The organism is Caulobacter sp. Root487D2Y, assembly GCF_001427165.1.
Taxonomy (GTDB): Bacteria; Pseudomonadota; Alphaproteobacteria; order Caulobacterales; family Caulobacteraceae; genus Caulobacter.
Genome location: NZ_LMFD01000010.1, coordinates 645,223 through 702,893, shown reverse-complemented (window position 1 = coordinate 702,893; position 57,671 = coordinate 645,223). Strand labels below are relative to the sequence as shown.

Annotated in this window: 50 protein-coding genes (2 of these 50 only partly in view); 29 read left to right on the top strand and 21 right to left on the bottom strand. The window is 67.5% G+C overall.

The window, feature by feature from the left end:
- Nucleotides 1-335, top strand: partial view of an N-succinylarginine dihydrolase gene (gene astB / locus ASD38_RS13105; protein ID WP_056460497.1) — the final stretch only. Its footprint begins 1,009 nt before the window's first position; the window shows 335 of its 1,344 coding nt (coding positions 1,010-1,344); its start codon lies beyond the left edge, outside the window; it ends in the stop codon at nt 333-335.
- Between the two features lie 2 nt (nt 336-337).
- Entirely contained in the window at nt 338-850 is a 513-nt protein-coding gene (locus ASD38_RS13100; protein ID WP_056460494.1) for a GNAT family N-acetyltransferase, read from the top strand.
- Here ASD38_RS13100 and ASD38_RS13095 read toward each other — a convergent pair.
- Complete coding sequence (locus tag ASD38_RS13095) at nt 847-1,650, bottom strand: LytTR family DNA-binding domain-containing protein (RefSeq protein ID WP_056460493.1); 804 nt, start codon at nt 1,648-1,650, stop codon at nt 847-849. The genes ASD38_RS13100 and ASD38_RS13095 overlap by 4 nt on opposite strands.
- Nucleotides 1,651-1,785: 135 nt before the next feature.
- Here ASD38_RS13095 and ASD38_RS13090 point away from each other — a divergent pair, with 135 nt between their 5' ends.
- Nucleotides 1,786-3,009 carry an acyltransferase family protein gene (locus ASD38_RS13090; RefSeq protein ID WP_235523834.1) on the top strand — a complete coding sequence of 408 codons (1,224 nt, stop codon included), beginning with the start codon at nt 1,786-1,788 and terminating at the stop codon, nt 3,007-3,009.
- Here the strand turns inward: ASD38_RS13090 and phhA are convergent.
- Together phhA and hspQ are read right to left on the bottom strand one after the other, a co-directional pair.
- On the bottom strand, nt 2,967-3,848 hold the full coding sequence (gene phhA, locus ASD38_RS13085) for a phenylalanine 4-monooxygenase (RefSeq protein WP_056460491.1): 882 nt from the start codon (nt 3,846-3,848) through the stop codon (nt 2,967-2,969). The two genes, ASD38_RS13090 and phhA, sit on opposite strands and share 43 nt — an antisense overlap.
- Before the next feature lie 81 nt (nt 3,849-3,929).
- Nucleotides 3,930-4,259 (bottom strand): heat shock protein HspQ, encoded by a 330-nt coding sequence (gene hspQ / locus ASD38_RS13080; protein WP_056436813.1) that lies wholly within the window; start codon nt 4,257-4,259, stop codon nt 3,930-3,932.
- 161 nt (nt 4,260-4,420) lie between these two features.
- Between hspQ and ASD38_RS13075 the strand changes: the two genes are divergently transcribed.
- From ASD38_RS13075 to guaA, 7 genes are all read left to right on the top strand, one after another.
- On the top strand, nt 4,421-5,548 hold the full coding sequence (locus ASD38_RS13075; protein WP_056460489.1) for a Ppx/GppA phosphatase family protein: 1,128 nt from the start codon (nt 4,421-4,423) through the stop codon (nt 5,546-5,548).
- The gene (locus ASD38_RS13070) at nt 5,545-6,252 is read left to right on the top strand and encodes an RlmE family RNA methyltransferase (protein WP_056460487.1); all 708 of its coding nucleotides are present in this window, start codon (nt 5,545-5,547) and stop codon (nt 6,250-6,252) included. The genes ASD38_RS13075 and ASD38_RS13070 overlap by 4 nt, the downstream gene beginning before the upstream one ends.
- 105 nt (nt 6,253-6,357) lie before the next feature.
- The gene (locus tag ASD38_RS13065) at nt 6,358-7,404 is read left to right on the top strand and encodes an acyltransferase family protein (RefSeq protein WP_056460485.1); all 1,047 of its coding nucleotides are present in this window, start codon (nt 6,358-6,360) and stop codon (nt 7,402-7,404) included.
- Between the two features lie 80 nt (nt 7,405-7,484).
- The gene (gene guaB / locus ASD38_RS13060) at nt 7,485-8,948 is read left to right on the top strand and encodes an IMP dehydrogenase (RefSeq protein WP_056436548.1); all 1,464 of its coding nucleotides are present in this window, start codon (nt 7,485-7,487) and stop codon (nt 8,946-8,948) included.
- Nucleotides 8,949-8,951: 3 nt separating this feature from the next.
- Nucleotides 8,952-9,347, top strand: a complete 396-nt coding sequence (locus ASD38_RS13055) for an MAPEG family protein (protein ID WP_056436551.1) — start codon at nt 8,952-8,954, stop codon at nt 9,345-9,347.
- Nucleotides 9,348-9,355: 8 nt separating this feature from the next.
- On the top strand, nt 9,356-10,636 hold the full coding sequence (locus ASD38_RS13050) for an RsmB/NOP family class I SAM-dependent RNA methyltransferase (RefSeq protein ID WP_056436554.1): 1,281 nt from the start codon (nt 9,356-9,358) through the stop codon (nt 10,634-10,636).
- Between the two features lie 105 nt (nt 10,637-10,741).
- Complete coding sequence (gene guaA / locus ASD38_RS13045; protein ID WP_056436555.1) at nt 10,742-12,304, top strand: glutamine-hydrolyzing GMP synthase; 1,563 nt, start codon at nt 10,742-10,744, stop codon at nt 12,302-12,304.
- A gap of 352 nt (nt 12,305-12,656) precedes the next feature.
- On the opposite strand, the gene ASD38_RS13040 is transcribed toward guaA, so the two are convergent.
- The 7 genes from ASD38_RS13040 to ASD38_RS13005 all read right to left on the bottom strand — a co-directional run bounded on the left by ASD38_RS13040 (nt 12,657) and on the right by ASD38_RS13005 (nt 30,769).
- Nucleotides 12,657-15,359, bottom strand: coding sequence for a hypothetical protein (locus ASD38_RS13040; protein WP_056460483.1), 2,703 nt, complete (start codon nt 15,357-15,359; stop codon nt 12,657-12,659).
- Between the two features lie 38 nt (nt 15,360-15,397).
- A complete protein-coding gene (locus ASD38_RS13035) occupies nt 15,398-19,051 on the bottom strand; it encodes a hypothetical protein (RefSeq protein WP_056460481.1) in 3,654 nt (1,217 codons plus the stop codon).
- Complete coding sequence (locus ASD38_RS13030; RefSeq protein WP_056460479.1) at nt 19,048-21,180, bottom strand: hypothetical protein; 2,133 nt, start codon at nt 21,178-21,180, stop codon at nt 19,048-19,050. The genes ASD38_RS13035 and ASD38_RS13030 overlap by 4 nt, the downstream gene beginning before the upstream one ends.
- A 2-nt stretch (nt 21,181-21,182) precedes the next feature.
- Nucleotides 21,183-25,955 (bottom strand): DUF6603 domain-containing protein, encoded by a 4,773-nt coding sequence (locus tag ASD38_RS13025; protein ID WP_156390697.1) that lies wholly within the window; start codon nt 25,953-25,955, stop codon nt 21,183-21,185.
- On the bottom strand, nt 25,952-28,222 hold the full coding sequence (locus ASD38_RS24315) for a hypothetical protein (protein ID WP_056460476.1): 2,271 nt from the start codon (nt 28,220-28,222) through the stop codon (nt 25,952-25,954). Before ASD38_RS24315 ends, ASD38_RS13025 begins: the two co-directional genes overlap by 4 nt.
- 790 nt (nt 28,223-29,012) lie before the next feature.
- Nucleotides 29,013-30,023 (bottom strand): PAS domain-containing sensor histidine kinase, encoded by a 1,011-nt coding sequence (locus ASD38_RS13010; protein WP_056436575.1) that lies wholly within the window; start codon nt 30,021-30,023, stop codon nt 29,013-29,015.
- Nucleotides 30,024-30,331: 308 nt separating this feature from the next.
- Nucleotides 30,332-30,769, bottom strand: coding sequence for a D-Ala-D-Ala carboxypeptidase family metallohydrolase (locus ASD38_RS13005; RefSeq protein ID WP_056460470.1), 438 nt, complete (start codon nt 30,767-30,769; stop codon nt 30,332-30,334).
- Nucleotides 30,770-30,936: 167 nt separating this feature from the next.
- Between ASD38_RS13005 and ASD38_RS13000 the strand changes: the two genes are divergently transcribed.
- The gene (locus tag ASD38_RS13000; RefSeq protein WP_056460468.1) at nt 30,937-31,506 is read left to right on the top strand and encodes a 2'-5' RNA ligase family protein; all 570 of its coding nucleotides are present in this window, start codon (nt 30,937-30,939) and stop codon (nt 31,504-31,506) included.
- 119 nt (nt 31,507-31,625) lie between these two features.
- On the opposite strand, the gene ASD38_RS12995 is transcribed toward ASD38_RS13000, so the two are convergent.
- On the bottom strand, nt 31,626-33,020 hold the full coding sequence (locus ASD38_RS12995) for an aminotransferase-like domain-containing protein (protein ID WP_235523833.1): 1,395 nt from the start codon (nt 33,018-33,020) through the stop codon (nt 31,626-31,628).
- 65 nt (nt 33,021-33,085) lie between these two features.
- On the opposite strand from ASD38_RS12995, the gene ASD38_RS12990 reads away from it, so the two are divergent.
- Nucleotides 33,086-33,481: a DUF983 domain-containing protein gene (locus ASD38_RS12990; protein ID WP_056436586.1), complete on the top strand. Its 396-nt coding sequence runs from the start codon at nt 33,086-33,088 to the stop codon at nt 33,479-33,481.
- Nucleotides 33,482-33,583: 102 nt separating this feature from the next.
- Here ASD38_RS12990 and manD read toward each other — a convergent pair whose 3' ends face one another.
- The gene (manD, locus tag ASD38_RS12985) at nt 33,584-34,795 is read right to left on the bottom strand and encodes a D-mannonate dehydratase ManD (RefSeq protein WP_056436590.1); all 1,212 of its coding nucleotides are present in this window, start codon (nt 34,793-34,795) and stop codon (nt 33,584-33,586) included.
- A gap of 378 nt (nt 34,796-35,173) precedes the next feature.
- On the opposite strand from manD, the gene ASD38_RS12980 reads away from it, so the two are divergent.
- The 3 genes from ASD38_RS12980 to ASD38_RS12970 all read left to right on the top strand — a co-directional run bounded on the left by ASD38_RS12980 (nt 35,174) and on the right by ASD38_RS12970 (nt 40,230).
- The gene (locus ASD38_RS12980; protein ID WP_056460464.1) at nt 35,174-37,396 is read left to right on the top strand and encodes a TonB-dependent receptor; all 2,223 of its coding nucleotides are present in this window, start codon (nt 35,174-35,176) and stop codon (nt 37,394-37,396) included.
- A gap of 123 nt (nt 37,397-37,519) precedes the next feature.
- Nucleotides 37,520-39,463, top strand: a complete 1,944-nt coding sequence (gene uidA / locus ASD38_RS12975) for a beta-glucuronidase (RefSeq protein WP_056460462.1) — start codon at nt 37,520-37,522, stop codon at nt 39,461-39,463.
- Nucleotides 39,464-39,471: 8 nt separating this feature from the next.
- The gene (locus tag ASD38_RS12970; RefSeq protein WP_056460460.1) at nt 39,472-40,230 is read left to right on the top strand and encodes a FadR/GntR family transcriptional regulator; all 759 of its coding nucleotides are present in this window, start codon (nt 39,472-39,474) and stop codon (nt 40,228-40,230) included.
- Between the two features lie 7 nt (nt 40,231-40,237).
- On the opposite strand, the gene ASD38_RS12965 is transcribed toward ASD38_RS12970, so the two are convergent.
- Together ASD38_RS12965 and ASD38_RS12960 are read right to left on the bottom strand one after the other, a co-directional pair.
- Nucleotides 40,238-40,471, bottom strand: a complete 234-nt coding sequence (locus tag ASD38_RS12965) for a hypothetical protein (RefSeq protein WP_056436603.1) — start codon at nt 40,469-40,471, stop codon at nt 40,238-40,240.
- 9 nt (nt 40,472-40,480) lie between these two features.
- Nucleotides 40,481-41,221: a DUF899 domain-containing protein gene (locus ASD38_RS12960; RefSeq protein WP_056436606.1), complete on the bottom strand. Its 741-nt coding sequence runs from the start codon at nt 41,219-41,221 to the stop codon at nt 40,481-40,483.
- Nucleotides 41,222-41,297: 76 nt separating this feature from the next.
- Here ASD38_RS12960 and ASD38_RS12955 point away from each other — a divergent pair, with 76 nt between their 5' ends.
- From ASD38_RS12955 to der, 14 genes are all read left to right on the top strand, one after another.
- Entirely contained in the window at nt 41,298-41,741 is a 444-nt protein-coding gene (locus ASD38_RS12955) for a MarR family winged helix-turn-helix transcriptional regulator (protein WP_056436609.1), read from the top strand.
- A 119-nt stretch (nt 41,742-41,860) separates the two neighbouring features.
- A complete protein-coding gene (locus ASD38_RS12950) occupies nt 41,861-42,217 on the top strand; it encodes an ArsC family reductase (RefSeq protein WP_056436613.1) in 357 nt (118 codons plus the stop codon).
- Nucleotides 42,218-42,877, top strand: a complete 660-nt coding sequence (locus ASD38_RS12945; protein ID WP_056436616.1) for an HAD hydrolase-like protein — start codon at nt 42,218-42,220, stop codon at nt 42,875-42,877.
- 47 nt (nt 42,878-42,924) lie between these two features.
- A complete protein-coding gene (locus ASD38_RS12940) occupies nt 42,925-43,113 on the top strand; it encodes a hypothetical protein (protein WP_056436619.1) in 189 nt (62 codons plus the stop codon).
- Between the two features lie 53 nt (nt 43,114-43,166).
- A complete protein-coding gene (locus ASD38_RS12935) occupies nt 43,167-43,580 on the top strand; it encodes a hypothetical protein (RefSeq protein WP_056436622.1) in 414 nt (137 codons plus the stop codon).
- Complete coding sequence (locus ASD38_RS12930) at nt 43,580-44,095, top strand: RNA polymerase sigma factor (protein WP_056460459.1); 516 nt, start codon at nt 43,580-43,582, stop codon at nt 44,093-44,095. The genes ASD38_RS12935 and ASD38_RS12930 overlap by 1 nt, the downstream gene beginning before the upstream one ends.
- Nucleotides 44,092-44,391, top strand: coding sequence for a hypothetical protein (locus ASD38_RS12925; protein ID WP_056460456.1), 300 nt, complete (start codon nt 44,092-44,094; stop codon nt 44,389-44,391). The genes ASD38_RS12930 and ASD38_RS12925 overlap by 4 nt, the downstream gene beginning before the upstream one ends.
- Nucleotides 44,392-44,551: 160 nt before the next feature.
- Nucleotides 44,552-44,947 carry a DUF6249 domain-containing protein gene (locus ASD38_RS12920; protein WP_056436631.1) on the top strand — a complete coding sequence of 132 codons (396 nt, stop codon included), beginning with the start codon at nt 44,552-44,554 and terminating at the stop codon, nt 44,945-44,947.
- A 31-nt stretch (nt 44,948-44,978) separates the two neighbouring features.
- Nucleotides 44,979-45,566 (top strand): RNA polymerase sigma factor, encoded by a 588-nt coding sequence (locus ASD38_RS12915; protein ID WP_056460455.1) that lies wholly within the window; start codon nt 44,979-44,981, stop codon nt 45,564-45,566.
- Nucleotides 45,559-45,936, top strand: a complete 378-nt coding sequence (locus tag ASD38_RS12910) for a hypothetical protein (protein WP_056436637.1) — start codon at nt 45,559-45,561, stop codon at nt 45,934-45,936. Before ASD38_RS12915 ends, ASD38_RS12910 begins: the two co-directional genes overlap by 8 nt.
- Before the next feature lie 94 nt (nt 45,937-46,030).
- Complete coding sequence (gene panB / locus ASD38_RS12905) at nt 46,031-46,858, top strand: 3-methyl-2-oxobutanoate hydroxymethyltransferase (protein WP_056461414.1); 828 nt, start codon at nt 46,031-46,033, stop codon at nt 46,856-46,858.
- A 165-nt stretch (nt 46,859-47,023) separates the two neighbouring features.
- Nucleotides 47,024-47,782 carry a tetratricopeptide repeat protein gene (locus tag ASD38_RS12900; protein WP_056436640.1) on the top strand — a complete coding sequence of 253 codons (759 nt, stop codon included), beginning with the start codon at nt 47,024-47,026 and terminating at the stop codon, nt 47,780-47,782.
- Between the two features lie 11 nt (nt 47,783-47,793).
- Nucleotides 47,794-49,209, top strand: coding sequence for an outer membrane protein assembly factor BamB family protein (locus tag ASD38_RS12895; RefSeq protein ID WP_442856940.1), 1,416 nt, complete (start codon nt 47,794-47,796; stop codon nt 49,207-49,209).
- Between the two features lie 109 nt (nt 49,210-49,318).
- Nucleotides 49,319-51,088 carry a ribosome biogenesis GTPase Der gene (gene der / locus ASD38_RS12890; RefSeq protein WP_056460453.1) on the top strand — a complete coding sequence of 590 codons (1,770 nt, stop codon included), beginning with the start codon at nt 49,319-49,321 and terminating at the stop codon, nt 51,086-51,088.
- Between the two features lie 12 nt (nt 51,089-51,100).
- On the opposite strand, the gene ASD38_RS12885 is transcribed toward der, so the two are convergent.
- The 7 genes from ASD38_RS12885 to alr all read right to left on the bottom strand — a co-directional run.
- The gene (locus tag ASD38_RS12885; protein WP_235523832.1) at nt 51,101-52,030 is read right to left on the bottom strand and encodes an NAD(P)/FAD-dependent oxidoreductase; all 930 of its coding nucleotides are present in this window, start codon (nt 52,028-52,030) and stop codon (nt 51,101-51,103) included.
- A gap of 83 nt (nt 52,031-52,113) precedes the next feature.
- Nucleotides 52,114-52,866 carry an SDR family NAD(P)-dependent oxidoreductase gene (locus ASD38_RS12880; RefSeq protein ID WP_056436653.1) on the bottom strand — a complete coding sequence of 251 codons (753 nt, stop codon included), beginning with the start codon at nt 52,864-52,866 and terminating at the stop codon, nt 52,114-52,116.
- A gap of 48 nt (nt 52,867-52,914) precedes the next feature.
- Complete coding sequence (locus ASD38_RS12875) at nt 52,915-53,889, bottom strand: bile acid:sodium symporter family protein (RefSeq protein WP_082560750.1); 975 nt, start codon at nt 53,887-53,889, stop codon at nt 52,915-52,917.
- Between the two features lie 147 nt (nt 53,890-54,036).
- Nucleotides 54,037-55,536 (bottom strand): amidophosphoribosyltransferase, encoded by a 1,500-nt coding sequence (purF, locus tag ASD38_RS12870; RefSeq protein ID WP_056436659.1) that lies wholly within the window; start codon nt 55,534-55,536, stop codon nt 54,037-54,039.
- Nucleotides 55,533-56,171, bottom strand: coding sequence for a CvpA family protein (locus ASD38_RS12865; protein WP_056460449.1), 639 nt, complete (start codon nt 56,169-56,171; stop codon nt 55,533-55,535). Before ASD38_RS12865 ends, purF begins: the two co-directional genes overlap by 4 nt.
- Nucleotides 56,168-57,550: a DNA repair protein RadA gene (gene radA, locus ASD38_RS12860; protein ID WP_056436666.1), complete on the bottom strand. Its 1,383-nt coding sequence runs from the start codon at nt 57,548-57,550 to the stop codon at nt 56,168-56,170. The genes ASD38_RS12865 and radA overlap by 4 nt, the downstream gene beginning before the upstream one ends.
- A gap of 75 nt (nt 57,551-57,625) precedes the next feature.
- A protein-coding gene (gene alr, locus ASD38_RS12855) for an alanine racemase (protein ID WP_056436671.1) crosses the window boundary here: on the bottom strand, nt 57,626-57,671 show its 3' end. 1,052 nt of this gene lie beyond the right edge of the window; 46 of the gene's 1,098 nt are visible here — the last part of the coding sequence; its start codon lies beyond the right edge, outside the window — the gene reads right to left on this strand; its stop codon occupies nt 57,626-57,628.

Below are 57,671 nucleotides of genomic sequence, written 5' to 3'. Positions count from 1 at the left end.
CCGCGCAGGGCCTGGTCAGTTCAAACGGGCCGATTGGGCGGGTCGAATATGTCGATGTGCGCCAGAGCATGCGCAACGGCGGCGGCCCGGCCTGTCTGCGGCTGCGGGTGGTGCTGACCGATGCCGAGCTGGCGGCGGCCAATCGTGGCCAGCGGTTCGACGCGGCCTTGCACGAACGGCTGAACACCTGGGCCCAGCGCCACTATCGCGACCGGCTGGCGCCCGCCGACCTGACCGATCCGGCCCTGATCGTCGAGAGCCGCGCCGCGCTGGACGAACTGACCGCGATCCTCGACCTTGGCGGCGACTTCTATCCGTTCCAGCGAGCCGCCTGACCATGAGCGCCTTCACCGTCCGGCCCGCCGTTTCCGAGGACGCGGCCGGCATACTGGCCCTGCATCGCAAGGTCGCCGCCAAGCCCGGCGGCTTGGCGCGCCGGCCTGACGAGGTGACGGCCGACTATGTCGCCCACGCCATGGCGGTCGCCGGCGACGGCGGCGTCAACCTGGTCGCCGTGGACGCCGACGGGACGGTGTGCGGCGAGCTTCACGTCGAGCGGATGAAGGTGGCGATCTTCGCCCATGTGCTGACCGACCTGACCGTGGCGGTCGATCCGGACTGGCAGGGCAGGGGCGTCGGCTCGGCCCTGTTCCGCGCCCTGATCGATATCGCCGGGACGATGACGCCGCCCGTCGGCCGGATCGAGCTGTGGACCGGCGCGGCCAATCTCGGCGCGCAGAGGCTCTACCAGCGGCTGGGCTTCAAGATCGAGGGGCGGATGACCGGGCGGGGACGCTACCCCGACGGGAGCGTCGACGACGACATCGTCATGGGCCTCTTGCTGGATTAGCCGCGCAACGCCGTCAGGGCCTGGGGAAAGCGTCGCGACAGCGGGGCCTCGACCGCGCCGAGCTCGACGGCGTAGTCGCCCGAGCCTTCGGGGCGCAGGCCCGTCACCCGGCTTGGATTGACCAGCCAGGAGCGATGGGTGCGCAGGAAGCCGTGCGCGGCCATCTGGATTTCCAGGGCGCTGAGCGAGGAGCGCATCAGCGGCCGCCGGCCGTCGGCCAGCAGGAACTCGGCGTAGTTGCCGGCCGAACGCACCGCCAGGATCTCGGAGACGGACACCCGGACCAGACGGGCGCCGTCGCGGATGTCGAAGCTGGGCGAGGTCGACACCGTCTGGGCCTGCTCGGCGGCCTCACGGGCGCTGCGCCGCAGCGACAGATAGTAGATGATCGAGGCCAGGCCATAGGCCATCAGATCCTTGCGGAACTCGTAGGGGAATTCCGTGGACAACGGTCCGAACCGATAGGGCCCGTCCATCACGGCCAGATAGGCCAGCTTCCGCAGCGCGACGAAGCCGGCGACATGCAGCACGGAATAGAGGACGACCGCCGCCAGGTGGACGGGAAGCGCCCGCCACCAGCGCGGCGCCGTGCGGGTGGTCCATATCGCCACGGCCGCGGGGATCATGAAGATCACCATGGTCACCAGCGCGCTGCTGCCTTCCCAGATGGCGGGAGCCAAGGTCCCGAGGCGCGGCGCGTCGTGGCGGATGGTCAGCACATTGACCGTGGCGATGCACCCGATCAGGCAGACGCCCAGCAGCCAGGCGCGCCCGACGCCTTGGCGTTCCTCCCCGTTCATCCCGAAAAGCGCGCCGTTCGGCCCCGTCGGTTTTCCGTTCGTCCCTGCCGACGGCCGCCGGTCCCCGGGCGCTTGGCCCCGGGCGGCGGTCTGGGTCACGACGTTCGCATCGTTTTTCAAGCCGGACGCCCCGTCATGCCTTCGACCGCCATGCCTTCGACCGCCTCGATCCCTGACCGCCGATACGACCTCGACTGGATTCGGGTCGGCGCGTTCTTCCTGCTGATTCTGTACCACGTCGGCATGTTCTACGTGCCCTGGGAGTGGCACGTGAAGTCACCGCATCCAGTCGAGGTGCTGGAACCGCTCATGATGCTGACCAATCCGTGGCGCCTGACCCTGCTGTTCCTGGTCTCGGGCGCGGCGACCCGGTTCATGGCCGACAAGACCACGGTCGGGAAACTGACCGGCGCCCGGGCGGCGCGGCTGCTGCCGCCGTTGCTGTTCGCGGTGTTCGTGATCGTGCCGCCGCAGTCCTACTACCAGGTGGTCGAGTACATCGCCGGCCATCCGGGGACATCGCTGACGGTCGACAATTTCTGGCTCCGCTACGTCACCGCCTCGGGGCATTGGTGCAGCCCGGCCGGCTGCCTGATCACGCCGACCTACAACCACATGTGGTTCGTGGCCTACCTGTTCATCTACACCCTGGTCCTGGCCGCCCTGCTGTTGGCCTGGCGTCGCGTGGGCGAGCATCTGCAGGCCGGCGCCGAGCGCGCGTTGAAGGGCGTCGGGCTTGTTGTCTGGCCGGTCCTGTTCCTGGGCCTGCTGCGCGGCACGCTGTACGTTCGTTATGGCGAAACCCATGCCCTGGTCGGCGACTACTATGTGCATGCCGTGTCGTTCTCGGCCTTCCTGCTGGGCTTCGGCCTGGCCAAGTCGGAGGTGCTGCGCGAGCGGCTGATCGCGGCGCGTTGGCCGGCCCTGGTCGTGGCGATCGGCGCCTATGCCGGTTGGGCGGCCTTCGCCTGGATCTATCGCGGCGACACGCCGATCCCGCCGACCGGCCTGAAGCTGGTCATGCGCTTCGTCCATGCCGCCGACACCTGGTGCGCCATCGTCGCCATCCTCGGCTTCGGCGCCAAACACCTGAACCGCGGCGGGCCGGCGCTGCGCTACCTGACCCTGGGCGTGTTCCCGTTCTACCTGATCCACCAGACCCTGATCGTGGTCGCGGCCCACCATCTGGCCAAGCTGGGCCTGCCCCAGCCGCTGGAAGCCGCGATCCTGATCGTCCTGACCTTCGCCGGCTGCTTCGCGACCTACGAGATCGTCCGACGCATTCCCGGGGTGCGGGTCCTGTTCGGCCTGAAAGGTCAGCCGCCCGCCGAGGCCAGCCGCCCGCCGGCCTTCGCATAGGCCTGGCTGCCGACGGTGATCACCCGGTCGGCGCTGGTGATCTCGGCGATGCCGAGGTCGCTGGCGCCGGCCAGGCGGTCATACAGCGGCCCGAAGTCGCGCAGGGTCACTTCCTGCAGCGTCTGGATCGACGGAATGACGAAATAGACCTGCTGGAAGTCGTCGATCCGGTAGGGCGTGCGCATCACCCGCTCCAGGTCGAAGCCGATGCGGTTGGGCGAAGGATCGTCCAGGGCGAAGATCGACTCGGTGCGTGAGGAGACGATGCCCGCGCCGTAGATCCGCAAGCCGGCCTTGGTCTCCATCAGGCCGAACTCGACCGTGTACCAGTACAACCGGGCCAGGTTCGCCAGGCGTCCGAGGCCCAGCGCCCGCTGGCCGCCCTGGCCATAGGCCTGCATGTAGTCGGCGAACGTCGGGTCGGTCAGCATCGGCACGTGGCCGAACACGTCGTGGAAGATGTCGGGTTCCTGCAGGTAGTCCAGCTCATGCGGCTTGCGGATGAACTGGCCGGCCGGGAAACGACGATTGGCCAGGTGGTCGAAGAACACGTCGTCGGGCACCAGACCCGGCACGGCGACCACGCTCCAGCCGGTCAGACGCTGAAGCTCCTCGTTGATCCGCTTGAAGTCGGGAATGCCAGAGCGATGCAGGTCCAGGGCGTCGAGCCCGCGCAGGAACTCGTCGCAGGCCCGACCCGGCAGCAGGGCGGTCTGGCGTTCGTAGAGCGTGATCCAGACGTCGTGCTCGGCTTGGGAATAGTTTTCCCAGCCCTGATCAATCGTCCAATCGGCGGCGGCGCCCGGAGGCGGGCCGCGGCTAAAGCCATCTGCGCTCATGAGAGGACGGTACGCCCCGTTCGCGGCAAATTTCGTTCGGAATTTGCGCGATACCGGGGTTTGTCCGGATGGACCTTGCGTCTAGTGCGAGATCCGAGGGCGAAGCTTGTAGGCGCCGTGATCGAAGCTCTCGAAGATCACCGCCGTCTGCGGGTGGCCCACCGGCTCGCCGGTTTCATCGGCCAGCAGGTTCTGCTCGGACACGTAGGCGACATAGCTGTTGTCGTCGTTCTCGGCCAGCAGGTGGTAGAACGGCTGGTCCTTGGTCGGTCGGATGTCCTCGGGAATGGAGTTCCACCATTCCTCGGTGTTGGCGAACACCGGGTCGACGTCGAACACCACGCCCCGGAAGGGGAAGATCCGGTGCCTGACCACTTGGCCGATCGCGAATTTGGCGAGTCTCGAATTCATGCCCGGCATTCTACATCGAGTCTTCTGACTGGAATCTGAACGTAGAGTTCCGTGGCCGGATGACAAGGCGAGGCCTTCCGGCGGGGGAATCTGGCCGCTATGCTCGCTCCCGAAGTGAGGCGGTTCGGTGCGAATCGTCTGCGAGACAAGGTGGAACGACCATGTCGGAGGCGCCGCGAGCGCCCGGCGCGCCTCAGCCTTCGGGCTCTGGCCGGCGCCGGCCGCCGGGCGAGCAGTCGTGCTACGCGGCGCTCGACCTGGGTACGAACAACTGCCGCCTGCTGGTGGCGACGCCTTCGCCGCGCGGCTTTCGCGTCGTCGAGGCCTATTCCCGGATCGTCCGGCTGGGCGAGGGTCTCTCCCAGACGGGACAGCTTTCGGACGAGGCCATGGACCGCTCGATGGCGGCTCTGAAGGTCTGCGCCGAGAAGATCCGCCGCCGCAAGGTGGTGCGGGTCAAGGCCGTGGCCACCCAGGCCTGCCGGGGCGCGACCAATGGTCCCGATTTCGTGCGTCGGGTGGCCGAAGAGACCGGCCTGCGGCTGCAGATCATCACGCCCAAGGAAGAGGCCCAGCTGTCGGTGGCCGGCTGCATGAGCCTGTTCGACCGCGACGCCGAGGCGGCCCTGGTGGTCGATGTCGGCGGCGGTTCGACCGAGCTGTCCTGGGTGGACCTGCAGGGCGGGGGTCTGGACAGCAAGCCGCGCCAGTTCGCGACCTGGAAGCTGCCGATCAAGGCCTGGCTGTCGATCCCGATCGGCGTGGTCACCCTGGCCGAGCGCTTTCCCGAGGGCGAGCGGGTGGAGGAGGGGTGGTTTCGGGCCATGGTCGACGCGGTCAAGGCGCGGATCGAGGAATTCCCGCACGCGGAACCGATGCGCCGGCTGTTCGAGAACGACCGGGCCCACATGGTCGGCACGTCCGGCGCGATCACCAGCCTTGCCGGGCTTCACCTGGGGCTCCCGCGCTATGACCGCAACATCGTCGACGGCCTTTGGATGCGGCGCCACGAGTGCGAGGCGGCCGCCGATCGCCTGCTGACCCTGACTGCGAAAGAGCGGGCCTTGGAGCCCTGCATCGGGGCCGACCGAGCCGACCTGGTGCTGGCCGGGGCGGCGATCCTGCAGGCCGTTCAGGAGCTTTGGCCGTGTTCTCGCGTGCGTGTGGCCGATCGGGGGCTTAGAGAAGGTCTCCTGATGTCCCTGATGTCCGATCAGCAGAAGAAGCCGCGCCGGCGTCGGCGAGGCGGCTCTGGTCGGTCGTCCCGCCCTTCGACGGTGAACGCATGAACGACGAACCTCCCCGCAAGCGCATGGTCAAGCCGCCGGCCGGCGGCAATGACAGTGGTCGCACCAAGCCGGCGCGCCTGAAGACCGCCTTCGGCCGCACGCCCTCGCAGCAGCACTGGCTGGAGCGGCAGATCAACGACCCGTTCTCGGCCAAGGCCCGCGCCTTGGGCTATCGCAGCCGCGCGGCGTTCAAGATCAGCGAGATCGACGACAAGTATCGCTTTTTCAAGAAGGGCGCGAAGGTCATCGACCTGGGCTGCGCGCCGGGCGGCTGGCTGCAGATGGCCACCGAGCGCGGCGTGACCGACATCGTCGGCGTCGACCTGTTGCCGGTCGATCCGGTGGCGCCGGCCCATATCCTGGAGATGGACTTCACCGACCCGGCCTGTCCGCCCAAGATGCTGGAACTGTTGGGCGGCGCGCCCGATCTGGTGATGTCGGACATGGCTCCCAACACCGTCGGCCATCGCGAGACCGACCACCTGCGCATCGTCGGCCTGATCGAGATCGGCGCGGACTTCGCCATCGAGGTGCTCAAGCCCGGCGGGGCCTTCGTCGCCAAGGCCTTCCAGGGCGGCGAGACCGCCGATGTGATCGCCCGCCTGAAGAAGCACTTCAACAAGGTCGTCCACTTCAAGCCTAAGGCCAGCCGCAGCGACAGCTCTGAGGTCTTCCTGGTGGCGACGGGGTTCAAGGGCCGGTAGGCCGCGCGCTTCGCGCTCAGCCGCCGGAATTGTAACCGGCTCAGCTTGACTTCGATCGTGCTGCACCAGCGAACTGGCGGCGGGGGCGCGTTTCGGAGCGCGCATATGCAGACCTTGCGATCGGTCCAGTCCCTGCGGGCCGTGGCGGCCCTGATGGTGGTGCTGTTTCACGCCCTGTCGCGCCAGAACGTGCCGTTCGGGATCGGCGCGGCCGGCGTCGACATCTTCTTCGTGATCTCCGGCTTCATCATGTGGACGATCTCCGATCGCGAAAGCGCGCCCGGCGTGTTCCTGCGGCGGCGCCTGATCCGGATCGCGCCGCTCTACTGGCTGGTCACGCTGTTCATGGCGGCTTGCGCGATCGTGCTGCCGGGCAAGGTCTTTTCGACGCTGACGGTCGACGCGGCTTCCGTCGTCCATTCCGTGCTGTTCCTCCCGCACCGCGACCCCCAGGGTCAGATCTTTCCGGTGCTGACGCCGGGCTGGACCCTGAATTACGAGATGGCCTTCTACGTCCTGTTCGCCGCCTGCCTGTGGCTGCGGCGGTCGTGGCGGCTGCCCGCGATGGCGGCGGTGATGATCGCCCTGGTCGCGGCCGGACTGGCGTTCAAGCCCAGTCACCCCCTGGGCGTGACCTACACCGATCCCCTGATCCTGGAGTTCCTGGCCGGCGCGATCCTCGCCGAGGCTCGCCGGCGCGGCGCGATCGCGCCGACGCCGGTCGCGGCCGGTCTGTTGATCCTGGGCTCCGCGGCGCTGGTCGCCGAACATCTGTCCGCCGTCCAGGTCTCGCCTCTGGTCCGACCGTTGATCTGGGGCGCCCCGGCCCTGGCGATCGTCGCGGGGGCGGTGATGCTGGAGGCGAGGGGGCGAGCCGTGGAGGTCCCGTTGCTGAAGCCGCTGGGCGACGCGTCCTATTCGATCTATCTGCTGCATGGCCTGGTGGTGTCGTTGCTGTTCAAGCTGGCGGGCGGCCTCGGCGCGGGCGCGTTCTGCGCCGCGGCGGTCTTCGCTTCCTGCGCCGTCGGCTACGCCAGCTACCGCCTGTTCGAGAGGCCGTTCAGCGGATGGCTGCGCCGCGTGACGGAGCGTCCGGACAGGTCGCGGGCCAAAACGGCTCGGATACCGGCGGTCGACCGCAACACCGCCTGACCTGGGGCTGGCGAACTGCTTTTGCCGCTTCCCATTTGAGCCTCCCACCGCTATACCCGCGCCGCAAAATGGAGACTCCAATGGAGATTCGCGAAGGGCTCACCTTCGACGACGTTTTGCTCGAACCCGGTCCGTCAGACGTCATGCCCACCCAGGTGACGACCGAGACCAAGTTCACGCGTGAAATCAGTCTGAACATCCCGCTCGTGTCCGCCGCCATGGACACGGTCACCGAAAGCCGCCTCGCCATCGCCATGGCCCAGGCCGGCGGCATGGGCATCCTGCACCGCAACATGACGGTGGACGAACAGGCCGACCATGTGCGCGAGGTGAAGCGTTACGAAAGCGGCATGGTCATCAATCCGCTGACCATCAATCCCGACACCACCCTGGCCGAAATCCGCGAGATCAAGGCCCGCCGCAAGATCTCGGGCTTCCCGGTGGTCGAAGCCAAGAGCGGCAAGCTGGTCGGCATCCTGACCAACCGCGACATGCGCTTCGAGGGCGACGACAAGGTCCCGGCCTCGGCGTTGATGACCCGCGACAACCTGATCACGGTTTCGGAAGGCATCGATCACCGCGAGGCGCGCGAGCTGCTGCGCAAGCACAAGATCGAGCGCCTGATCGTCGTCGACGACGCCTACCGCGCCGTCGGCCTGATCACGGTCAAGGACATCGAGAAGGCCCAGGCTCACCCCCTGGCCGCCAAGGACGACAAGGGCCGGCTGCTGGTCGGCGCGGCCTCGACCGTCGGCGACGCCGGCTTCGAGCGTTCGATGGGCCTGGTGGAGGCCGGCGTCGACGTCGTCGTCATCGACACCGCCCACGGCCACTCCAGCCAGGTCGCCCAGGCGGTCTCGCGTCTCAAGCGCGAAGCCAACCGCGTCCAGATCGTGGCCGGCAACATCGCCACCTACGACGCCGCCCGCGCCCTGATCGACGCCGGCGCCGACGCGGTGAAGGTCGGCATCGGCCCGGGCAGCATCTGCACCACCCGCATCGTCGCCGGCGTGGGCGTGCCGCAGCTGACCGCGATCGCCGAGGCCGTTCGCGCGGCCCGCGAGAGCGGCACGCCGGTCATCGCCGACGGCGGCATCAAGTATTCGGGCGACCTGGCCAAGGCCATCGCGGCCGGGGCCTCGACCGCCATGATGGGCTCGATGTTCGCCGGCACCGAAGAGGCGCCCGGCGAGGTGTTCCTGTACCAGGGGCGCTCGTACAAGAGCTATCGCGGCATGGGCTCGGTGGGCGCCATGGCTCGCGGCTCCGCAGACCGCTACTTCCAGAAGGACATCACCGACAGCTTCAAGCTGGTGCCGGAAGGCATTGAAGGGCAAACGCCGTTCAAGGGCCCGATCGCCCCGGTGCTGCACCAGCTGGTCGGCGGCCTGCGGGCGGCCATGGGCTATGTCGGCGCGCCCGACATCGCCGAGTTCCAGAAGCGGGCCCGCTTCGTGCGGATCACCGGCGCCGGCCTGCGTGAAAGCCACGTCCACGACGTGATGATCACACGGGAAGCGCCGAACTATCCGAGCGCGGTCTAGGCCGTGCGGATGGCCCTCGAACTTCAGATGCTGGGCTGCGCCGTCTTGATCGGCCTGGTCCATCTGCTCTGGGCGGCCGCGGCCGCCCAGCCGCAGCGCGGTCTGAAGTGGAACATCGGGCCTCGCGACACGCCGATCGTATTGACGGGAATGGCGGGGCGCCTCGAACGCGCCTTCGCCAATTTCCGCGAGACCTTCCCGTTCTTCGCCGCCGCCGTCCTGGTCGCCTATCTGGGCGGTCGGCTCGGCATGCTCTCGGCTCATGGCGCGGTGCTCTATGTCGGGGCGCGGGCGGTATACATTTTCCTCTACGCCTTCGGCGTGCCGGTCGCCCGGTCGCTGGTGTGGCTCGCTTCCCTGATCGGCATCTGCCTGATCCTGGCGGCCTTGGTGATCTGAAAGCAAAAATGCGCGACGGCGGCAGACTAGCAGCGGCGATCGAGGTCCTCACCGAGATCGAGACGCGTCATTTCCCCGTACGGATGGCGCTGAAGCGCTGGGGCGAGAGCGCCCGGTACGCGGGTTCAAAAGATCGCGCCTTCGTCTCGGGTCTGGCGCTGGACGCCCTGCGCCGCAAGCGCTCGCTGGGCTGGATGATGGGCGACGACAGCCCGCGCGGCGTGGTGCTGGGCGTGCTGGCCCAGGACTGGAAGTGGCCGATCGACCGCATCGCCGAGGCGGCCGGCGAGGAGCATGGCCCAGGCGGCCTGACCGACGCCGAGCGCGAACGCATCGCCTCGCCCAGGTCCCTGGCCGACGCTCCGACGCCCGTGGCCGGCGACTATGCCGACTGGCTGGAGCCGCATCTGGCCCGCGCCCTGGGCGCTGATCATCGGGCCGAGATGGCCGCCCTGGCCGAGCGCGCGCCCGTCGACCTGCGCATCAACCTGCTGAAGACCGACGTCGAGCGCGGCGCCAAGGCCGTGGCCCTGATCGGGGCCGAGCCGGCCGGCGTGCTGGACACCGCCTTCCGCATTCCCGCGCCCGGCGCAGCCGACCGTGCGCCGTCGGTCGAGGCCGTGCCGGCCTTTTCCAAGGGCTGGTTCGAGGTCCAGGACCTGGGCTCGCAGATCGCCGCCGCCACGGCGGGGCTGATCAAGGGCAAGCAGGTCCTCGACTTCTGCGCCGGGGGCGGGGGCAAGACCCTGGCGCTGGCCGCCGCCATGGGCAACAGCGGCCAGATCTACGCCCACGACAGCGACGCCCGCCGTCTGGCCGACACCATCCGCCGGAGCCAACGCGCCGGGGTCCGCAACCTGCAGATCCGCTCGCCGATCGAGGGCGAACCGCTGAAGGGGCTGGAGGGCAAGCTGGACCTGGTGTTCGTCGACGCCCCATGCACCGGCTCGGGCACCTGGCGCCGCCACCCGGACGCCAAGTGGCGGCTGTCGCCCGACCAACTGGCCAAGCGCCAGATCGAGCAGGACGCGGTCCTGGCCGACGCCGCCGACTTCGTGAAGCCGGGCGGCCGCCTGATCTATGTCACCTGTTCGCTGCTGGCCGAGGAGAACGAGGACCGCGTGGCGGCCTTCGTCGAGCGTCATCCGGGGTTCTCGGTCAAGCCGATCACCCTGGCCGGCGTCGAGCAGCACCTGACGCCCGAAGGCTATTTGCGTCTGACCCCCCATAGCGCCGGCACCGACGGCTTCTTCGCCGCCGTGATCGAGCGCGGGTCCTACGCGCCCTAGGAGCCCGCCTGACCGGTTCACGGTCGGGACAAGAGGGCTCGCCCAAAAGAGATTGCTCCCGACAGGGAGGCCGAACCGAAACGACACGCTGGAGAGCCTTTGCCGATGACGACCGAAACCCATCACCAGCGTGTTCTGATCGTCGATTTCGGCAGCCAGGTGACCCAACTGATCGCGCGCCGGGTGCGCGAGGCCGGCGTCTATTGCGAGATCCATCCGTTCGACAAGGCCGAGGCCATGGTCGACGACTACGCCCCCAGCGCCATCATCCTGTCGGGCGGTCCGGCCAGCGTGCTGGAGGCCGACAGCCCGCGGATCGGGACCAAGCTGTTCGACCTGGGCGTGCCGATGCTGTGCGTCTGCTACGGCGAGCAGTTGCTGTGCGACGTGCTGGGCGGCAGGGTGGAGGGCGGCCACGCCGGCGAGTTCGGCCGCGCCGAACTGACCATCGGCAAGAACAGCCCGCTGTTCCAGGGGCTGGCCGACATCGGCGGGCTGGAAACCGTCTGGATGAGCCACGGCGACCGCGTCACCGCGATCCCCGAAGGTTTCGAGGTGATCGCCACCTCGACCGGCGCCCCGTTCGCCGCCATCGCCGACGACACGCGCAAGATCTACGGCGTGCAGTTCCACCCCGAGGTCGTGCACACGGTCAACGGTTCGAAGATCTACCGCAATTTCCTGTTCAACATCGCCGGCCTGAAGGGCGACTGGACCATGGCGGCGTTCCGCCAGGAGATGGTCCAGAAGATCCGCGACCAGGTCGGGACCGGCAAGGTGATCTGCGGCCTGTCGGGCGGCGTCGACAGCTCGGTGGCCGCCGTGTTGATCCACGAGGCGATCGGCGCCCAGCTGACCTGCGTGTTCGTCGACACCGGCCTGCTGCGCAAGAACGAGGCCGACCAGGTCGTCACCCTGTTCCGCGATCACTACAACATCCCGCTGATCCACGTGGACGCCGGCGACATGTTCCTGGGCGAGCTGGCCGGGGTCAGCGATCCGGAGACCAAGCGCAAGACCATCGGCCGCCTGTTCATCGAGGTCTTCGACAAGGAAGCCGCCAAGATCGAGGGCGCGGCGTTCCTGGCCCAGGGCACGCTCTATCCGGACGTGGTCGAAAGCGTCTCGGCCCGCGGCGGCCCGTCGGCGGTGATCAAGAGCCACCACAATGTCGGCGGCCTGCCGGACTTCATGAAGCTGAAGCTGGTCGAGCCCCTGCGCGAACTGTTCAAGGACGAGGTCCGCGCCCTGGGCGTCGAGCTGGGCCTGGCCCCGGCCTTCGTCGGCCGCCATCCGTTCCCCGGCCCGGGCCTGGCCATCCGCATCCCGGGCGACATCACGCCCGAGAAGGTCAAGGTGCTGCAGGACGCCGACGCCATCTATCTGGAAGAGATCCGCAACGCCGGGCTCTACGACAAGATCTGGCAGGCCTTCGCCGTGCTGCTTCCCGTCAAGACAGTCGGGGTGATGGGTGACGCCCGCACGTACGAGAACGTCCTGGCCCTGCGCGCGGTCACCTCGACCGACGGCATGACCGCCGACTTCTTCGAATTCCCCTGGGACGTGCTGGGCAAGACCGCCACCCGGATCATCAACGAGGTCCGCGGCGTCAACCGCGTGGTCTACGACGTGACCTCCAAGCCGCCCGGCACGATCGAGTGGGAATGATTCAGCGCCCTTTCGGACCTTCGCGATGCGATATAAGTCATTGAGATAAAATGTGTTCCGGCTTCCTGATGATCGGCGACCCTCGGGGAGGGCCGGTTCAGGCTTCATTGCCCGCGACACCGCCATGTCCCGGTCCCAACCACGCCGATCGCACGGTCGTGGCGATAGGATTCAGTTCGCCGGCTCGACCGCAGCTGTAGCCGGAACCGCGGCTGGCGGGATCGGCGCCGTGCGGACGTCGAGCACCGCCCGGAGAGCCTGGCCCTGCGGTCCGCCGCGGATTTCATGCGAAAATGATCAAGGCGGCGAGCCTGGGGCGAGCATGGGTCGTCCCATGCTCGCCGCGTGGCGGTTAGTGGGGCTGTCGGAACTTTCTGTCCACGCACACGCCGCCGGGATCGGCGGGACCTGGCAAGCGTACAATCATCTGACGGCCTCTTTGAGGAAAGAACCGGCATAGGATCGGGCCTTCGGTCCCCCCGTTCTCCGCCCAGTAGACCACGCCCGCGCCGGTCACCGCGATGTTGGTGGAGATCGCCGGCGTGTCGCACAGGGGCTCTTCCTTCAAGCCGCCCGAAGCGTCGAGCGTCGCCTTGATCAGCTTGCCGGCGGAAACGAAATAAAGCTGGCCGCTCTCGTCCAGATCGAAGGCGCTGACGTTGTCGCGGATTTCACCCACGGCGGCCCAGTCGGGCGTCGGCGTGGCGATTAGCTCGCGGTTGCGGCTGAAGAGGCGGCCATCCTTGGCCAACATCACCAGGCCCGCGCTGGGCGCGTAGCGAAACTGCGCGCCCCTGACGTCGGCGTCGCCGATCCAATCGCTGAGTTTGACAGGCGGCGCGTCGGTCGGATTCAGCGGCACGCCTCCGCGGAAATCCTGGCCGGGGGCCGTGATGCTCCACCCGCCGCCGCTTGGATTGGACGATACGGCGAAGAGCCATTGCTGGTAGGCGAAGATGGCCACGACGCTGGTCAGCCCTTCGGGCGGCTGATCGGGGTTCTGGAAGTCGACGAGGTACAGGCCGCCGTTCGGATCCTCCCATACCGCGAGCGGCAGCTCTTCGAAGGTCAGCGCCAACTGCCGCATGGTCAGGCCGGTCATCGGCGGCACGGCCATCATGTTCTGGAGGCGGTCGTCGTTGCCGGTCCACAGACATTGCCCCGCGGAAATCCATACGGGATCGCCATAGCCCTGATCGAGGGCCACACGGGCGTGAGCTGTCGCCGGACCATTCAAGCCTTGGGCCGTAAGGGTGTAGGTCGTGGTCATGGGCGGTGTGACGACGAAGGTTCCGGACAGTATCGCGTCACCTGGCGGGGTCATTGACGGACCGCCGGGCGTGATGGCCGCGCTGGCCGCATTGGTCGTCGTATAGGACAGCGTCGCCGAGGCGCCAGGCGCGATGGTGCAGTCGGATGGCGACAGTTCGGCCGATACGGGGCCCATGGTCACGTCCAGCGCCGCCTGGGCCGGCGAATCCGGAACCACGAGTTTGAGCGTGTACTGGCTGTAGGTCTGTGTTGGCGTGAAGGTCAGTTCGCCCAGGCTGGGAAGATTGGCTTTCCACAGGATCGATTGGCCTTGCGCGTCGACGCCGGTGATGGTGACAGGTTGCGGAAAGGCGTCGGGAACGCCCCAGCAGTGCCAGCTCAGCGTGACCGGCTCGCCCTGGTAGATGACGACCGGTGCTGGCGCGGCTTGGATCGGAGCATCGACCGGCGTGGCCTGGAAACTGCCGACCACCGGCCATGGCGGCGATTTGTTGATGTTGACCGGAATGAACCCGTCTTCCTGGCCGGGAATGTCGCGGTAGGCGACGATCATGGTCGTGGCGAAGGGCGGCAGGCTCGACACGAGATTATCGATCGTGACGATCACCGATTCCAGGTTTTCGAAACGACCCGTCGGCTTCAGGCGCCATTGCGCCGTGCTGGTGTCGGCCTCGAGGGTCCATTCGACCACGCCGTCGCCGGAAACCTTGAAGACCGCCGCCGCCGCCTGCTCGTCGGTGCAAAGCGCGTCGTAGCGCCACGGCGCGTAGGCGTCGCCGACGGTCACGAAGCTGATCAGGAAATGCGGCGCCGCGCCCGCCGCGGAGGCGTCCAAAGGCGGTCCGAGGTTCTTCAGGCTGAAGGCCAGGCGGTTGATGATCGGGTCGGGCGGTGTCGGCGGCGGCGGGACGGGCGGGCTTTCGTTGGCCACCTTGAGCGCCTCCAGGGCGTCGTCATAGGCGGCGTTCGCCCCATCGGCTTGCGGTTCGGCGACCTGTAGTTGCGCCTTCAACTGGTCGAGTTCATCCGATCGATCCTGCAACGCCTCGGTGTCGGCCTTGTAGGTTCCGATGTCGACGATCGGGTTGCCGTTCTGCTGATCGGCGTCGACCTTCTGCATCGCCGCCGTCGCGGCCGCCTCGGCCTTATCGATCTGATCCTTCAGCGCCTCTATCTTGTCGGTCAGGGGTTGAAGCGCCGCCTCGGCGTCGTCCGCCGCCTTTTGCGCCGCGATTCTGGGGTCGACGGGCCACGGGACCGGGGGCGCCGTCACCGCCACGTCTCCGCCAGCGGCCCGATCCGCCATCGGCCCGCCAGCCCACGCCCCCCAGTTGATCTCGAACAGCGGCGTGGTCGGTCGAGGCGCGAGGGATTTTCGGGGTTCCAACGAAAGGGCCCGCCCATCGAACGGGACGGGTGTGAGCACACCGGCCGCGTCGCTCTGAAGACCTTTCCAGGCGACGGTCAGCAAAAGGTTGGCGAAATCAAAATCGGCTGGCGCGGCGAAGCCGGCGATGTCGATTGTCAGCAACTGGCCCGGCGTCAGCGGCGGCGCGGCGTTGTCCGCGGTCAGCAGCCAGCCGCCATGGCTGACACTGGCTGTAAAATGCGGCGCGGTGACCACCACCTTGGAGGTGTCGACGGTGACATTGGCGCCAAACTGGAGCTCCAACAGCGCTCCGGCGGGAAACTGCATCGTCGCCGTCGATGTGGTGGTCAGGTCGACCTGAAGGTGATTGACCGTCCCCAGCAGCAGGACCGCGGCCTGGTTGGGGTCGCCCATGTTTCGAGCGTGGGCTGAAAGAAGTCCGTACGTACCGCTCATTGGGAAATATCCTCGCGGACCAGAACGGCCCAGCCTTCTTCAAGTCGTTGGGGATCGTATGACGTGCGAGCCCGGTCGTTCGGCGGGGGCGCGGTCGGGCGCTCGGTCCAGGCTTGGTTCACGGGCGTGCGCCAACGCCATTCCCACCCCGGAAGGCGGGGAAGGGGCGTGGCCAGGGCGTCTTGCGGAAACAGCATGGGCCCGGCGTAGAACGACACGGACAGACGTGACAGCGCGGGCGCATAGAGGTCGGCGGGAACCGAAATGGCTTTCACCGGCAGCACGCCGGAAACGCAGTGAACCTGGGCGCGCGGGTCGATCAGCATCGCGATGGTCACGGGTTTGTCCTGCGCCGCCACCTCGATCACCGAGGTGGGCAAGACCAGGTCTCCGGTCTCGGCCGCGGGCGAGTGGCACTGAGAATAGCCGTCGGTGTCGGTCAGAAAATATGCGGCGAGCCCGTCGTCGGCCTCCTTGAAGTCCCCGACCCGCACCGGCACCCGAACGGCGCGCAGCCCCCGGTCGTCGCGATCACCGTTCCAGGACGGTTGCCCGGCGGCGTCGATCGCCGCTTGCAGCGCAAGCCAATTTTGATCGGCCGCGGGGCCGCCCTTCAGTTCCAAGGACAGCCGCGCTCGGACCAACGCCAACGGGCGCCCCACCAGCATGGCTGGACCGCTGGACGGGTCGGGCGGAATGATGCTGCCGGACGCTCGATCGATGGTTCTGAGCAAGCTCGCCAGATAGCCTCCGCCGCCGCCGAGCACGGCCTTGGCGAAGGCGTTCAGGTCGGGGTCGAGAACGTCACCGTCGATGGGCGCGTTGTCGGGCTCCAAAGGCGCTCCCGCCTGTGGCGCGGGCCGCCAGTGCGCCTGCCCGCCGTCGCCGGACGCCTTGAGCGAGCCCAAGGCCTTCCCCTCGGCGTCAAACAACACCAGCGCGTTGTCGAACAGGTCCGGCACGACCCATCCGCAGATAGGGCTGGCGGCGGGATGTCCGTTGGCCTCCACGTCGGTGGAGCCCGCGGCCAGCCAGCGGAACTGTAGGCGCGCGGGCTGGGTGATCCGGGGAGGAAGGACCACGCTGCCGTCCGGCCGCTTGAAGGCGCTCGCCCAGACGACGCGCGAAGTATCTACCGCGACCTCACGGCCGAACACGTCGACGACCGACAGACTCGGCAGGGTGACAAAGCCGGATCGAAGTCCGGCGTAAGGCCTTGAGCCGTCCGGAGCCACGCCGTCGAAATCGCCGACGGCGTCGGCGATGTTCTGCGCCAGGGGGAGCATGGGCTCCAGAGGGTCGACGATGTTCAGCTGCAGGGTCTGCTCACGCGTCAACAGACCCTGGTGAAAGCCGCTGGCGCTCTGGGCCATCAGCGACGCCTGCTTCAGGCCGGCGGTCAAGGCGGCCAGTTCCGCATCTCCGTTGCCGACCGTGGCGGCCGCGGCCTTCATGGCGGTGAGCAGATCGTTCGTGGCCCGCGACGACAGCGGCGTGAAACCGCTGTAGCTGCTCACGTCCAGAGGGTTGGTGATGGTGTTCAGGAGTTGCAGGTCCACCTGATCGTCATCGAGCACGTGCTGCTGGACAAGGAATTCGGGGGACAATTGCTCGGGCGCGCCATCGCTGCCCGTCGAGGCGACACGCCCGTAGTTCAGGGTCCAGCGCATCAGCAAGGGAACCCAGTCGGGCTGACCGCCGTCCGTGCGAGCCATGGCGGGCGCCGGCAGGCCGCTTATGGCATTTTGCGCCTGGGTCGGTCCGGCCGGATCCATCGCCAGCGCGGTCGCGCGGGTTTGGGCCGAGAAGGCGGGCGACAAGAAGTCGAAACGACCGTCAAGGAGCAGCGCTTCGACCATCAAGGCGTTGGCGGCTTCGGCGGCGCCGGATTCCAATCGGGAGAAGTCGCGTCGGACGAGGACCTGCAGCGTGATGGGCGGTTGGCCGACGGGCGCGGGATTGAGGATGTTGGAAAGGGAACGACAAGGCAGGTAACCGTCGGCGGTCAGGTCTTCGGGTCTGCCGTCCCGCTGGGCCGGCGCCGCGCCAGGTCCATTGAGCAGGATCACCGGATCGGCGGGTTTCCAGAAGCGCGGCGCGGGGCTGCGCTTGAGCCTTAGCGTCGGCGCGAGGCCCTTGGCCACGGCGCAGTATGCGCTGACCACCGCGGCGGCCAGGCTCGTCGCGCCGGCGTCGGGCGCGGACACTCCGTCGTTGCCGATGGCGTCGGCGCTGTAGGCCAGGGTTCCCGAAGCGGCGACCTGGGCGGCCAGCAGGTTCTGCTGGGTCGCGAGAAAGTCGCCCAGGCTTTCAAGCGTCACGCGCGGCGCAATGCTCCAAGGCGGATTGTCGCCAACGCGTTGGTCGGTCAGCAACTGGCGGCGGTACCAGTCGAAGAACAGTTGCTGCTTCAGCGTGGATATGGCGTCCGCGGCGTCGTCATAGGCCCGCTGTTGCTGGTTCAGCACGGACAGGGCATGCGCGGCCCCGGCCGAGAGCACGGCTTCCTGTGCTTGTCCCGCCGCGTCCTGAACCGAGGTTGTCGACGCCCGTTCGTCGATCACGCTCCACTGCCAGCCGCCGTGTTCCGTCCCGAAGGCGCGGCGGTGCAGCTCGGACTTCAGCTTTCCAACCCAGCCGGTTTGCCCATACAGACGCTGATAGAGCCCCGCTTGCACCGCATTGAGCGCGAACTCCGCGTCGGCGACGTTCACCAAGGCTGGGTCGGCGGCCATCAGGGCGGACAGCGCCTGGGCGGCGGTCTGGCCGATCGCCACTTGGGGAGATGGCGGCATGGGCGCGATATCGCCGGTAGGACCCCATCGCAATCCATAGATCGCACCGGAAAACAGCGCGCGGGACGGCGGATCGCCGGTGAAGCGCCACTTCAGGTCATTGGTCTTGCCGTCGACGGCGAGGCCGGCCAACGGGTCCCTCTGGCTCTGCGCGAACCAGCCGACGATCACATAGGTCAGTTGATGCGGCTGGTTGAGCAGGTCGACCGGCGTGATCGCGCCCGCCGCTCCGCCGTCGACCTGGCCTAGCGTGGTCTGAAAGTCGTCATTGAAGGCGAAGACGTTCGCGCAGTTTGGGGCGTAGGCGGCGAACAGCGGATCGCCGTAGCCAACGGCGGTGAGGGGCGTGTTCGTGAGCGACGCGAAGCTGCCGGCTGCGGGATTTTCCTGCCAGGCGTCATAATCGGTCCAGCGGCCCATGTAGCGGAAGAACTGACCTTGATCGCCGTCCAGGAACGGCATCGAGGCGCTGTCGGATTGCCCCGCCTTTTCCAGACGGTCGCTTTCCAGCACCCACGACTTCAGTTGCGGCGGAGCGCCTTCCGTCAGCGAAAGGACCCGGGTCACCAGCCATCGGTTTGGCGCGGCCGGAAACCCGATTGGACCAGCGCCGGCAGGGCCGGTTCCGTGGCGCAATGCGGCCGGCAGGGCCCAATGCAGGCGCACGCCGACCGAGCAGGTGGTGGATTCGTAGCGTCCGACGCCGTCCGCGAGATAGGGCGCGTCGCCCTTGAGCACGCCGTTCTCATAGGCGGGAAAGGCGGAAAAGTCCGACGAGGGGCCGACGAAGGATTGGGCGGCGTCGTTCACGCACAAGGCGCGCACGTTGATGGGGACGATGAGCGGCTCGGTCATGACGTACTCGACGGAGGGGCGACTTGCCCGAAGGTGACCATATCGACGCCCTCGACCATGATCAGGGCGAACTCGGCGGAGGTGAAGGCCGCGGGGGCCAGGGCGCCGCTGGCGCTCGATGCCAGGGCGCTCATGTCCAAGGCGGCTCCGGGCGACCGCCACGGAAGCGGGGACGGGATCGTCGCGGACTGGGTTCCGACCGGCGCGGCGGCCCCCGTGACTGGGTTTCGCAGGTTCTTGAAGAGGCGGCGAAGATCGATGCCGGCGGGATCGGCGGCAGGCGCGGTTTCGTCGATGTCGAATCCGAAGTGCATCGCTTCTGGCGGTTCATGTAGATCCAGGCCGGCGATGACGCCCTGGCACAGACAGAACAACACATCGTCCGACAGGCGTTCGTATCGCACGACGGTCAGGGGGCTGTTGTCCGCGGCGCGCGCGTTCACCTCCATGCCGGGCCAAATCTTGACCGCTCTCGATCGCAGCAGGAATCCGCTGGCGGTGAGGGGCGGCGCGCCGGCCGATGGCCCCACCGGACTATCCCCGGCTTGAGACAGGTCGCCGGTGACCGCGTCGCCGAGGCTGACCGCGCCGTCGACCAAGGCGTCGATCCAGTTTGGATCGAGATGGAAGAAACGGATGGATTCCGGGGGAAGCATGGCTTCCTGCGGAACCAGGTAGTTGAACGGAACGCCGTGCAATCCTCGCAGATGCTCAAGCCACGCGACCACCTCGGGCGGCGGGGCGTTCGATGGCGTCGCGCCCAGAGAGGTCGCGATGAACGCGACAGGAGACGGTGCGGGCGGGGGCGACCCCAGCAAGGCCGAAACCGCCACCTTCATCATCGCGCCGACCGCGTCGCCTAGCGCGGCGGCGCGCGGCGCCCCCGCCAACTGGGGCGTGGTGTCGATCCCCAGCGCCGCGTCGAGTATGTCATGTTCAGCCGCCGCGACGGCGGCGCGGCTGGTCGCGTGCTTCCATCGAAAGAGACGGTCGGCGAAGATCTGATCCTGCAGGCCCAGCAGACGCCCGAGCTGCCAGGCCGCTGCGTAGGAAGCATCCAACAGGCCGGTCGCGGGATCGAACCGCAGAGCGGCGTCAGCGCTGCCTAGGGGGCACTGGGCGGCCAAGGTGCGCGGCACTTGGTAGGGCGCCAGCGGTCCTCTGTACCAGGAGGCGGTTCTGCCGCCGTCGCGCAGGCGATGGTCTAGTCCGACGTAGCCCATGGCCATCGCGGCGGCGACGATTGGCCCCGGAGCGGCGTCAGCCCTGATCGGCAGGCTGAAGGACAGCCAGGGTTGAAGTTGCTGTATGACGTCGGTGAAGGTCTGGGGCTCGAGCTGAGTGTCAAAGCTCCATTGATAGAGGGAGGCCAACCTGATCGTCTTGGGCGCGGACGCGCCCGTCGACTCCGCCCCGCCGGGGAGATGGTTTTCCAAACCCTCGAGACTGACCAAATGGACGGTCGATTTCTTGCCGGCCTTGGGCAGCCGGTTGGCCATCAGGACAGAGTATTCGCCGCCCGGGGGCGCATCGGGATCCGCGCTGGGTTTTTGTCCCGAAACCACGCGGACGCTCGCCAGCCATTTCAGGTCCTGCAGGCTCGGTGCGATGCTCAGAAAAAGACCGTAGTCGATGTCGAGCGCCGCGCAGGGGTCGTTGATCGACTGTCCGAACTCCAAGCCGTCCGCGAGCGGGTACGACACGACGCCGTCGCCAGGGGTCACCAACCCAGACACGGTCGTCGCTGTCAGGACAGGCTGCGGGTCATCCTGGTCGAACACCAGCAGCGCCAACCAGCTTGGCACGTCCGCGCCGTCGACGGGAGCCGCCGGCGCCAGCTGGGGCGACCGGATCCAAGGCAGCGACGGACGCGAGAACACCAGGTGCGGCAAGACGTTGAGAAACTCGCCCTGCGCGTGAGACGGCGGAAATGTCGAGTCGACGTCGGTCGGATTGAGCTGGAAGCGCTCGCCGGCGACATAGAACTGCGTGGTCGTCGAGAAGGTTTGACCGCCGTCGGGCGCGGAAAGCGCATGGTTGACGATGATCCGGTACTCACCGCTCTCGAACCCCGGAAGTCGATGCTGGATGAAGCGCACCTGGCCGGGTTGAAGTGTCGTGTCCGCCATGATCAGGCCTCGCCCAAGACGTGAATGGCCGGCCAGTCGTCAAGAACCGTGCTGGTCGAGAACGCGGTGAGATCGACGCCGCCGCCGGCGGCGAAATCAGAGGTCAGCATGCCCTGGCCCAGCATAGCGGCGATGATCTGGCCGCGGGTCTGGGACGCCGCATTGATGGTCTGCAAAACAAAGCCTTTGCAGGCGCCGCTGGCGCCGCCGGGGAGCGTGTAGGTCAAGTCCGATCCGTGCTGAGGAGCCAGGCCATAGCCGGTGACGGCGCCGCCGCTCCAGATCAACGGCAGGGCGGTGTCGTCGTAGCGTAGGGCCGCCAGGTCGACGGGCTGGGTGGTGTCCGGAGGCCGCTGGGGCGTCGAGATGTCGAAGCCGCAGAGGGTGTCCAGCATCAAGGCCGCCGCGTTGGGGTCTTGAGGGCGCACCTCCGTGGCTTCGCGCCAAAGCGAGGCGGGCGCCGATCGGATTTTTGGATTTCTGCCGACGGTGTAGTCGGTCCAAACGCCGGCGCCGGCTGTTTCCTCCAGCCCCTTGCGCTGAACGATAATCTGCAGGTCCGAGCCGAACTGATCGCCCGCTATGCCCATGGGACCGATCGCCACCGCGGCGTTCCATGTCGTGTTGGGCAGGTCGGGCAGCGTGGTCATCGGCTTGGCGCCGTCGGCGAACGCCACGGTCTTGGCCGGCGCGGCCAGGTTGACCGACAGGACGGCGTTGTCCGGGGTCATGATCCATTGCGGTTCGCCGGACTTCATTTCCTTCGAGCGGTCGCGGAGCAATCCGTTCAGCGCCTGGATCGAGCATACCGCCGTGTCGGCGGGCAGGAACGAGGTGCGGAAATCGGACCACTTGAGGAACTGGCTGTCGTCGCTGTCGTCGCCGAATGAAACGGTGAAGGAGACCACATCCAGATCGATATGGGCGCTGCCCCCGAACGGCGGACCTTTGACGTCGAGGCCCACGCCCACGTGAACGCTGACCGTAACCGACGTGAACAGCAGATTTAGCCGGTAGGAAACGCCGATGCTGGTGTCGATATGGGCGACGTAGTGGAACGGCTTCCAATAGACGAGGAAGTCGGCGTCCGCGTCGAACCAGGCAGACAGGTCGCCGCTGGCCCAGTTGGCCTGCATCGATATGCCGGCCATCAGGCAATGCGGGGTCAGCGCGAAGTACGAAGAGCCCTTCACCGACAGGTTGTCGTTCACCTGCCAAAGCAATGACAGCCGCGCGGGGTCGGGATAGTGGGCCGGCCGCGAGAATTGCGGGTGGTAGCCGCCCATGCTGTAGACGAAGTCGCCGGCGTTGACCCCGTCGCCGTCCTTGAACCAGCTGTAAAAGCCAAAGCCGCCGCTCAGGACCGCCGCGCGCGAGAGCACATAGGAGCGTGGGCTCAACGCGCCGTCCACCTTCAGTGCGCCGCGGTCCGGGTCGAATTCGGCCATCAAGCCGACCTCGAAAAGCGCGACCGGGTCCGGCGCCTCCGGCGGCAGCGACGCGCGCGACAGCCCGAGGATTCCGATCTGGGTTGAGCGGCCGAACTCCAAGGTCAGAAGCGCGAAGGTTTCAACCAGCGTGAACGAGGTGAACTTCACCCCCGCCGCCAGCCAGCCCTCGCCGTTCTGCGCGCTGCAGTCGACATTCACCGATCGCAGAACGCCCTGCAGGTCCGCACCGGTGTCGAAGGGCGGCGGAGCGTTGGGCATCGCCGCCTTGACCAGCGAGAAGTTGGCGATGTCGGCCGCCGAGATCGGCAGTTGCAAGCGGCTGTTGTAGCCCATGCCGACGGCGACGCCTTCGACGAAGAAGGCGGGTGGTCCGCCGAGCGGCGGCTCGCGCGTCAAGCCGAAGACAAAGAGGCCTTCGGGATCGGTGAAGTATTCTCCGACCAGCGCGAATCCGAAGGCTTCCGTGGTCAGTTGGACTTGGCCGGCATAGCCGTTGTCGGTCCGCAGCAATCCGCCGCCGACCGTGACGGCGGGGCTGGCGTAGTCGATGGAAAGGCCCTGCAGGACGGGGCTCGGGGCGAAATGGTTGACCGGAGAACTCAATCCCAGCCCGGAGAAGCCGATGGTCACAGGCCCCAGGGCCATGCTCGCGTCAAATAACAGGCCGAGCTGGCCGTTTTGGTAGCGCATCCCCAGGCGGTCGATAGCGATCGGGCCGAAGGCGCGACCGACGATGAACCAGCGAGTGTTGTCGTTTTCCGGCGGCTGAGGCGGAGCGGGGTCGGCGCCCGGCAGAACGGGAGGCGGCGAGGGCGCATTGGTCCCCTGCAGGGGAACGGACAGCGCGATGCCGCTGGCCCCATCGAGAACCTTCAGCGACAGCGCCCCCCCAGGATCCAGCGCGCCCGCCGGCGGCGCCAGCGCTTGAGGCGGCAAGGCCGCGATCAGGCCGTTGACCACCTCCGCCGAAAGCGCCCCCGAGGTGACGAGCAGATCGACGCCCTGAATTTCCAAGGCTGGCGAGGGCAGGCGCGGACCTACGACTGGAAGCGTGTCCAAGCCGAGATGCAGTTCGAGTTCGGCCGCCAGAAGATAGGTCCAGGGCGCTGGATCCGGCGCCGCGGCGCCGTTGGCCGCGGCTGGCGCTGTCGGACGAGACGCCACGAAGCTGAGGCGTCCGTAGGTGGATGCGCCATCGACGATGTCGCAACTGATCGCCCAACTGTCCGACGGGCCGCCGATGGCCAGTCGACAACCGAGATTGCGCATCGCCAGCCCGTCGCAGGGCAGGGGGAAGTCCAAGCCGGCCATGGTTATCAGGCGTTCGATCAGGCGAACCAGTTCGACGTCCTGATTGGTCAATTCACCGACCAGCATCCAGCTGGACTGGCCGTTGGCGTCGGTGTTGTAGTCGCCGGCCAGTTGCACGATCGCGGGCGAAGCGCTGTCGCCGAGGTCCAGGGTGAGGCCGAGGCTGGCGGTCTGGGCGCCGGCGGTCCGGTTCAGGTGGAAGCTGGCGACGGTGAAGTCGAAGCCGTCGAACAGCGCCACCGGCGTGCTGGAGCTCCCCTGGATATCGAACGACTGCGACGGAAGGTAATGAACCTCCACGTCGTTCAGCGTGAAGTCGCGAAGCGTCTCGGGAAGATCGACGCCTAGGAGGATGTCCTCCAGCATGTCGCCGACGGCCAGCTCGGTGAACGTCACGTCGAATTCTGGCTGAGCGCCCCCGGCGACCACGATATCGACGCTGGCGTCGCCGATCCCGAACAGGCCTTCGACCCGCCAGTTCATCGCGCCGCTTTCATGTTCGCCGATGATCTGGAGATCCGTAAGCGTGATCGTCGCGCCGAGGATGTCGAGGTCCCAGCCCGAGCCGCACTCGATCAGGAACTCGTAGTCCCCGGTGTTCCAGTTGCCGCTCAGTTCCAGGTCGAGGATGTCCAACGCGTCGTGACCCGCCGGCAGGCCCAACTGCTTGGTGATCGCGTCCAAGCTGATCGACGAGCCTGGCGACATGACCAAGCCCAGGTCTCCGGCCTGCGGGTCGATGAACAACTCGAACGCCGCATCGCCCAGGAGCCAGTCGCCTCTGATCTCCAGCGTGGCGGCTCCGTGTCCGGAAGCGTCGCGCGACACCTCCACGCCGAACACAGGCCGCACACTGACGAGCGAGGGGATCAGATCCCAGGTCCCGCCTGAAATCTCCACGGCGATCGAGGCGTTGGCCGGCGTCGCCAACGGCAGGCTGACGGCGATCTGGGTGATCCCCATGCTCGCGACGCCCTGCAATTGGGTCGGCAAGAGACTACTGAGGTTGTCCAGGCCCGCCAGGGACAGCAGCCATTCGGGACCAAGCGGGGTGGCGAAACGGCCGGTCAGCATCGCCGTTCCGTCGCCCAGCGGCGCGTCCAGGCGAACCAGGACCTCCGGCGTCGCGGAGCCGGCCTTCTCGAAACCGACCACCAGCGAGAAGCCAGGCGGGGTGACCCCCGACAGGTCCAAGCCTCCGCGGATGGTGAGGGCGCGGACATCCATGGCCAGGTCGTCGAACGGCAAACGGATCGCCGGGCGGTTGGCGGGGGCGAAGATATGCGTCAGTTCGGCGACCGGTTCCCAGCTGTACGGGTCCAGTCGCAAGGCGCCGGTCACGGCGAAGTCGCCCGAGCCCGCCATCGCTTTCAGATCGTCCCAGGCCCCGCCGCCGGCGCCGGTCGCCAGGAAGGCGGTCCAGAAGTCGCCCGCGAAGCTTAGGGACGCCGAGATATTGAGCCCGGCGACCGTGGAAACGGCGGGCCTGTCGGTCGCGGCAAGACTGCACTCCAACGGCGGCGCCGCGCCGGTGGCCGCGGCCACGGCCGCGAAGTCGTAGGTGCTCAGCAGAAGTTGCGGGCCATTCAGCGTGACGGCCTGGAAGAAAGCTTGCCGTTGCTGGGCCGTGAGACCGCCGCCGCTCACGAGGCCGGGCGGGGCTTTCGGCATTCCCAGTTGATCGAAGGTGATCGACGCGGGCGGATTGACCAGCCGCAGGACCAACTCCAACTCCGCGTTCGCCTGTTGCCCGGTTTGCCAGGACGCGAAGAACGTCGCCTCGACCTGCAGGTTCGACAGGGCGCCGATCGCGGTGACGCCGGTGATGCGCAGGTAGGTGTCATCCGAGGTTATCGTCGGGCTGGCGATGCTCAGCGGCGTCGTCTGCAGCAGACACTGGATGGAGGCGCTCAGGGCGGGATCGCCCAGGGTCGCGGCGTCGAAAACAACGGGCGTCAATCCGCCGCTCGGCCCGATCTTCGTCTTCAGCGTGTCGAGAACGGGGAAGGTCATTTGGCGACGACCGGCGGGCTGCACCCATAGTCGGCCCAGGTCCAGCCGTTCTTCGTGAGCTTCTTCTCCGCCGCGTCCGTCAGGCGCTTTTCAACCGCTTTGGCGGCGGCGCCTCCAGGCCCGCCATCGGAATAATTGATCGAAAATAAAACTGCCCAGTATAGAGCTCGATACTGAAATATATCGAAGCTTTCTCTCTGCGCTTCAATCAGATGGTCGAATACCTTGATGGTCTGTCCTGCACCTGAAGCCGCGTTCTTGAGGTAAATCTTATAGCGTATGCCAAGACCGATGGGTAACGGAAGGCTCACCATGGCTCGGATTTCCTCGTAGAAGCTCTGGCGGGACTTGCCAGTCCGGGTCAATGCGTCTCGAACAGGCTGTGGCAACCCCGCATAAAAGACGTCCGCGCCGCTGCGTAGGGACTGAATGATCTTCGTGGCGAAGGTCAGGAAATCAGGCCAGTCAGTCTCGGGCCATCCGACCGCTTTCAAGGCCGCCTTGTCCGCGGCGGTGAACTGGCTGCGCGAGACGCCCTGGGTGGGCAGTTGATAGGCGGTGATCTTGGCGACCAGGTCGTCCGGCCGGGTGCGTTGGGCGTTTTCGATCGCCAATTGCTCGGTGTTGGCGTGTTTTGAACCGGAGACGAAGTTCTCGAGCGCTTCGTTGCCGCCGTCGCCATGCCCGTAGAGATGGCACCACTCCTGGTCGGTTCGAAGCTGCGGCAGCCAGGTCGCCACCAATACGGTCGGTCGTGCCCGCAGGCCCTCGCTGAAGATCTGCCATGCCGTGGATGCGAAAGGGTCGTGCTTGTCCCCGGCTTCGTTCAGCACGTCGCGAACCAGGTGGGTCGCGCTGCCGTCGCTTTCATAGCCGAGCGCGGTGAAGGCGGCCTTCATCACGTCGCCCGCGTCCAGACGCTCGCCCTTTGAGCGGGCCTTCAGAGGAACGCCGGACGGGCTCCCGAGATTGGCCACGCTCCAGTCGCCCTTCTTCTTTTTTCGCAGTAGAGTATACGCCTTGTATTTCGCCAACAGGGTGTTCTTGCTGCTTATCTGCGCCGCTCCGGCGAATAGATCCCCGCCGCCGTTGGAGATTGAAGGCTGAGGCAATGTATCCGTAGGGCGGTTTTTCTTATTTTGAACGGTTGCGGCGTCCGTCTTCCATTTCTTCCAATAGGAAAAGCCGGGGAGCCTGGTCGGAACAAGTTCAAAGCCTTGGGGCTGGATGCTAAACTTATAGCGTCGCGCGGGATCCAGTCCCATGGCGGCGGCGAAGATCATGTTGTCACAGCGCCACAGGTAGTCGGCCTCGTCGCTCTTGTCGGCTCGAGCTTCGCCGCCTCCGCCGCCGCGCGAACTACCGGGCAGCTTGGGTTGAGCGCCAACCATCTGACCTGTGGGAAGGTCGTAGCGATACACCGCCGTGCGATTGACCTTGACCAATTCGCCCGTCCAGCCATTGGCGGTCTGGGTGAACAGTTTTGACGCCTCGCCAACCTCCACCAGCAGCAGCGGCGGGGCGACTGGTATCCAAATCCAGCGGTGTGCGATGTCGAAGGCGACGCAGTTTGGGAAGTCGCATCCAGGCGACGGCGCCAGCTTCAATTCGGCGTCGGCCGGCGATTGCGACTGGGCGATCGCGGACATGTCCAGCAAGTCGAGATGCCGCATCTTCTGGAACAGCGGCAGCCCGGCGGGAACGTGTGTGCCATCGGCGGTCGGTGGCGCGCTCTTCAAGTCCTGGCCGTTGTCCTGGACACGATAGAATGGTCCTGAGAACTGCGCGTTGAGCTTGACGACAACATTTATGAGCGCCTGCTTTATAGCGCTGTCCGAGAAAGCGGAATTCAGCGTGAACAGCGTGCCCATCAGCTTGTTGTCGGGCCCGGCTTTCTTCTGATCAATGTTCATGACCAGCTGGGGAACGACAGGCGGCGCGAAGCCATATCTGTAAAACGGCTTGAGGATAGCCGCGTTCGGATCCCTGACGAAGTTGCGCGTGACGAGACCAGGCTCTTGAATGTTCTGAGCGGCCAGTTCGTCGGTGATCAATTTGGTGACCTGAGCTTCGGAAAATGTCAGGCCGCGCAGGGTGTTGAGATCGTCTGTCGCCGCCACCGGGTCGAAAGCCGACGCCGGCAGCGGCGTGTTGTCTTCGTCGTCGGTGTCGTCGTCGACGGCGTCCGCCCGACCGTCGGCGGCGGCGGGGTCGGGCTCGGGGGGAATGTCGTCCATCGCGACCAGCTTGGTGACGAAGAGTTGCATGGTTCAGGCTCCACGCCGCGGGACGGTAAGGGGGGCGGCCGACCTGGCGGCCGATGTCATGCCGTCGACACCGATCGGACGGCCGTGGGGGCGAGGTCGCGGAAAGAAGGTCATGCCGCGCCGTGCCGTGGCGAGGGCGGGACTGGATCCTCGATCATGCGAATAATCACGTCCTCAAGGGCCCGCGCGCGCAGTTTCAAGACCCCGGAGACGGTCTCCACGAGCGCTGAGAGCAATGTTGCGTAGATTACGATGGTAAAGACAAGGCCGATCGCAACATCCAAGACTGGGCCGAACATCAAGTCTCCGACGTGCACGAGAAAAGAGACGCGCGACGGCGAAAGCCGCGGCGTGCGGTGTGATGAAAAGCTTGGAGAGGGTTAGGTTTCGACCGGGCCCAACGAGGCGGAGTTGTGTAAAGCGCGCGTTGCTAGAAAAACGGCGCGGTCGCAAATCCACACTTCATCTATCTCCCCCCGAGATCAGAAGTCGTACACAATCTTAGGCTTAACGACTGGTCTGGTGAGTCGCAATCCATGTTCTACCTTTGGTCGTTTCGCGGCGCGAAAGGGAGGTCGTCGGCGGGCCCGCGATCGACGGCGCGACATGAGCGGGCGGCCTGAGATTGCTGCTCCATTCATGGGATTTGCTCTAAGTCGCCGCCACGCGCCGTAACGGCCGTATGGGTAGGCTGGAGGCGGCGCTGTCCGCTCCGGCAGGGGCTGCGGACGCTTCGCCCATGCGATCATGATCTCGCATGGATGAGCGGCCGGACACGTGGGACGAGGGGTTAGCCCTCGCCCTTCGGCAGGAAGGGGGCCCAGGCCTCGACCAGCACGCCCGGAACGGCGCTGGCCAGCGCGATGTGCCCGTTCACGAACTCCAGCCGCAGGCGCATGCCCGCCAGACCCACACCCGTGGGCGGCGCGGCGCCGTCCGGCAGGCCGACGCCGTAGTCGCGGATCGACAGCAGGACCATTTCGCCGGCCTGGCGCAGGCCGATCGTGGCGCGCGGACTGCCGGAGTGGCGATGCACGTTGGCCAGGGCTTCCTGGGCGACACGGTACAGCGCGACCTCGGTTGTCCGGGCCATCTTTGGAAAGTCGTCGGCGATGTCGATCTGCAGGGCCAGTCCCGTGCGGCGCGCGAAACCCTCGGCCATCTGCCGAATAGCGGGACCAAGGCCCATCTCCTCCAGGGCCGGCGGGTGCAGCACGTAGGACAGGCTGCGGATCTCCTCCAGGGCGTGGACCAGCAGGGCCTCGACCTCGGTCCGGACCTTCTCGGCGCGGCCATCGACCTTCATCGCGCCCAGCATCAGTTTGGCGCCGGTCAGGTACTGGGCCGTGCCGTCGTGAAGCTCGCGCGCGATACGCCGGCGTTCGTCGTCCTCGGCGTGCAGCAGCGCGGCGGTGGCCCGGCCCAGGGCGGCCTGGGCATGACGCTGAACGGTGATGTCTTCGTGCGCCAGGATCACCAGGGTCCGGTCGTCGCGAGAGATGCGCGTGAAGGTCACCCTGACCCATATCGGACCGTTGGTCAGGAAGATCTGATACTCGTAGCGCAAAGGTCCAGGCTCGCCGGCCAGCAGGTCTCGCAAGCCTTGCCTGGCCTCCGACGCGTCTGGCGCGTCCAGACTCTCGCAGAACGAGATGTAGTTGAGGCCTAGTCCATAGTTCTCCAGCTCAAGTTCGTTGAAATCGACGAACTGCATCCAGGCGTCATTAACCGCGATGATTTCGCACTCGTCGTTGAGGATCGCGACATTGGCCGTGACACTGTCGATTATTGATTCGTGCAAACTAAAGGCGGACCATTCGCTCATCTCGTGAGCCGTATGCATTTCGGTATTTAGCCCTATGTTTTGACTGTTAATGTCACGCGGTCCTGCGCGCAGGATCCACGCGATCGGTCCGCGATGAGAACCGACTTGGCTTACCGCCCCGCGCCTGAAGTTTCGACTTATATTTCGAGCCTGGCGGCGGGTCGCGTACTGAACACCGTCACGAAATGTGAAACCTAGATCTCGGGTGTTGAACGTTCAGGACGGGCGTTCGCCGCAATCGCACGTTCGCAAGGGGTCTATTGTAGGAGGTTCGGGTCGCGAAGCTAAGGTTCCAGGCCGGCATAGACCGTTGAGCCGGGACCGCCGGGCTGACGCAACACCTGGCGGCGCAGCCTGGGGTCGAAGCTGATGTGCACGCAGCGGCTCTTCTCGTAGATCAGTTGATCGAACTTCAGCCCGCTGTCGCGAACGCATTTGGCGACCTCGAGATCGGTCATGCCGTCGACATGGAAATCGGCGGCGTGGCCCAGGGCGTGGGCCGAGGTGGGCGCCCCGCCGACCGCGGCGTTGACCTGCGGATTGCGATAGGCGCTGGTGATCTCGATCGGTCGGTTGAACAGCGCTCGGACGGTCTCCATGCGCTCGGCCAGGTGCTTGAGATTCTCCAAGTGCGCCGGCGGCGGGTCGTTCTTGACCCCCATCGACAGCGCCTTGCTGGAGATGGTGAACTCCTCAAGCGAGAAATGCGCGCTGAGTTTCATGGCCGCCCCCTCTTGGTCGCGGAAGGTTAGCGATTAGTCGGCACAATCCAAGCGCGAATTTCGAGAGCTCCGACTACTGAATCTGGCCGTAGTGGCGGGCGACTGTGAAGTAGATCAGCGGGTCTGGTGGCGTAGCGCCGTTCCCGGAATCCCGGCAGGATGAACCCGTGTCCGACCAGTTCTCCCTCTTCGATGCGCCGCCCGTCACCGATCGGCTGTTCTTCGCGATCTTTCCCGATCCGGCGACGGCGGCCTGCATCGCCGAGCGCGCCGACGCGCTCCGCGCCGCCCATCGGCTGAACGGGCGGCCGCTGGCCCCCGAGCGATTTCACATCACCTTGCATCACCTGGGCGACCACGCCGGGGTGCGACGCGACATAGTGGCGATGGCCGGCCAGGCGGCCGAGGCGATCAGGACCGCGCCGTTCGAGGTTGTCTTCGACCGCGCCGCCAGTTTCCACAACGGCGGCAACAATCCGTTCGTCCTGCAGGGCGGCGAGGGGCTGGACGCCTTGAAGGTCTTCCAGCGCGACCTGGGCCTGGCGATGGCGCGGGCGGGGCTCGGTAAGCTGGCGGACAAGAGTTTCACGCCGCACGTGACGATGCTTTACGACAGGCAACTGGTCGCCGAGCAGGCTACCGCGCCCGTCAGATGGACCGTCGGCGGTTTCACCTTGGTCCACAGCCTGCTGGGCCGGACCGAGCACGTCGCGCTGGGAAATTGGACGCTGCGCTGAAGAGCGGACAGCAATTTTTCGGTCAAGCTGAACCAATCGCGGCGTGGCGCATTGTCTAGCTGTATCCCCCCTTTGATTTGAACTGGCCCCGGAGCCTCCAAGCTCCGGGGTCTTTGTTTTCAGACGATCGCCGCCGGCTCGAGCAGGGCCGCGACGTTACGCAGGGCCTCGCGCAGAAGCGACGCCTTGGCCGGGCCGCCCAGCGAGATGCGCAGACCGGCGGGATGGTCGGATGTCGCGGCGAAGGCGTCGGCCGTGACCAGGGCCAGGCCGCGCGCGGCCGCCAGCGTGCGAAGCCCGCCCGCGTCGAGGCCCGTCGGCAGGTCCAGCCAGACATGAAGGCCCTCGGCGTCGCCGCGCGCGGCGGGCAGGATCTCAGCGGCGATGGCGCGGCGGGCGCGAGCTTCCAGCCGCACGCCGGCCAGGATGCGGTCGGCGGTCCCGTCGCGGATCCAGCGGACGGCGACGGCCGTGGTCAGGGGCGAGCCCATCAGGGTCGTGGCGTGCAGGGCGTCGGCGATCCGCGCGGCCATGGGTCCGGCCGGCGCCGCCAGGAAGGCGGTGCGCAGGCCGGGCGTCAGGGTCTTCGACAGCGTGGCGATATGGAAGGTCCGCTCCGGCGCCAGGGAGGCCAGGGCGGGCAGGGGGCTGTCGAACAGCCGGCTGTAGGGATCGTCCTCGATCAGCCAGGCCTCGCTCGTGTCGACGATGGCCGCCACCGCGCGACGTCGCGCCGATCCCATGGTCGTGGCGACCGGGTTGCGGGTGGTCGGGACCAGATAGACGGCGGCCGGCTGCTCTTCGGCGCAAAGCCGCGCCAGGGCCTCGGGCAGGAACCCCTGGTCGTCGACCGGGCAGGCGACCAGCCGCAGGCCCAGGCGCTCGGCCAGGGCGATGATCCCGGGATAGGTGAGGGGTTCGACGATGACGCAGGCGCCGGGCTTGGAGCCGGATTGGACGCTGGATCGGGTGATCGTCGTCAGGATGGCGGTCAGGGCTGATTGGGCGCCCGGGCAGACGACGATCCGCTCCGCTCCGACCTCTCCGAGCACCGGCGCCAGCCAGGCCGCGCCGGCGGCCCGCTGGCCCGGCGTTCCCGGGCCGGCGTGGTAGGCCATCAGGGTCGCCACCTCCGTGCGATCGAGGATGGCGGCGGTCGTCTCCTTGAGCAGAGCCGCTAGCGACACGCCTTGGGGCGGCGGCGGCAGGTTCATGCTCAGATCGACCAGCCCGGCCTCGTCGTCGACGGCCCGACGGCGCACGAAGGTGCCGCGGCCCACCGCGCCCTCGACTAGGCCGCGCGCCCGGGCCGCGCCATAGGCGCGGGTGACCGTGGTGAAGTCGATGCCGAGTTGGTCGGCCACGGCGCGCTGGGGCGGCAGTTGGTCGCCGGGCTGCAACTCGCCTTCGCGGACCGCCGTCTCAAGGGCCTCGACCAGCGCCAGATAGATCGGCCGCCCGCCGCCCGCGCGGAGGTGTCTCAGCCAGCCGCCCGTGGGGCGATCGCGGGTCACGGTTGCTTTTCCATGATGCAATACATACATTCAATCAAGAATGTATGCAACAAGGCTCGCATTGTATGGAACGGCCCCTGATCACCCATTTCGAGCGCCCGACGAGTCTCCAGGCCGGGTTGCTGTGTCGTTGTCCGCGGTGCGGCCAGGGCAAGCTGTTCGGCGGTTTCCTGCGTTTGGCCAAGGGTTGCGAACGTTGCGGGTTGGACTACGGCTTCGCCGACCCCGCCGACGGCCCGGCCTTCTTCGTCATGACCGGCGTCGGCATCCTGGTGATCACGGTCTGGGCCTGGGCGGTGATCGCCTTGAGCCCGCCGCTGTGGGTGCAGTTCGCGACCGTCTTTCCGGCCCTGCTGATCGGCTGCCTCGGCGCCCTGCGGCCCGTGAAGGCCTGGCTGGTCGCCGAGCAATATATCCACAACGCCAGCGAAGGCGGCGCCTCCAGCGTCCAGAAGCGCTAGCGGAGGGGACGCCCACGGCGGGGGCGGGGCGGGCATCCCCTCCATCGCGCCGCCCGGAAGCGACGCGCAACCCCGTCCGCTGGGCGAACGGGGCATGCGGGATCACCAGTTGAACAGCGTGCCGTCCTCGAGGCGGTTCACCGGCAGGCTGGCGGGGCGATAGGGGAACTGCGCGGCCAGGTCCTCGTCGATATCGACGCCGTGCCCAGGCGTTTCGCCCGGATGCAGTTCACCGCCCTTGAAGGTGTAGGCGTGCGGGAACACCCGGTCGGTGTCGACGGTGTGGCGCATATATTCCTGGATGCCGAAGTTGGGGACCCACAGGTCGAAATGCAGGGCCGCGCCCATGCAGACCGGCGACAGGTCGGTGGCGCCGTGGAAGCCGGTGCGGACGTTGTTGATCTCGGCCAGGCCGGCGATGCGCTTGAGATGCGAGATCCCGCCGGCATGGACGATGGTCGTGCGGATGTAGTCGATCAGTTGCTCGTCGATCAGCTGCTTGCAGTCCCAGATCGAGCTGAACACTTCGCCCACGGCCAGGGGCGTGGTGGTGTGCTGGCGGATCAGGCGGAAGCTGGCCTGGTTCTCGGCGGGGGTGACATCCTCCAGCCAGAACGGGCGGTAGGGCTCCAGGTCCTTGCCCAAGCGGCCGGCCTCGATCGGGGTCAGGCGGTGATGGCTGTCGTGCAGCAGGTGGACCTCTTCGCCCAGCGCCTTGCGGGCGGCCTCGAACAGCTTGGGCACGGTGGGCAGGTACCTGGAGGTCGACCAGACGTTCTCGGTGGGAACCGCCGCGTCGGCGGGTTCGTAGAACAGCTTGTCGCCGGAAACGCCGTAGGTGCTGGCCAGGCCTGGAACGCCGGTCTGCAGGCGGATGGCCTTGTAGCCCATGGCCTTGTAGTTCAGCGCTTCGTTGATCGTGTCCTCGATCGTCGCGCCGTTGGCGTGGCCATAGACCATGACCCCGGTGCGGCTGGCGCCACCGAGCAGTTGGTAAAGCGGCAAGCCGGCGATCTTGGCCTTGATGTCCCACAGCGCCACGTCGACGGCGGCGATGGCCGACATCGTCACCGGACCTCGACGCCAGTAGGCGCCTCTATAGAGAAACTGCCAGATGTCCTCGATCTGGTGGGCGTCGCGGCCGATCAGGCAGGGGATCACGTGCTCCCGCAGATAGGCGACGACCGCTAGCTCTCGCCCGTTCAGGGTGGCGTCGCCGATGCCGTGGACGCCGTCCTCGGTGGTGATCTTCAGGGTCACGAAATTACGCCCGGGGCAGGTGACGATGACCTTGGCGTCGGTGATTTTCAGCATTCGGCTCTTCCGTAAATCCTGACCGGGCGGCCGCCGTTTCCGACCGTCCAGCGCTCCCGCTTGTCCCCCGAAGGATTCGCGAAAGGGTTTAAAAGTGGCCTGGCCAATTGCGTCGTTTCTCAACCGAGTGTCAAGCGGGCGGCGGTCGACCCCGCGCTTCGCGCCTGACTTCTCGAACACTTTCTGAAGTAAATTCGCCAACTATAATGGCTACTTGGCCCTAGGATCTCAAAATTTCGGAAACCGGTGTCATCGATTTCGACGGAGAGGCCAGGGGAATCTCTTGAAAGTGGCCTGGCCACTTGCTAGGGTTTTGGCTCATCGGCGCGGTCGCCAAGGCCGCAAACAAGTCGAGACAAACAAGAAGGGGGAGATCCAATGAACCGGCTGTTCTGCTGCGCGTCCACGTCCGCGCTCCTGTTGGCGGTGTCCACGCCCGCTTTCGCGCAGACCGCGCCCGACGCCGTCTCGCTCGACGAGGTTGTCGTCACCGCCCAGAAGCGGGCGGAGAACGTCCAGAACGTGCCCCTGGCGGTTTCGGTGGTCACGGCCCGGCAGCTGGAAAGCGCCGGCGTCAAGGAGTTCACCGACGTTTCGCGGGTCGCGCCGTCCCTGACCATTCGCCAGGCCGACCAGCCGATCAACGCCTCGGTGGCGCTGCGCGGCATTGGCACCTTCGCCTACGGCATCGGCGTGGAGCCCAGCGTCGCGGTCCAGCTGGACGACGTGCCGGTCTCGTTCCAGGCCCGGGCCTTCTCCGACCTGACCGACGTCGAGCGCATCGAAGTGCTGCGCGGCCCGCAGAGCACACTGTACGGCAAGAGCGCCTCGGCCGGCCTGATCAATATCTACACTCGCGATCCCAGCGCCGAGTTCAGCGTGCTGGCCAACGCCCTGGCCACCGACGATCACGAGTATCGCGGCGCGATCAGCCTGTCGGGTCCGATCGGCGAGACCCTGGGCTATCGGATCAGCGCCAGCCGCAGCGAATATGACGGCAACGTCAAAAACCTCTACGACGGCCAGAAGGTCAATGGCCGCGACGAAACCTCGATCCGCGGCAAGCTGCTTTGGCGGCCGATCGACGACCTGAGGGTCACGCTGGGCGCCAGCTATATCGACGGGGTGGCCACTTCGAACGCGACGATGCGCGTCTATACGCCCGGGGCGACCCTGCGCGGCGCGCCGGGCCTGACCGCCGACGTCACCATGCCCGGCGTCGTGCCCGGCGAGGAGAACCTGGCCGTCAGCAACGACACGCCGCCCTACGCCAAGAGTGAAGGCTTCGGCCAGTCGCTGAAGGTCGAGTACGAGCTGCCCAAGGACTTCACTCTGGTCTCGATCACCTCGCACGACCAGTTCCGCCTGGACGACCAACTGGACTCCGACCGGACGTCCTATTCCGGCATCAAGAACTTCCAGGGCGGCTATTTCAAAGCCAAGGCCAACACCCAGGAGCTCCGCCTGCTGTCGCCGGGCGACAGCGCGTTCCGCTACACCTTGGGCCTGTTCTACGGCGACAACGACCTGCGCCGCAGCTTCAAGCGGGGCCCGATCTTCTCGCTGGCCCAGTGGTACGCCAGCGCGACCTCCGAGAACGTGGCCGCGTTCGGTCAGGGCGAATGGACCTTCGCGCCGAAGACGACGGCGATCGTCGGCCTGCGCTACCAGAAGGAGGACATCGGCTACACGTTCAACGACATCCAGAACGGCAACGCCAAGTTCTCGGGCGGCGATTCCGACAAGTCGGCGACCTACCGCCTGGGCCTGCGCCACCAGATGACCGACGACGTGATGCTGTTCGGCTCGTACGCCACCGGCCACAAGGGCCAGACCTACGACCTGACCACGGGCTTCAACCAGGCCCGCGCCGATGTCGGCCCGATCAATCCCGAGGAGTCCAAGTCGTTCGAGGCGGGGATCAAGAGCCAGCTGCTCGATCACCGCATCCAGCTGAACGGCACCGTCTTCCATGTGAAGTACAACGACTATCAGGCCCAGGGCATCGACACGATCGGCGGCGCCCAGAACTTCCGCCTGGCCAATGTCGGCAAGGTCCTGACCAAGGGCGTGGAGGTCGAGGCCAACGCGATCGTCACCAAGGACCTGCGCTTCAACGCCTCGGTCGCCTATGTCGACGCCAAGATCACCTCGTTCCCCAAGGCCGCCTGCTGGCCAGGCCAGACCGCGGCCCAGGGCTGCGTCGCGGGCTCGCCGTCGTACCAGGACCTGAAGGGCGCGACCCTGCCCAACGCGCCCAAGTGGAAGATGAACGTCGGCGCGGACTTCACCCAGCCGATCGGCGACTACGAGATGCTGTTCTCGGCCGCCTACGCCTATCAGACCAAGGTCAATTTCTCGCTGAACACCGACCCGGGCACCGTCCAGAAGGCCTATGGCGTGCTGAACGTCTCCGGCGGCTTCCGTAAGCCGGACGGCGGCTATCAGGTCGTGGCCTTCGTCAACAACGTCTTCGACAAGAGCTACGGCGTGAACGGCGCCAACCAGTTCGGCAACTTCGGCAGCCAGACGGTCACCGAACTGCAGCCGGCGCGTGACTTCCACCGCTATGCGGGCGTGCGCCTGTCGCTTTCCTACTAGGGCGTTCTCCCAGGGCCTATGCGGCGGGCTCGACGGCCCGCCGCCTTTCTTTCTGCTCCTGGCGGCGGGATTCGCCGCTAGGCTTAAGTTCAAAAGACGGTTCAAACAGGCGAGGGCGTACGGATGGCGGACAATTCGCGGAACGACGGCGAGACCCGGCGCGGTCTGGTCACCCGCCGAGGCGCGGTCGGCGTGACCGGCGGCATGGTGCTGGCGGGCGTGGCGGCCGGCGCGAGTCAGGCCCAGGCGCGGGCCGCCCAGCCGGGTCCCGCCAGCGGCGCTCCCAGCATTCTCTATCCGCACGAGAGCGCCACGCGCTCGACCAAGAGCCTGGCCGCGACCTGGCGCTTCCGCGCCGACCCCAAGGACGTCGGCGAGGCCGAGGGCTGGCTGAAGGGGCTCAAGGACTTCCGCCTGATCCCGGTTCCGGCCAGCTGGAACGACATCTTCGACGACGTGCGCAACTATGTGGGCTCGGCCTGGTACGAGACCGACTTCCGCGTCGACAAGGGCTGGGCCGGCCAACGGATCCACCTGCGCTTCGGCTCGGTGAACTACACCGCCAAGGTCTGGCTGAACGGCAAGCCGCTGGGCGGTCATGTCGGCGGCCACCTGCCGTTCGCTTTCGACATCACCGACGCGGTGTCGATCGACGGCGACAACGTGCTGACCGTGCTGGTCGAGAACAAGATCCAGCTGGACCGCGTGCCCTCGACGCCCGACCGGGCGCGCTGGCACATGCACACCGTCCACTTCCCGCAGACCGCTTACGACTTCTTCCCCTATGCCGGCATCCACCGCCCGGTGCTGCTGCACGCCACCCCCGACGTCCACCTGAAGGACGTGACGGTGAAGACCAGTCTCGACGGCAAGGTGTCGATCGAACTGGAGGCCAGCGCGGCCTGGTCGGGCAAGGCCAGCGTGGCGATCTCGGACGACAGGGGCGAGCAGAAGGGCTCGGCGATCCTGACCGGCGGCAAGGGTTCGACGGTGGTGTCGCTGAAGAATCCGAGGCTCTGGAGCCCGGATGACCCGCACCTCTACACCCTGACCATCCGCCTGGAGAACGGCGCGACGCCCGACGAATACGCCCTGAAGATCGGCGTGCGCACCATCGAGGCCAAGGGCGACAAGCTGCTGCTGAACGGCAAGCCGGTGTTCCTGCGCGGTTTCGGCAAGCACGAAGACTTCCCGATCCACGGCCGCGGCCTGGACGTGCCTTCGATCATCCGCGATTTCCAGCTGCTGAAATGGATCGGCGGCAACAGTTTCCGCACCTCGCACTATCCGTATAGCGACGAAGCGATGATGCTGGCCGACGAGCACGGCCTGCTGGTCATCGACGAAACCCCGGCTGTCAGCCTGGTGTTCGCCGATCCGCCCGAGATCCAGGAAGCCCGCTCCAGGCAGCTCCGCCAGGACATCACCGACCTGGTCCGGCGCGACAAGAACCACCCCTGCGTGATCATGTGGTCCCTGGCCAACGAGCCCCTGGTGAAGCCCTTCCACACCACCGATCCCGAGCCGCCCGGCGGCAACGAGACCGGTCTGAAGTTCTTCTCGCCGCTGTTCGATCTGACCCGTCAGTTGGACAGCACCCGGCCGGTGACCATCGTCAGCGTCCAGGGCGGTTCGACGGACTGGCAGGCCCTGGGCGACGTGGTCTGCGTCAACTCCTACCAGGGCTGGTATTCGCTGTCGGGCCAGTTGGACCTGGCCGAGGAGGCGCTGAAAAGCGACGTGGCCAAGTTGCGCGCTAGCCATCCGAACAAGCCGATCATGTTCACGGAGTTCGGGGCCGACGCCGTGGCCGGCATGCACGCCCATCCGCCGGAGATGTGGACCGAGGAATACCAGGCCGACATGGTCGAGATGTATATCCGGGTGCTGGCCGACTACCCGTTCATCTTCGGCACCCATCCGTGGGCCTTCGCCGATTTCCGCACCTCGCAGAGCATCATGCGGGTCGGGGCGCTGAACCATAAGGGCTTCTTCACCCGCGAGCGGAAGCCCAAGCTGGTCGCCCACCGCACCCGCGCGCTGTGGAGCGCGCCCGCCAAGGTTTGAACCGCCCCGTGACCGAGCCCGCCGCCGACTCGAGAAAGCTGCGCCAGCAGATCGCCAACCTGATCGCGGCCTCGATCCGCGACGGGCGCTGGGCGACGGGCGAGCGTCTGCCGTCCGAGCGGGACCTGGCCGACGACCATCGGGTCAGCCGCCCGACCATCCGCGAGGCGATGATCATCCTGGAGGCGCGCGGCCTGGTCCAGGCGCGGCACGGGGCAGGGGTCTATGTCACCGACGCCCCGCGCCCCGAGGTCTCGGCGCCGCAATTGGAGGTCAGCGCCTTCGAGCTGGTCGAGGCCCGGCGGCTGGTCGAGGGCGACGCCTGCGCCCTGGCCGCGGCGGTGATGACGGACGCGCAGCTCGACGAGCTGACGGTCATCCTGCACGACATGGCCGAGGAGCACGATTTCGGGGCGCTGGCCGACCTGGCCGACCGGCGCTTCCACGTCGCCATCGCCAAGGCCAGCCGCAACGGCGTGCTGGTGGCCATGGTCGAGAACCTGTGGGACCTGCGCTACCAGCCGACCTGTCGCGACCTTCTGGAGCGGGCGGGGCGGATGAGGGCCCAGCCGCTGGTCAATGACCACCAGGAGATCCTGGACGCTCTGAAGGCCCGCGACCCCACCGCCGCTCGCGGGGCGATGCGCGAGCATCTGGGCCGGGTGATCGAGAACCTGATGGCCGTGGCCGAGGCCGACGCCCTTCAGGACGCCAGGGCCCGGATCCAGGCGCGCCGCAGCGAGGTGGCGCGCCGCGCCGACGTCTAGGCCCGCTCTAGGAGGGCCGACCCGAACACAGCGGCGCTGCGACGATCTCGGCCAGCACCGTGCGGTCATGGGCCTGGGCGCGCTGGCGGTAGTGGTCCAGATGATGCGGGACCAGGACGGCCAGGGCCGTGGCCGCGCCGCCGGCGATGATCGCCACCGGCCAGGCGCCCAGCAAGGCCCGCAGGCCGCGCGCCGAGGCTCCGGTCAGAAGGGCCAGCAGTCCCAGCGCGCAGCACAGCATGGCGAGGACCTAGGCCGGAACGGCTTCGGCGTGGCAGGCCTTGGCGGGCGCGGCGTCCTCGTATTCGTCATGGCGGCGCATCCAGTCGCCCATGTTGCCGGACTCGTTGCGGCCCAAGGGCGCGCGGTCGAGGATCATGTAGGTCCCGATCAGTTCCTCGCCGCCGCGGCCATAGCTGGAATAGGTGTGGAACACCTGGCCGGCCTCGTCCTTGTAGAATGCGCTCATGCCCGGTAGCTCGTTGGCGTCCTCGCCGGCGGGCTCGAAATTGTAGGTTGCGCCGGCCGCGATGGCGTCAGGCGTGAACGACACGCCGAAGTCGTAGTTGAATTCGCCGCCGAACGACGAGACCCACGGGAATTTCCAGCCCATCCGGGCCTTGTAGGCGGCGATCTTGTCCAGCGGCGCGCGTGACACGGCGATCAGGGTCACGTCGTGATGGTTCAGGTGGGGCAGGGTTCCGTCGAGGTGGTCGGCCAGGAACGAGCAGCCCGGGCAGCCGGCCTCCCATTCGGGCGGCAGCATGAAGTGGTAGATCACCAGCTGGCTGCGGCCGTCGAACAGTTCGGCCAGGGTCTTGCGTCCGCTCGACGTGTCGAACCCGTAGGCCTTGTCGACCTTGACCCAGGGCAGGGCCAGGCGTTCAGCGGCGTTGCGATCGCGCAACCGGGTTTCTTCCTTTTCGTGGATCAGCAGCGCCTTGCGCGCTTCCAGCCATTCCTCACGCGACGCGACCTTGGGGTTCGCCATCGTCCTTCTCCTCAATCGTGAGCCCGCTCAGCCGCGTGGCCTTGACAAATAGCGTTGATATCAACATAATCGAACCGTGTCAAAGCCGCTGCAAGTTCCCTACGCCGCCACCCTTCATGTGAAGGACACCTGCCTGTGCCTGCACGCCCAGCGCGCGGCGCGGGCGCTGGCGCGGCGTTTCGACGAGGCCCTGCGCGAGTTCGGGATCACCAGCGGCCAGTTCTCGCTGCTGATGTCGCTGAACCGGCCGGAGCCGCCGACCATCGGTTCGGTGGCCGGCCTGCTGGCCATGGACCGCACCACCCTGACCGCCAATCTCAAGCCTCTGGAGCGCCGCGGTCTGCTGACGGTCAGCGTCGATCCCGATGACCGTCGCAGCCGACGCTTGGCCCTCACCCCGGCCGGCATGGCGCTGCTGGCCCGGGCCCTGCCGGTGTGGACGCGGACCCACGCGGACGTCGAGGCGGATCTGCCCGCCGGCGGCGACGCCCTGCGCGCGGGCCTGCTGGCCCTGGCCTGATCGCCCGTCGTCTTCAGCGCCGCTGGGGCGTTCGCCCCGGCCTTTTTCCGTTTTGCCCGATGGCGCGCGATCCCTAGTCTGTCAGACTCGAGAATCTGACGCGCACGGAGCAATCAAGCGTGACGACCACGATCTACGGCATCAAGGCCTGCGACACGATGAAGAGGGCGCGGGACTGGCTGGACGGTCACGGGATCGCCTACGCGTTCCACGACTACAAGGCCGTCGGCGTCGATCGTTCGCGCCTGGAGGCCTGGAGCAAGGCCGTGGGCTGGGAAACCCTGCTCAACAAGGCCGGAACGACCTTCCGCAAGCTGCCCGACGCCGACAAGCAGGGGATCGATCAGGCCAAGGCCATCGACCTGATGCTGGCCAACCCGTCGATGATCAAACGGCCGGTTCTTGCAACGGGCGATCAACTGCTGGTCGGATTCAAGCCTGACGTGTATGGTCGCGCCATGGGTTCGGGGGGCTGAATGGACGCCCAGATCGATCTGGTCATCTTCGACTTCGACGGCACGCTGGCCGACAGCACGGCCTGGGCCATCCGCGCCGTGCGTCCGCTGGCCGAGCGCTTCAAGTTCAAGGCGGTCACCGAGGACGAGATCGCCATGCTGCGCGGCCGCACCAGCCGCGAGATCATCGCCTATCTGGGCCTGCCCCTGTGGAAGGTTCCGCTGGTCGCCGCCCACGGCAAGAAGATGATGGCCGCCGACGCCCACGCGATTCCGCTGTTCTCGGGCACCGGCGACCTGCTGCGCGGCCTGTCGGCGGCGGGGCTGCGGCTGGCGATCGTCAGCTCCAATTCCGAAGTGACCATCCGCTCGATCCTGGGCGCGGAGCTGGCCGGGCTGGTCGACCACTACGGCTGCGGCGCGGCGATCTTCGGCAAGGCGGCCAAGTTCCGGTCCGTGGTCAAGGCCGCGCGAATTCCCAAGGACCGCGTGCTGTGCATCGGCGACGAGACCCGCGACATCGAGGCGGCGCGCGAGGCGGGCCTGGCCTGCGGGGCCGTCGAATGGGGCTACGCCACCCGCCGCGCCCTGGCCGATCACGGCCCGACCATGATGTTCGCGGCCATGGACGAAATTATTTCCCGGGTCGCCGCATCCAATCACGGGGTCGGCGCCGACTAGTCTTCAGAAACGGCGCGAAGGGTCGCGGCGATCTGGAGATGAGAACGATGGAAGACGTTTCTTCCCACTGGTGGTTGATCGTCCCGCTGAGCTGGATCGTGTTCGGCGCCTTTCAGGGCTGGCTGCGCTATCAGGCGCGCCGCGACGCGCTGGATGTCCTCAAGTCCTATGCCCAGACCGGCCGCGAGCCGCCGCCTGAACTGGTGGCCAAGCTGAACGCCGGCTGCACCCACTGACATTCGCGGCGCGGCCCCTGACATTTCGTGGCGCGCCCTCGGAGACCAAGACCATGGAAGACCTCTTTCGATCCTACTGGTGGCTGATCTTTCCGCTCAGCTGGTTCGTGTTCGGCGGCTACCAGAGCTGGCTTTCGTACAAGGCCAACCGCGACACGCTGGACCTGATCAAGTCCTACGCCCAGTCCGGGCGCGAGCCGCCCCCCGAACTGCTGGCCAAGCTCAACAAGCGGTGGAACGACGGCGATGAATTCGACGAGCGGCCGCGCCATCGCTATCGCCGCCATCGCCAGCGCACCTGGTACCAGGTGGTGCTGTTCGCGACCCTGGGCGCGGGCTTCGCCTATGGAGCGGCCACCGACCTCTATGGCGCGGGCGAGGGCTTCACCATCGTCGCCTTCGTGATGGCCGCGCTGAGCCTGGCCTCGATCGTGTCGATCCTGGTCGATCGGGCGCCGAGGGACTGATGGATGCGCCGCTCGTCCAAGCCGCGCGGGGCGGATCGCAATCCGCCTTCGCCCGGCTGGTGGCGGCGCACGAGCGATCCTTGCGCGGGTTCCTGCGCAAGAGCGGCTTCGGCGACGCCGACGACATCGCCCAGGAGGCCTTCCTGGCGGCCTGGTCGAGCCTGGATCGACTGCGTGACGACGAGGGGTTTCGCGCCTGGCTGTTCGGAATCGCCTGGCGCAAGGCGCTGGATAGCAGTCGATCCGCCCGCCGCGCCGCCCGTCGCGACCAGGCCTGGCGTGAAGACCAGGCCCAGGACGCGCCGCGTCAGGCCGATCCGGCCGACCGCATGGCGCTGGAGGCGGCGCTGGCCGACCTGCCGCCGGATCAGCGGGCCAGCGTCACCCTGTGCCTGGGCCAAGGCTGGTCGCACGGCGAGGCGGCCGAGACGTTGAACCTGCCCCTGGGCACGGTGAAGTCGCATGTGAACCGAGGACGTGAGAGACTGCTGGCTGTATTGGGAGACGCGTCATGAGCCCCGACGATCGTTTGGCCGCTTTCCTGACCGAGGACGCCGCTCCAGCGCGGCCGACCGTGGACGCGATGTTCGTCGCCGAGGTGATGCAAGCCGTGGCGCGGCGGGAACTGCGGGTGAAGCTGGCCTCCGCCGCCGTGACGGCCCTGGCGGCCGGCGCGGTGCTGTGGGCTTGCGCCCCGGTGCTGAACGTGGCGGTCCAGACGCTGGCGCCGGTCCTACTGCCGGCGGCGGGGATTCTGACCTTGGCCGCGGCGGTCAGCCTGTTCGGCGGACAGGTCCTGAGCCGTCGCTAGCCCCCGAGGCTCTGAAGGGAATCGTTTGAGTTTTTCGAGAGGGCGCTAGCCTTACGAAAGTTTCATCCGACCCGGCGCCTCCAATCGCCCTGGCCCAGGTCTCTTATCTACAGAAGGCGAGGGCGAGACGCCGCCGCCAAACATTCGAGGGGACTAAATCATGGACTTTGAATTTTTGATCCCGCTGGCGCCGTTTCTGATGGTCGCGGCGATCGTGATCGTGCCGGCGTGGTTGCGGACGCGCGATCGTCGAGAAATGCAGGCGACTGTTCGGGCCGCCATCGAGAAGGGGCAGCCGCTGCCTCCCGAATTGGTCGAGGCCCTGTCCAAGGATGTCCGTCCGAAGATGGTGTCTTCGTCGCATCGTGACATGCGGATCGGCGTCATTCTGTTGTTTGTCGCTGGCGGCGTTGCCCTGACGGGTGTCGCTCTGGGTCAGATCAACGACAACGCCATGTACGGCACCCTGAGCGGTGCGGCCATTCCTGGCATGATTGGCTTGGCCTTCGTCATCCTCAGCTTCTTCAACCCCAACAAGCGCCCGCCGCAAGACTGAGCGCGGATACGGGGAAGAGGGGACCAAGCTTATGGGCACTGAACGCCCACCCACGGGCCACGACGTCGAGCTGGCCGCCCTGGCGGCGGCCGGCGACCGGCGGGCCTTCGGCGAGCTGGTGCGCCGTCACGGCTCGGCCGTGCGGGGCCTGCTGCGCCGGCTGGGGGCCGATCCGGCCACGGCCGACGACGTCGCCCAGGACGCGTTCCTGGTCGGCTACGAGCAGATCGCCGACTATCGCGGGGAGGGGGTCTTCGCGGGCTGGATCAAGAAGATCGCCGCGCGGCTCTATCTGAGGAAGGTCAAGCGGGAGGCGCGTTTCGTGCTGGCCGAGGCCCCCGAGGACGAGGCCCCGGTCGGATCGGACGGTTCCGCCGCGCGCGCCGATCGCCTCGATCTGGATGAAGCGCTCAAGTCTCTGTCCAAGGCCGAGCGCCTGTGCGTTTCGCTTTGCTACGGGGCCGATTGGTCGCACGCCGAGGCGGCCGAGGTCTTGAACATCCCGCTGGGGACGGTCAAATCCCATGTCAAACGTGGTCTGGATAAACTCAGAGCCCGGATGGCCCCGCCGTCCGAAAGCGCACCGAACGACTCCGCGAGGAGAGAGCACCGTGGCTGACCTGGATTTCGAAACCCAACTCTCGCGGCTCTACGGCCAGGCTCCGGTGTTCCGCGACGCCGAACTGTTCGCGCAGCAGGTGACCGACAAGCTGGATCGGGGCTGGGCGCTGCGTCGCGTGCTGATCGGCGCCACCGGCGTCGTGGCCGGGGTGGCGGCCGCCGCTCAGCTGGTCGGCGCGCGCTTCTCCACCGAGTTCTCGCAGATGTCCCAGGAAGGCGCGCAACAGCTGGATCTGGGCCTGGACAAGCTGACCCATCGCTACGACCAGCTGTTCGTTCTGGGCGGTTCGGAAACCGTGTGGCTGGCGGTCGCCCTGGCCGGACTGGCCCTGGCCTTCGCCGTCACCCGGCTGATGGACGAGGTCTAACGCGAGGCGGTCTGGATCACGTTTTCAATGATCATGTTGCGGCGCCGAACAATCTGGCGGAAAACGGCACGCGTTTTTCGCTGGAGTGCTCGCCCTGTCCGCCCATCGTGAAGAAAAGGTCCGTCGCCTGGCGGCCCCCGACATCGCCGCGCGCAAGGGCGGCGAACCCATAGTCTGCCTGACGGCCTACACCACGCCGATCGCCGCCGCGCTGGACGAGTCGTGCGACCTGCTGCTGGTCGGCGACTCGCTGGGCATGGTCGTGCACGGCCTGCCCAACACCGTGGGCGTGACGATGGAGATGATGATCCTGCACGGCCAGGCGGTGATGCGCGGCTCGCGCAAGGCCATGGTCGTGGTCGACATGCCGTTCGGTTCTTACGAAGGCGCGCCGGAAGAGGCCTACGCCAACGCCGTGCGGATCATGAAGGAAACCGGCTGCCAGGCCGTGAAGGTGGAGAGCGGCCCCACCGTACCCGCCACCATCGCCTATCTCGTGCAGCGCGGCATTCCGGTGATGGGCCACATCGGTCTGCGGCCGCAGGCGGTGCTGGTCGACGGCGGTTTCAAGGCCAAGGGCAAGGACGAGGCCGGCCGGCAGAAGGTGCTGGAGGAAGCCCGCGCCACCGCCGAGGCCGGGGCCTTCGCCGTGGTGGTCGAGGGCGTGGCCGAGGGTCTCGCCCGCGAAGTGACCGCCGCCATCTCGGTCCCGACGATCGGCATCGGCGCCTCGGCCGGCTGCGACGGCCAGGTGCTGGTGGTCGACGACATGCTGGGCCTGTTCGACTGGACTCCGAAGTTCGTGCGCCGCTACGCCGATCTGAAGGGCGAGATCGAGCGGGCCGCCGCCGACTACGCGCGGGACGTCAAGGCGCGCACCTTCCCCGGCGAGGCCGAGACCTACTACGCGAAGAAGGGCTAGCGCACTCGCGCACCGGTTCCGCCCCGTTGCGGCTGGCCCAGACACGCTATAGGTTCGCCGCCTCGGTGTGTTCGCTCACCATGGTTTTCAATTCGCGTGTCGGTCCTGGCGCAAGCCGGTGTCGACGCCCCAGGGCGTTGTTTCGCCCTTACCGGAGCCTCGTTCGTGGTCGATGTGTTTGACGAGGTCGAAGAGCAGCTGCGCTCCGACCGCTACAAGTCCCTCGCGCTGAAGTCGCTGCCCTGGGTGGGCGCGCTGGCCGCGGTGGCGATTCTGGGCGCGGGCGGCTGGATGGGCTGGACAACCTACCAGCAGAAGCAGACCGACAAGGCCACTGAAGCCTATCAGGCGGCCTTGACCACCGGCCAGAAGGCGGGCCCGGTCGCGGCGTTCCCCGCGTTCGAGGCGATCTCCAAGACCGGCTCCCCCACCTACAAGGCCCTGGCCCTGATGCAGATGGGCGGCGTGCGTCTGGAACAGAACAAAACGGCCGAAGCGGTGGCTTATTTCGATCAAGCGGCCAAGCTTTCGTCCAATCCGGTGCTCGCCGACCTTGCCGGCCTCAATTCCGCCTTGGCGCTCCTCGACACGGCTCCTTACAAGGAAGTCGAGGCGAGGCTGACCCCGTTGATGGGCGAGAAGAGTCCTTATCGCGTGCAGGCGAAGGAAGCGCTGGCCTTCGCCAAGCTGCGGGCCGGCGATCTGGCCGGCGCGCGCGGCGATTTCCTCGTGCTGTCCAGCTCGCTCGACAACTCCTCGGATGAAATCCGCGAGCGGGCCCGGGGCGCCATGGCCATGATCGATTCAGGCTCCGCCAAGGACCTGCCGGCCGTGGTCAAGGCCGCCATGGCCTTGCCGCCTCCCGCCGCCTTGGCGCTTCCCCCCGGCGTGCAAGCCGACGTCGCCCCCAACACCGCCCAATGAGCCGCCGCCCCATGACGACTAAGCGCTATCTGCTTCTCACCGCGATGATGACCGCCGCGGTGTCGGTGGCCGGTTGTTCGACGGTTTCCAAGCTCAATCCCTTCGACAAGAAGGAAGAGAACAAGACCCTGGCCACTCAGGGACAGCGGATTTCGGTCATCGCCTTCGACCAGAAGGTCGAGCAGGCCGAAGCGCTGAAGGGCGTGGACTTCTTCCTGCCCGAACCGACGGTCCAGGCCGACTGGCCTCTGCCGGGCGGCAACGCCGAGCAGTCGGTCGAGCACGTGGCCGCCGCCGCCAACTTCGACATCGCCTGGCGCAAGGGCTTCGGCCAGAAGGCCAACCGCCGGTATCACGTCACCGCGCCGCCCGTGGCCGCCGACGGCAAGATCTTCGTGATGGACGGCGAAGCCACCGTGAGCGCCATTGACGCCCGCAGCGGTTCCACGCTCTGGCGCAAGGATCTGCGTCCCGCCAAGGCGCCGGGCAAGAAGCACGGCTTCATGGGCTTGGGCGGCAGCACCGGCGACCGCATCGGCTTTGGCGGCGGCGTCGCCTACGCCAACGGCAAGCTGTATGTCGCGTCGGGCTTCCGTTTCGTGGCCCAACTCGACGCCGCGACCGGCGCCGAGACCTGGCGCCAGCAGACCAGCACGCCGGTCCACGCCGCGCCCACCGTCGCCGACGGCCGCGTGTTCGTGATCTCCACCGACAACGAGCTGTTGACCTTCAACGCCGCCGACGGCGCGCCGGGCTGGACCTATCAGGCCCTGATCGAGCCTGCCCGCATCCTGGCGGCCAGCAGCCCCGCCGTCAGCGGCGACACGGTCGTGGCCGGCTTCGCCTCGGGCGAGCTGGTGGCCCTGCGCGCCGCCAACGGCAACGACCTGTGGAGCGAGGCTCTCAGCCGCGCCAGCCGCACCAACGCCCTGTCGGAAATCCGCGACATCGCCGGTCGTCCGGTGATCTTCAAGGGCGACGTCTTCGCCGTCAGCCATTCGGGGGTCTTCGCCGCCACCGACCTGCGCACGGGCCAGGCCCGCTGGAGCCTGCCGGTCACCGCCATCACCAGCCCCTGGGCGGCCGGCGACGTGGTCTTCGTGGTCGACAAGGCCGGCCAGGTGATCTGCGTGTCGCGCGAAGCCGGTCAGGTCTATTGGATCCGCGACCTGAACAACACCGAGCACCTGAGCAAGAAGCAGAAGAAGAAGCGCGCCAAGCACCCGGTGGTCTGGTCCACGCCGATCCTGGCGTCGAACCGCCTGATCACCGTGTCGAGCGAAGGCCAGGCCGTGGCGTTGAACCCCAAGACCGGCGAGACGCTGAAGACCCTGAAGATCGGCCAGCGCACCCTGCTGGGCCCGATCGCCATGGGCGACACGGTCTATGTGGCCACCGACGAGGCCGATCTGATCGCCATCCGCTAGGCGCTCCTCCGGCTCGCCCGGACCTATAATCCAAGCAACGCGAACCCGGGCTGGTCCTTACCAGTCCGGGTTTGTCGCTTTTGTCCCCGAAATCGACTAATCACAGCCCATGCCTTTGAAACTCGCCATCGTCGGCCGCCCCAATGTGGGCAAGTCGACCCTGTTCAACCGTCTGGCCGGCCGCAAGCTGGCCCTGGTCGACGACCAGCCCGGCGTCACCCGCGACCGCCGCTTCGCCCATGGCCGCCTGGGCGACCTGGACCTGGAGCTGATCGACACCGCCGGCTTCGAGGACGTCACCGACGAGAGCCTGGAGGCGCGGATGCGCGCCCAGACCGAGCTGGCGATCGAGGAAGCCGACGTCAGCCTGCTGGTGTTCGACGCCCGCGAGGGTCTGACGCCGCTGGACAAGATCTTCGCCGAGATCCTGCGCAAGCGGAACAAGCCGGTGCTGGTCGCGGCCAACAAGTCCGAGGGCAAGGCGGGCGACCACGGCGCGGCCGAGGCCAATGTCCTGGGTCTGGGCGAGCCGATCCAGATCAGCGGCGAGCACGGCGAGGGCATGGCCGAGCTCTACGCGGCCCTGATCGCCATCGCGCCGGAAGACCTGCAGACCGAACACGACGAGCTGGACGACGACAAGCCGATCAAGATCGCCATCGTCGGCCGCCCCAACGCCGGCAAGTCGACCCTGATCAACCGTCTGATCGGCGAACAGCGCCTGCTGACCGGTCCCGAGGCCGGCATCACCCGCGACTCCATCTCGGTCGACTGGGACTGGGGCGGGCGCAAGGTTCGTCTTGTCGACACCGCCGGCCTGCGCAAGAAGGCCAAGGTCAACGAGAAACTGGAGAAGCTGTCGACCGGCGACACCATCCGCTCGATCACCTTCGCCGAGGTGGTGCTGCTGGTGATGGACGCCACCCATCCGTTCGAGACCCAGGACCTGCAGATCGCCGACCTGGCCGAGCGCGAAGGGCGCTGCGTCGTCTTCGTGCTGGCCAAGTGGGACCTCGTCGAGGATCCGGGCGCGACCCTGAAGGGCTTCGTCGAGCATGCCGAGCGCATGCTGCCGCAGCTGCGCGGCACGCCCGTGGTGGCGCTGTCGGGCGAGACCGGCAAGGGCGTCGAGCGCCTGATGCCGGCCGTGCTCAAGAGCCACAAGGACTGGTCGACCAAGGTCAAGACCCGCGACCTGAACGACTGGCTGCAGATGGCCATGCAGCGCCACCCGCCGCCCAGCGTCGGCGGCAAGCGCATCAAGCCCAAGTACATGGCCCAGACCAAGGCCCGTCCGCCGACCTTCGTGCTGTTCTCCAGCCGCGCCGACCAGATGCCCGAGCAATATCGGCGCTACCTGATCAATTCCTTGCGCGAGAGCTTCGACCTGCCGGGCGTGCCGCTGCGCATCACCCTGAAGTCGGGCGCCAACCCCTATGCCGACGGCGAGGCCAAGGGCCACTCGGGCAAGGGCAAGCGGGAGTTCGAACGGCGCGAACGCGAGGCCGAACGCATTCGCGCCTCGCGCAACACCGTCAAGAAGTCGGTGCGCGTGGCCGAAGCCGCCGCCGCGGCCGCCGCCCAGGCCGCGGGCCTGCCCGTGCCCGCCCCAAGCATCGGCAAGCCTGTGTCCAAGGCGTCCAAGGCGCCCAAGCCGACCGAGACCGCCGCCGCCCCGGCCGCCGAACCCGGCAAGGGCGCGGTCAAGTCGGTCAAGAAGCAGGGCCCCAGGGCCCAGAAGAAGTCGGCCACGCCCAGCTACAAGGTCGGCTTCAAGGCGGCCGGCGGCAAGGCGGCTGGTTCGAAGTCCGCGCCGCGTCGCCCCGTGGCCGGCGCCCGCACGGTTCGCGGCAACAAGGCGCCGCCCAAAGGGCGCTAAAAGGCGGGGGCGCTAAAGGCCTCTGAGCCGGTTGTGCATGGCGGTGGCGGCGATCGCCGCCTCGCCCTGGGCCGTGGTGATCTGGTTGAGGCCGCGCACCATGTCGCCGGCGGCGTAGAGGCCGGGGATCGAGGTCTGCTGGTGATCGTCGACCACCAGCCGGCCCTGATCGTCGTGACGCGCGCCGGCCGCCAGGGCCAGGCCTGTCCGCGGCGTCACGCCCAGAGCGCTGTAGAGCGCGTCGAACTCAACGCGCCCCGCCCCCGAAAAGCAGAGCGCCCGAGGGCGGTCGGGCTGAAGTTCGACGTCCTCGATGGGCGTCTCGATGACCGCCACGCCGGCCTTAGCCAGCAGGGCTCGTTCCTCGGCGGGCAAAGCGTCTGGCGCGGCGATGTGGATCAGGGTCAGCCGGTCGGCATAGGTGCGCAGGAACAGCGCCTCGCGCGCGCCCAGCGCCCCGTTACCGATCACGCCGACCCGCTGGCCCGTGACTTCGAACCCGTCGCAGATCGGGCAGATCCGGAGCAGGGTCCTGCGCACGGCTTCATCGACCTCGGGCAGATCCGGGGCGTTGTCCTCGACCCCGCAGGCCAACAGGACGGTCGCGGCGCGCAAGACGTCGTCGCCGATCTCGAGGGTGAAACCCTCGTCCGTGATGGACAGAGCACGAACCATGCCCGCCTGAATCCGCGCGCCGTAGCGCAGGGCGTGCTCCCTCTGGAGGTCCAGCAGCGTCGCGCCGGCCACGCCATCGGGAAAGCCAGGATGATTGTGGGTTGTCGGGATCCAGGCGGCGCGGCTGTCGCCGCCGTCGGCGACCAGCACCCGCCGCCGGAAGCGTCCCATGTAGAGCGCGGCGGTCAGGCCCGCGGGGCCCGCGCCGACGATAATCGCATCCAGGCGTTCGCGGTTCATCGCGGGGGCGAGCGGGTTTGGCGTCATGGGATCTCCGACGCCGATAGACGCGCCAGCCCGGCAAGGGTTGCGTGCGCCGGCCCGAAACGCACCCCGCCGCGTCGCCGTGATCAGCCGAGGCTGGCCGATTCCTGGCCGCGGTCCTTGAACTTGACGACGCCCTTGGGCGGCACGCGGTCGGGGCGGGCCAGGTCGACGATCAGCGGCACGATGGTGTCGGGCGCCGGCACGGTCTGCGGGTCCTCGCCCGGGAAGGCGCCGGCCCGCATGCGGGTGCGCATGGCCCCCGGATCGACGCAGACGGCGCGCACCGTGGTGCTCTCCATCTCGTCGTCATAGCAGGCGACGATGGCCTCGAGCCCGGCCTTGGAGGCCGCGTAGCCGCCCCAGAAGGCGCGATGGGTCTTGGCGACGCTGCTGGTCAGGAAGATGGCCCGACCGGCCTCGGCGCGGCGCAGCAGGGGGTCCATGGACCGGATCAGCCGCCAGTTGGCCGTCAGGTTGGTGGCCATGATCATGTCCCAGCCCTTGGGGTCCAGGTGGCCCACCGGGGTCAGGGCGCCTAGAACGCCGGCGGCCCCGACCAGGATGTCCAGCTTGCCGAACCGCTCGTAGAGGGCCGCGCCCAGCTGATCCAGGCCGTCGGCCTCGCGCAGGTCCATCGGGACCAGGGTGGCGTGCTCGCCCGTCGCGGTGAAGATCGCGTCGTCCAGGGCCTCCAGGGCCCCTTGGGTGCGGCCCAGGGCGATGACGTGGGCGCCGGCCTGGGCCAGGCCCAGGGCGATGGCCTCGCCGATGCCGCGGGTGGCGCCGGTGACGAGGGCGATGCGGCCGGCCAGCGGCTTTTCGGAGTCGGAAGTCATGGGCGGGTTCTAGTGGCTAAGCGAGACGATGGAAACCGCGACGGCTCCCTAAGGATTGTCCGCCGGACGCGCGCCGTAGCGCTGGGCGATCACCGAACAGGCCATCAGCTGGATCTGATGGAACAGCATCAACGGCAGGACCATGATCCCCGCCGCGGCGCCGGGGAACAGGATGCCGGCCATCGGCACGCCGGTGGCCAGGCTCTTCTTGGAGCCGCAGAACACGATGGCCACCTCGTCCGGCTTGGAGAAGCCCAGGGCGCGCGCGCCGAACACGGTGATCGACATCACCACGGTCAGCAGGACCACGCAGGCGGCCAGCAGCAGGAACAGCTCCGGGACCGTGACGATCTTCCAGATGCCGCCGACCACGGCGGCGCTGAACGCCGAATAGACCACCAGCAGGATCGAGCCGCGGTCGACCTGGCCCACCAGCGCCTTGTGCTTCTCGATCCAGCCCTTGACCCAGGGCCGCACCAGCTGGCCGGCCACGAACGGGACCAGCAGCTGGAGGACGATCGACTTGATCGAGTCCCAACCGCCGACATCACCGTGGGCGTGCATCAGCAGGCCCACCAGCACGGGGGTCAGGAAGATGCCCAGGAGGTTCGACGCCGAGGCCGCGCAGACGGCGGCGGCGATGTTGCCCCGGCCGATCGAGGTGAAGGCGATCGATGACTGCACGGTCGAGGGCAGGCAGCACAGGAACAGCATGCCGCTGGACAAGGTGGGCGACAGCACGCCCGACTTGCTGATCCCAAGGCCCAGCACCGGGAACAGCACGAAGGTGAAGGCCAGGATCGTCAGGTGCAGCCGCCAGTGGGTCAGGCCCGCGACCACGGCCTCGCGCGACAGCTTGGCGCCGTGCAGGAAAAACAGCAGGGCGATGGCGATCTTGACCACCCAGCCGACGATCGTCGCCGCCTCGCCGCGCACCGGCAGCACCGAGGCCAGCACGACCATGCCGAACAGGGCCGCGATGTAGCCGTCGATCTTCAGCTTGGCGAGGAGGTCTTTGAACAAAGGTGGCAACCTGGGATGCGAAATCCTCGTCCTTCGACAGGCTCAGGATGAGGATTTCGAATGCGATCGTGGGCGGAGAGGCGGGGTGTTCAATTCGCCCTCATCCTGAGCTTGTCGAAGGACGAGGGCGTACTGCTGCGTTGAGGTCTATGCGCTCAGCAGCGACAGCTGCTTCTCGGCCTGGTCGTTGCGGCCCTCGGCGATCTCGCGGTCGGTCAGGCGCGTGGGATAGTCGCCGGTGAAGTAGTGGTCGGTGAACTGCGGGTGGGCCGGGTCGCGCGGACCGGCTTCCAGCGCCTGATAGAGGCCGTCGACCGACAGGAAGCCCAGGCTGTCGACCTCCAGGAACCGGGCCATCTCCTCCAGCGACTTGTTGGCCGCCAGCAGCTGGTCGCGCTCGGGCATGTCGATGCCGTAGAAGTCGGGCCACTTGATCGGCGGGCTGGCCGAGCGGAGGTGAACCTCCTTGGCGCCGGCCTCGCGGACCATGCGGACGATCTTCAGCGAGGTGGTGCCGCGCACGATCGAGTCGTCGATCAGGATGACGCGCTTGCCCTCGAGCACGGCGCGGTTGGGGCTGTGCTTCATGCGCACGCCCAGTTCGCGCACGCCCTGGGTCGGCTGGATGAAGGTGCGGCCCACATAGTGGTTGCGGATGATGCCCAGGTCGAAGGGCAGGCCGCTCTGCTGGGCGAAGCCGATGGCGGCGGGCACGCCGCTGTCGGGAACCGGCACCACCACGTCGGCCTCGACGCCGGTCTCGATGGCCAGGCGCTGGCCCATGCGCTTGCGCACGTCATAGACCGAGCGGCCGTTCACGACGCTGTCGGGACGGGCGAAATAGACATATTCGAACACGCAGGGGCGGGCGGCGACGTTCTGGAACGGACGCAGCGACTTCACGCCGGTCTCGGAGATCACCACCATCTCGCCGTGCTCGACGTCGCGCACGAAGCGGGCGCCGATCATGTCCAGGGCGCAGGTCTCGGACGCCAGGATCGGCTGGCCGTCCAGGTCGCCCAGCACCAGCGGGCGGATGCCCAGCGGGTCGCGCAGGCCGATCATCTTCTTGTTGGTGATGGCCACGATCGCGTAGCCGCCTTCGATCTGGCCGACGGCGTCGATGAAGCGGTCGACGATGCGCGCCTTCCGCGAACGGGCGATCAGGTGAAGGATCACCTCGCTGTCGCTGGTCGACTGGAAGATCGCGCCTTCCTGCACCAGGCGCTCGCGCAGGGTCAGGAAGTTGGTCAGGTTGCCGTTATGGGCGATGGCCACGCCGCCGGTCTCCAGATCGGCGAACATCGGCTGGACGTTGCGGATGCCGCTGCCGCCGGCCGTGGAATAGCGGGTGTGGCCGATGGCCATGCCGCCGGGCAGGCGCTGGACCAGGTCGTTGCCGGTGAACGCGTCGCCGACATGGCCCATGTGGCGTTCGGTGTGGAAGCGCTGGCCGTCGAAGGCGGCGATGCCGCAGGCTTCCTGGCCGCGGTGCTGCAGGGCGTGCAGCCCCAGGGCGGTGACGGCGGCGGCGTCGCGTACGCCGTAGACGCCGAACACCCCGCATTCGAGGCGCAGGGTGTCGTCTTCGGGATCACGCCACGGCGCGGACGAGAAGCGGTCGATCGACTGGCCGAAGGACGTCATCGCGATTTCTCCACCAGATCGTCGACGGAGCGACGCTGGTTCTTATCATAACTCGGTTCGTGCGGCTTGCGTTCGGACGGTTTGTCGCTGGCGCCGCCCCCCCTTGTTCCATCGGCGACGGCGTCCTCGATGGCCGGGGCCAATTTTCCCGCCAGACCCGCGCCCTTGGGGGCGAACACCTTCAGCACGCGGCCGGCGGCGTTGGACAGCGGATAGAGCGCCGACTTCGACATCCAGTGGGGCACCCGGTCGGGCGGGGTGGCCATGTGGAACACCAGGCTGAACACCCCCAGCACCACCAGGCCGCGCAGCACGCCGAACGCCAGGCCCATCAGGCGGTCCAGCGTGCCCAGGGCGCCGTCGGCGTGCAGGGTCTTGGTGATCTGGGCCCCGACCAGGCGCAGCAGAACGAAGATGATGACGAAGCCGACCAGGATGGCGGCCGCCGTGGCCGCCCAGTCCGGATCCATCATGGCCCGGAACAGCGGCCCGGTGACGCGCAGGGCCAGCAGGGAGAGCAGGGCGGCGACGATGAACGACAGGGCCGAAGTCAGCTCCCGCGACGCGCCGCGAGCGAAGCCGACCAGGGCGGAGACCAGCAGGATCAAGCCGAAGATGATGTCGAACGGCGTCACGTCAGCTGCCCCCAGATCTCGTCGCCGATGCGGCGCACCGCGTCGGCCAGACGCGCGACGCCGGCGACGGGCAGGGCTCCGCCGCCTTCGGGCAGGCCCGACAGCGGTCCCAGAGCTCGGCCAAAGCCGAGTTTCGCGGCCTCTTTCAAACGTGTCTCCATACGGCTCACGGGCCGCACTTCACCGGACAGGCTGACTTCGCCGAACACGACGCAGTCCTGCGGCAGGGCGATGTCGAGGGCCGAGGAGGCCAGGGCCGCCGCCGCCGCCAAGTCCGCCGCCGGCTCGGTGATCCGCAGGCCGCCAGCGACGTTCAGATAGACGTCCTTGTTGCCAAAACCAAGGCCGCAACGCGATTCAAGCACGGCCAGGACCATGGCCAGGCGTCCGGAATCCCATCCGACCACGGCGCGTCTGGGCGTTCCGTACGCGGACGGCGCGACCAGGGCCTGGAACTCCACCAGGACGGGTCTCGAGCCCTCGATGCCGGCGAACACCGCCGCGCCGGCCGCCCGCTCGCCGCCTTCGTTCAGGAACAGGGCCGAGGGGTTCTTCACTTCGCGCAGACCCGAATCGCCCATCTCGAACACCCCGATCTCGTCGGTGGCCCCGAAGCGGTTCTTGGCGCCACGCAGGATGCGGAACGGATAGCCGCGCTCGCCCTCGAAGCTCAGCACCGCGTCGACCAGGTGCTCGACCACCCGGGGACCGGCGATCTGGCCGTCCTTGGTGACATGGCCGACCAGCAGGATGGCCACACCCTTCTTCTTGGCCAGGCGCACCAGCTCCTGGGCGCAGGCCCGGACCTGGGTGACCGTGCCCGGCCCGGCCTCGTGGGCGTCGCTCCACATGGTCTGGATCGAATCGATCACGACGAGGTCGAAGTTGTCGCGCTTCAGCCCGTCGAGGATGTCGCGCAGGCTGCTCTCGGCCGCCAGCTTCACCGGAGCCTGGGCGAAGCCCATGCGCTCGGCCCGGCCGCGGATCTGGGCCACGGCCTCCTCGCCGGAGATATAGGCGCAGTTGACGCCCTTTAGGCTGGCCTTGGCCACGACCTCCAGCAGCAGGGTGGACTTGCCCACGCCGGGGTCGCCGCCGATCAGGATGGCCGAGCCCGGCACCACGCCGCCGCCACAGACCCGGTCGAACTCGTCGACGCCGGTGATGATCCGGGGCGGGGCGGGGGTGTCGCTTTCCAGGCCGGTGAACTGCAGGCCGCGCACGCGGGTGGCCTTGGTGCTGGACAGGGCCCCGGGCGCGCGGGCCCCGACCTCCTCGACCAGGCTGTTCCAGCTCTGGCAGGCCGTGCACTGACCCGACCACTTGGTCGAGACCGCGCCGCAGGACTGGCAGGCGTAGACGGCGCCGTCACGGGCCATGGGGGCTCCTGATTCGAAGGTGACTGGAGACTACAGCTTGGCCGCCCGCTGCGCCAAAGCCGGACGCACCGCCTCTCAGCCGCCCTTGATCACCCGCCGGGCCCTCGGCGCGATGCGAGTC

Coding starts and splice junctions, on each gene's coding strand:
- ASD38_RS13100 (WP_056460494.1), top strand. CDS start 338: ATGAGCGCCTTCACCGTCCGGCCCGCCGTTTCCGAGGACGCGGCCGGC.
- ASD38_RS13095 (WP_056460493.1), bottom strand. CDS start 1,650: ATGAACGGGGAGGAACGCCAAGGCGTCGGGCGCGCCTGGCTGCTGGGC.
- ASD38_RS13090 (WP_235523834.1), top strand. CDS start 1,786: ATGCCTTCGACCGCCATGCCTTCGACCGCCTCGATCCCTGACCGCCGA.
- phhA (WP_056460491.1), bottom strand. CDS start 3,848: ATGAGCGCAGATGGCTTTAGCCGCGGCCCGCCTCCGGGCGCCGCCGCC.
- hspQ (WP_056436813.1), bottom strand. CDS start 4,259: ATGAATTCGAGACTCGCCAAATTCGCGATCGGCCAAGTGGTCAGGCAC.
- ASD38_RS13075 (WP_056460489.1), top strand. CDS start 4,421: ATGTCGGAGGCGCCGCGAGCGCCCGGCGCGCCTCAGCCTTCGGGCTCT.
- ASD38_RS13070 (WP_056460487.1), top strand. CDS start 5,545: ATGAACGACGAACCTCCCCGCAAGCGCATGGTCAAGCCGCCGGCCGGC.
- ASD38_RS13065 (WP_056460485.1), top strand. CDS start 6,358: ATGCAGACCTTGCGATCGGTCCAGTCCCTGCGGGCCGTGGCGGCCCTG.
- guaB (WP_056436548.1), top strand. CDS start 7,485: ATGGAGATTCGCGAAGGGCTCACCTTCGACGACGTTTTGCTCGAACCC.
- ASD38_RS13050 (WP_056436554.1), top strand. CDS start 9,356: ATGCGCGACGGCGGCAGACTAGCAGCGGCGATCGAGGTCCTCACCGAG.
- guaA (WP_056436555.1), top strand. CDS start 10,742: ATGACGACCGAAACCCATCACCAGCGTGTTCTGATCGTCGATTTCGGC.
- ASD38_RS13040 (WP_056460483.1), bottom strand. CDS start 15,359: ATGGGCGACCCCAACCAGGCCGCGGTCCTGCTGCTGGGGACGGTCAAT.
- ASD38_RS13035 (WP_056460481.1), bottom strand. CDS start 19,051: ATGACCGAGCCGCTCATCGTCCCCATCAACGTGCGCGCCTTGTGCGTG.
- ASD38_RS13030 (WP_056460479.1), bottom strand. CDS start 21,180: ATGGCGGACACGACACTTCAACCCGGCCAGGTGCGCTTCATCCAGCAT.
- ASD38_RS13025 (WP_156390697.1), bottom strand. CDS start 25,955: ATGACCTTCCCCGTTCTCGACACGCTGAAGACGAAGATCGGGCCGAGC.
- ASD38_RS24315 (WP_056460476.1), bottom strand. CDS start 28,222: ATGCAACTCTTCGTCACCAAGCTGGTCGCGATGGACGACATTCCCCCC.
- ASD38_RS13005 (WP_056460470.1), bottom strand. CDS start 30,769: ATGAAACTCAGCGCGCATTTCTCGCTTGAGGAGTTCACCATCTCCAGC.
- ASD38_RS12990 (WP_056436586.1), top strand. CDS start 33,086: ATGGAACGGCCCCTGATCACCCATTTCGAGCGCCCGACGAGTCTCCAG.
- manD (WP_056436590.1), bottom strand. CDS start 34,795: ATGCTGAAAATCACCGACGCCAAGGTCATCGTCACCTGCCCCGGGCGT.
- ASD38_RS12980 (WP_056460464.1), top strand. CDS start 35,174: ATGAACCGGCTGTTCTGCTGCGCGTCCACGTCCGCGCTCCTGTTGGCG.
- uidA (WP_056460462.1), top strand. CDS start 37,520: ATGGCGGACAATTCGCGGAACGACGGCGAGACCCGGCGCGGTCTGGTC.
- ASD38_RS12965 (WP_056436603.1), bottom strand. CDS start 40,471: ATGCTGTGCTGCGCGCTGGGACTGCTGGCCCTTCTGACCGGAGCCTCG.
- ASD38_RS12960 (WP_056436606.1), bottom strand. CDS start 41,221: ATGGCGAACCCCAAGGTCGCGTCGCGTGAGGAATGGCTGGAAGCGCGC.
- ASD38_RS12945 (WP_056436616.1), top strand. CDS start 42,218: ATGGACGCCCAGATCGATCTGGTCATCTTCGACTTCGACGGCACGCTG.
- ASD38_RS12940 (WP_056436619.1), top strand. CDS start 42,925: ATGGAAGACGTTTCTTCCCACTGGTGGTTGATCGTCCCGCTGAGCTGG.
- ASD38_RS12935 (WP_056436622.1), top strand. CDS start 43,167: ATGGAAGACCTCTTTCGATCCTACTGGTGGCTGATCTTTCCGCTCAGC.
- ASD38_RS12930 (WP_056460459.1), top strand. CDS start 43,580: ATGGATGCGCCGCTCGTCCAAGCCGCGCGGGGCGGATCGCAATCCGCC.
- ASD38_RS12925 (WP_056460456.1), top strand. CDS start 44,092: ATGAGCCCCGACGATCGTTTGGCCGCTTTCCTGACCGAGGACGCCGCT.
- ASD38_RS12920 (WP_056436631.1), top strand. CDS start 44,552: ATGGACTTTGAATTTTTGATCCCGCTGGCGCCGTTTCTGATGGTCGCG.
- ASD38_RS12915 (WP_056460455.1), top strand. CDS start 44,979: ATGGGCACTGAACGCCCACCCACGGGCCACGACGTCGAGCTGGCCGCC.
- ASD38_RS12895 (WP_442856940.1), top strand. CDS start 47,794: ATGACGACTAAGCGCTATCTGCTTCTCACCGCGATGATGACCGCCGCG.
- der (WP_056460453.1), top strand. CDS start 49,319: ATGCCTTTGAAACTCGCCATCGTCGGCCGCCCCAATGTGGGCAAGTCG.
- ASD38_RS12885 (WP_235523832.1), bottom strand. CDS start 52,030: ATGACGCCAAACCCGCTCGCCCCCGCGATGAACCGCGAACGCCTGGAT.
- ASD38_RS12880 (WP_056436653.1), bottom strand. CDS start 52,866: ATGACTTCCGACTCCGAAAAGCCGCTGGCCGGCCGCATCGCCCTCGTC.
- purF (WP_056436659.1), bottom strand. CDS start 55,536: ATGACGTCCTTCGGCCAGTCGATCGACCGCTTCTCGTCCGCGCCGTGG.
- radA (WP_056436666.1), bottom strand. CDS start 57,550: ATGGCCCGTGACGGCGCCGTCTACGCCTGCCAGTCCTGCGGCGCGGTC.